The 48,926-nt window shown below is 57.5% G+C and carries 49 protein-coding genes and 1 pseudogene; 40 read left to right on the forward strand and 10 right to left on the reverse strand.

Translation table 11 applies throughout. The features are described from left to right. The first annotated feature begins 126 nt into the window (after window positions 1-126). The 17 genes from KUW00_RS06500 to KUW00_RS06580 all read left to right on the forward strand — a co-directional run bounded on the left by KUW00_RS06500 (window position 127) and on the right by KUW00_RS06580 (window position 12,635). Complete coding sequence (locus tag KUW00_RS06500; protein WP_222568582.1) at window positions 127-366, forward strand: hypothetical protein; 240 nt, start codon at window positions 127-129, stop codon at window positions 364-366. Window positions 367-662: 296 nt separating this feature from the next. Beyond that, window positions 663-1,109: a hypothetical protein gene (locus KUW00_RS06505; RefSeq protein WP_222568583.1), complete on the forward strand. Its 447-nt coding sequence runs from the start codon at window positions 663-665 to the stop codon at window positions 1,107-1,109. 167 nt (window positions 1,110-1,276) lie between these two features. Further along, window positions 1,277-1,417: a hypothetical protein gene (locus KUW00_RS06510; RefSeq protein WP_222568584.1), complete on the forward strand. Its 141-nt coding sequence runs from the start codon at window positions 1,277-1,279 to the stop codon at window positions 1,415-1,417. Window positions 1,418-1,451: 34 nt separating this feature from the next. Then, window positions 1,452-1,796, forward strand: coding sequence for a hypothetical protein (locus tag KUW00_RS06515; RefSeq protein WP_222568585.1), 345 nt, complete (start codon window positions 1,452-1,454; stop codon window positions 1,794-1,796). A gap of 58 nt (window positions 1,797-1,854) precedes the next feature. Further along, a complete protein-coding gene (locus KUW00_RS06520; RefSeq protein ID WP_222568586.1) occupies window positions 1,855-2,181 on the forward strand; it encodes a hypothetical protein in 327 nt (108 codons plus the stop codon). Window positions 2,182-2,274: 93 nt separating this feature from the next. After that, on the forward strand, window positions 2,275-2,547 hold the full coding sequence (locus KUW00_RS06525; protein WP_222568587.1) for a hypothetical protein: 273 nt from the start codon (window positions 2,275-2,277) through the stop codon (window positions 2,545-2,547). Window positions 2,548-2,560: 13 nt separating this feature from the next. After that, the gene (locus KUW00_RS06530; protein ID WP_222568588.1) at window positions 2,561-2,899 is read left to right on the forward strand and encodes a hypothetical protein; all 339 of its coding nucleotides are present in this window, start codon (window positions 2,561-2,563) and stop codon (window positions 2,897-2,899) included. A gap of 563 nt (window positions 2,900-3,462) precedes the next feature. Next, a complete protein-coding gene (locus tag KUW00_RS06535; protein WP_222568589.1) occupies window positions 3,463-3,816 on the forward strand; it encodes a hypothetical protein in 354 nt (117 codons plus the stop codon). Window positions 3,817-3,927: 111 nt separating this feature from the next. Then, entirely contained in the window at window positions 3,928-4,209 is a 282-nt protein-coding gene (locus KUW00_RS06540; protein ID WP_222568590.1) for a hypothetical protein, read from the forward strand. 1,491 nt (window positions 4,210-5,700) lie between these two features. After that, window positions 5,701-6,306, forward strand: coding sequence for a hypothetical protein (locus KUW00_RS06545; protein WP_222568591.1), 606 nt, complete (start codon window positions 5,701-5,703; stop codon window positions 6,304-6,306). 12 nt (window positions 6,307-6,318) lie between these two features. Beyond that, entirely contained in the window at window positions 6,319-6,549 is a 231-nt protein-coding gene (locus KUW00_RS06550; RefSeq protein ID WP_222568592.1) for a hypothetical protein, read from the forward strand. A gap of 122 nt (window positions 6,550-6,671) precedes the next feature. Next, window positions 6,672-7,424: a hypothetical protein gene (locus tag KUW00_RS06555; RefSeq protein WP_222568593.1), complete on the forward strand. Its 753-nt coding sequence runs from the start codon at window positions 6,672-6,674 to the stop codon at window positions 7,422-7,424. Between the two features lie 153 nt (window positions 7,425-7,577). Beyond that, window positions 7,578-7,874 carry a hypothetical protein gene (locus KUW00_RS06560; protein WP_222568594.1) on the forward strand — a complete coding sequence of 99 codons (297 nt, stop codon included), beginning with the start codon at window positions 7,578-7,580 and terminating at the stop codon, window positions 7,872-7,874. A gap of 291 nt (window positions 7,875-8,165) precedes the next feature. Then, the gene (locus KUW00_RS06565) at window positions 8,166-8,753 is read left to right on the forward strand and encodes a hypothetical protein (protein ID WP_222568595.1); all 588 of its coding nucleotides are present in this window, start codon (window positions 8,166-8,168) and stop codon (window positions 8,751-8,753) included. Between the two features lie 103 nt (window positions 8,754-8,856). Beyond that, window positions 8,857-10,473 carry a class I SAM-dependent methyltransferase gene (locus KUW00_RS06570; RefSeq protein WP_222568596.1) on the forward strand — a complete coding sequence of 539 codons (1,617 nt, stop codon included), beginning with the start codon at window positions 8,857-8,859 and terminating at the stop codon, window positions 10,471-10,473. After that, the gene (locus tag KUW00_RS06575; protein ID WP_222568597.1) at window positions 10,470-10,952 is read left to right on the forward strand and encodes a hypothetical protein; all 483 of its coding nucleotides are present in this window, start codon (window positions 10,470-10,472) and stop codon (window positions 10,950-10,952) included. The genes KUW00_RS06570 and KUW00_RS06575 overlap by 4 nt, the downstream gene beginning before the upstream one ends. Before the next feature lie 297 nt (window positions 10,953-11,249). After that, window positions 11,250-12,635 (forward strand): hypothetical protein, encoded by a 1,386-nt coding sequence (locus KUW00_RS06580; RefSeq protein WP_222568598.1) that lies wholly within the window; start codon window positions 11,250-11,252, stop codon window positions 12,633-12,635. Here the strand turns inward: KUW00_RS06580 and KUW00_RS22620 are convergent. Continuing rightward, window positions 12,627-13,136 carry a hypothetical protein gene (locus KUW00_RS22620; RefSeq protein ID WP_222568599.1) on the reverse strand — a complete coding sequence of 170 codons (510 nt, stop codon included), beginning with the start codon at window positions 13,134-13,136 and terminating at the stop codon, window positions 12,627-12,629. The genes KUW00_RS06580 and KUW00_RS22620 overlap by 9 nt on opposite strands. Window positions 13,137-13,358: 222 nt before the next feature. Between KUW00_RS22620 and KUW00_RS06590 the strand changes: the two genes are divergently transcribed. The 6 genes from KUW00_RS06590 (at window position 13,359) to KUW00_RS06615 (ending at window position 18,554) form a co-directional block, all read left to right on the forward strand. Further along, complete coding sequence (locus KUW00_RS06590) at window positions 13,359-14,600, forward strand: hypothetical protein (protein ID WP_222568600.1); 1,242 nt, start codon at window positions 13,359-13,361, stop codon at window positions 14,598-14,600. After that, window positions 14,581-14,793 carry a hypothetical protein gene (locus tag KUW00_RS06595; RefSeq protein ID WP_222568601.1) on the forward strand — a complete coding sequence of 71 codons (213 nt, stop codon included), beginning with the start codon at window positions 14,581-14,583 and terminating at the stop codon, window positions 14,791-14,793. Before KUW00_RS06590 ends, KUW00_RS06595 begins: the two co-directional genes overlap by 20 nt. Window positions 14,794-14,963: 170 nt before the next feature. Continuing rightward, on the forward strand, window positions 14,964-15,737 hold the full coding sequence (locus tag KUW00_RS06600; RefSeq protein WP_222568602.1) for a ParA family protein: 774 nt from the start codon (window positions 14,964-14,966) through the stop codon (window positions 15,735-15,737). After that, window positions 15,734-16,981 (forward strand): ParB/RepB/Spo0J family partition protein, encoded by a 1,248-nt coding sequence (locus tag KUW00_RS06605; protein ID WP_222568603.1) that lies wholly within the window; start codon window positions 15,734-15,736, stop codon window positions 16,979-16,981. Before KUW00_RS06600 ends, KUW00_RS06605 begins: the two co-directional genes overlap by 4 nt. Beyond that, window positions 16,982-17,329 (forward strand): helix-turn-helix domain-containing protein, encoded by a 348-nt coding sequence (locus tag KUW00_RS06610; protein ID WP_222568604.1) that lies wholly within the window; start codon window positions 16,982-16,984, stop codon window positions 17,327-17,329. It abuts the gene before it with no gap. A gap of 541 nt (window positions 17,330-17,870) precedes the next feature. Next, window positions 17,871-18,554, forward strand: coding sequence for a hypothetical protein (locus tag KUW00_RS06615; RefSeq protein ID WP_222568605.1), 684 nt, complete (start codon window positions 17,871-17,873; stop codon window positions 18,552-18,554). 80 nt (window positions 18,555-18,634) lie between these two features. On the opposite strand, the gene KUW00_RS06620 is transcribed toward KUW00_RS06615, so the two are convergent. The 9 genes from KUW00_RS06620 to KUW00_RS06660 form a co-directional block, all read right to left on the reverse strand. Beyond that, window positions 18,635-19,114, reverse strand: a complete 480-nt coding sequence (locus tag KUW00_RS06620) for a hypothetical protein (protein WP_222568606.1) — start codon at window positions 19,112-19,114, stop codon at window positions 18,635-18,637. A gap of 65 nt (window positions 19,115-19,179) precedes the next feature. Next, window positions 19,180-20,190: a signal peptide peptidase SppA gene (sppA, locus tag KUW00_RS06625; protein WP_222568607.1), complete on the reverse strand. Its 1,011-nt coding sequence runs from the start codon at window positions 20,188-20,190 to the stop codon at window positions 19,180-19,182. A gap of 46 nt (window positions 20,191-20,236) precedes the next feature. Next, the gene (locus tag KUW00_RS06630; protein ID WP_222568608.1) at window positions 20,237-22,432 is read right to left on the reverse strand and encodes a DNA topoisomerase 3; all 2,196 of its coding nucleotides are present in this window, start codon (window positions 22,430-22,432) and stop codon (window positions 20,237-20,239) included. Between the two features lie 27 nt (window positions 22,433-22,459). Further along, window positions 22,460-23,104: an energy transducer TonB gene (locus KUW00_RS06635; RefSeq protein WP_222568609.1), complete on the reverse strand. Its 645-nt coding sequence runs from the start codon at window positions 23,102-23,104 to the stop codon at window positions 22,460-22,462. After that, entirely contained in the window at window positions 23,104-23,733 is a 630-nt protein-coding gene (locus KUW00_RS06640) for an energy transducer TonB (RefSeq protein ID WP_222568610.1), read from the reverse strand. Before KUW00_RS06640 ends, KUW00_RS06635 begins: the two co-directional genes overlap by 1 nt. A gap of 3 nt (window positions 23,734-23,736) precedes the next feature. Next, window positions 23,737-23,964, reverse strand: coding sequence for a hypothetical protein (locus KUW00_RS06645; RefSeq protein ID WP_222568611.1), 228 nt, complete (start codon window positions 23,962-23,964; stop codon window positions 23,737-23,739). Then, window positions 23,964-25,445: a TonB family protein gene (locus KUW00_RS06650; protein ID WP_222568612.1), complete on the reverse strand. Its 1,482-nt coding sequence runs from the start codon at window positions 25,443-25,445 to the stop codon at window positions 23,964-23,966. The genes KUW00_RS06645 and KUW00_RS06650 overlap by 1 nt, the downstream gene beginning before the upstream one ends. A gap of 23 nt (window positions 25,446-25,468) precedes the next feature. Next, on the reverse strand, window positions 25,469-26,197 hold the full coding sequence (locus KUW00_RS06655) for a hypothetical protein (RefSeq protein WP_222568613.1): 729 nt from the start codon (window positions 26,195-26,197) through the stop codon (window positions 25,469-25,471). Further along, complete coding sequence (locus tag KUW00_RS06660) at window positions 26,194-26,571, reverse strand: hypothetical protein (protein ID WP_222568614.1); 378 nt, start codon at window positions 26,569-26,571, stop codon at window positions 26,194-26,196. The genes KUW00_RS06655 and KUW00_RS06660 overlap by 4 nt, the downstream gene beginning before the upstream one ends. A gap of 166 nt (window positions 26,572-26,737) precedes the next feature. Here KUW00_RS06660 and mobH point away from each other — a divergent pair, with 166 nt between their 5' ends. The 17 genes and pseudogenes from mobH (at window position 26,738) to KUW00_RS06740 (ending at window position 48,631) form a co-directional block, all read left to right on the forward strand. Next, on the forward strand, window positions 26,738-30,094 hold the full coding sequence (gene mobH, locus KUW00_RS06665) for a MobH family relaxase (RefSeq protein WP_222568615.1): 3,357 nt from the start codon (window positions 26,738-26,740) through the stop codon (window positions 30,092-30,094). Further along, window positions 30,091-31,923 (forward strand): conjugative transfer system coupling protein TraD, encoded by a 1,833-nt coding sequence (gene traD, locus KUW00_RS06670; RefSeq protein ID WP_222568616.1) that lies wholly within the window; start codon window positions 30,091-30,093, stop codon window positions 31,921-31,923. The genes mobH and traD overlap by 4 nt, the downstream gene beginning before the upstream one ends. A 9-nt stretch (window positions 31,924-31,932) precedes the next feature. Beyond that, window positions 31,933-32,535, forward strand: coding sequence for a hypothetical protein (locus tag KUW00_RS06675; RefSeq protein ID WP_222568617.1), 603 nt, complete (start codon window positions 31,933-31,935; stop codon window positions 32,533-32,535). Next, window positions 32,492-33,121, forward strand: coding sequence for a DUF4400 domain-containing protein (locus tag KUW00_RS06680; RefSeq protein WP_222568618.1), 630 nt, complete (start codon window positions 32,492-32,494; stop codon window positions 33,119-33,121). The genes KUW00_RS06675 and KUW00_RS06680 overlap by 44 nt, the downstream gene beginning before the upstream one ends. A 212-nt stretch (window positions 33,122-33,333) precedes the next feature. After that, entirely contained in the window at window positions 33,334-33,615 is a 282-nt protein-coding gene (gene traL / locus KUW00_RS06685) for a type IV conjugative transfer system protein TraL (RefSeq protein WP_222568619.1), read from the forward strand. Next, window positions 33,615-34,235 carry a type IV conjugative transfer system protein TraE gene (locus tag KUW00_RS06690; protein WP_261392023.1) on the forward strand — a complete coding sequence of 207 codons (621 nt, stop codon included), beginning with the start codon at window positions 33,615-33,617 and terminating at the stop codon, window positions 34,233-34,235. Before traL ends, KUW00_RS06690 begins: the two co-directional genes overlap by 1 nt. After that, the gene (locus KUW00_RS06695) at window positions 34,228-35,136 is read left to right on the forward strand and encodes a type-F conjugative transfer system secretin TraK (protein ID WP_222568621.1); all 909 of its coding nucleotides are present in this window, start codon (window positions 34,228-34,230) and stop codon (window positions 35,134-35,136) included. The genes KUW00_RS06690 and KUW00_RS06695 overlap by 8 nt, the downstream gene beginning before the upstream one ends. Next, window positions 35,133-36,491, forward strand: coding sequence for a TraB/VirB10 family protein (locus tag KUW00_RS06700; protein WP_222568622.1), 1,359 nt, complete (start codon window positions 35,133-35,135; stop codon window positions 36,489-36,491). The genes KUW00_RS06695 and KUW00_RS06700 overlap by 4 nt, the downstream gene beginning before the upstream one ends. 52 nt (window positions 36,492-36,543) lie before the next feature. Next, window positions 36,544-37,050 carry a type IV conjugative transfer system lipoprotein TraV gene (gene traV, locus KUW00_RS06705; protein ID WP_222568623.1) on the forward strand — a complete coding sequence of 169 codons (507 nt, stop codon included), beginning with the start codon at window positions 36,544-36,546 and terminating at the stop codon, window positions 37,048-37,050. A 27-nt stretch (window positions 37,051-37,077) separates the two neighbouring features. After that, window positions 37,078-37,452 (forward strand): TraA family conjugative transfer protein, encoded by a 375-nt coding sequence (gene traA / locus KUW00_RS06710; protein WP_222568624.1) that lies wholly within the window; start codon window positions 37,078-37,080, stop codon window positions 37,450-37,452. Window positions 37,453-37,662: 210 nt separating this feature from the next. Further along, window positions 37,663-39,759 (forward strand): annotated as a pseudogene (locus KUW00_RS22625) (Ig-like domain-containing protein); the annotation flags it as partial. 42 nt (window positions 39,760-39,801) lie between these two features. Further along, window positions 39,802-43,215 carry a hypothetical protein gene (locus KUW00_RS22340; protein ID WP_261392024.1) on the forward strand — a complete coding sequence of 1,138 codons (3,414 nt, stop codon included), beginning with the start codon at window positions 39,802-39,804 and terminating at the stop codon, window positions 43,213-43,215. Window positions 43,216-43,376: 161 nt separating this feature from the next. Beyond that, window positions 43,377-44,093 carry a DsbC family protein gene (locus tag KUW00_RS06720; protein WP_222568626.1) on the forward strand — a complete coding sequence of 239 codons (717 nt, stop codon included), beginning with the start codon at window positions 43,377-43,379 and terminating at the stop codon, window positions 44,091-44,093. Further along, the gene (traC, locus tag KUW00_RS06725) at window positions 44,093-46,540 is read left to right on the forward strand and encodes a type IV secretion system protein TraC (protein ID WP_222568627.1); all 2,448 of its coding nucleotides are present in this window, start codon (window positions 44,093-44,095) and stop codon (window positions 46,538-46,540) included. The genes KUW00_RS06720 and traC overlap by 1 nt, the downstream gene beginning before the upstream one ends. Next, complete coding sequence (locus KUW00_RS06730) at window positions 46,533-46,901, forward strand: hypothetical protein (RefSeq protein WP_222568628.1); 369 nt, start codon at window positions 46,533-46,535, stop codon at window positions 46,899-46,901. Before traC ends, KUW00_RS06730 begins: the two co-directional genes overlap by 8 nt. Beyond that, window positions 46,894-47,406, forward strand: coding sequence for a signal peptidase I (gene lepB, locus KUW00_RS06735; RefSeq protein ID WP_222568629.1), 513 nt, complete (start codon window positions 46,894-46,896; stop codon window positions 47,404-47,406). Before KUW00_RS06730 ends, lepB begins: the two co-directional genes overlap by 8 nt. Beyond that, window positions 47,381-48,631 (forward strand): TrbC family F-type conjugative pilus assembly protein, encoded by a 1,251-nt coding sequence (locus KUW00_RS06740; protein ID WP_222568630.1) that lies wholly within the window; start codon window positions 47,381-47,383, stop codon window positions 48,629-48,631. Before lepB ends, KUW00_RS06740 begins: the two co-directional genes overlap by 26 nt. Window positions 48,632-48,926 lie beyond the last annotated feature (295 nt).

The following is a 48,926-nucleotide window of genomic DNA, read 5'->3' on the forward strand; positions in this document are numbered from 1 at the left end:
CGCCGCTGTGAAGCGTAGACAGCAAGTGAGTAGGCCGTGTCATTGAGCCCCGAAATTTTCACCACGCGATCGCCGACGCCCTGCGGATAGCGGAAGGCAACACGAGTTCACTGAAAAGGTTATCTCATGAACGAAGCAATCAATATCAATGAAGTGCTGGCGATGGACGGTCACGAAATTTCAAAGCTCACCGTTGAGCAGCGGAAAATGCTCGATCTGGCATTTTTGAAAAGTCGGCAGTATGGCCTAGCTATTGCTGTGACGAATAAGGCTACCAGTGAAGACCTTGCTAAAGCGTCTAGTTCTGAGGATGCAGAAAGAATCATGGCTGAGGCTGGTAGCATCGTCTCAGTGCGCAAACCGTAGTTGCCAAAGGTCACAACTGTTCAAGGAAAAGGAGAAATCCAATGCGGCAAGTCGATTTTTCGGAGGTCCCGAGTGGGGGATTCTTCAAGGAATACCCGAACGGCCCTTGGGTGCTGAAGAACAGCCCAACAACGGGACTTTGGAAAGTAGATGGCATCGAAGCTTGCCCGTCCTTCATGGCGACCGAGAGGGTTTGGGTGGAGGCATAGGGTGCGTCGGCCCCGGAGGTGGGGCCTCTCGTGAGCCGATCCGCTGGGTCGTCTGCCGAGAGCCACAGATGGAGGGAAGGCACACTCATGAACAAGCTCCGAACTGCATTGCTATCGATTGCGGGCCTCATTGTCCCGCTGGCCCCCGCTGCGGGCGATATTCCAGCTTGTGCCAATGAAGCAGCCCTGGAGTTTGGGGTGCCACAGAAGGTCTTTCGAGCGTTAGCGGTGGGCAACGGCTGGTCGCAGAATGAGGCGATCCAGCAGCGAGCCGAGGATCGAGGCGAGTATGGCCCGATGGGACTAGGTGAGCATGCCCTACCAGTGATTGCGCAAAACATCGACTCCACGGCTGAGGCGATCAAAACCGACCCTTGTGAGAACTATAGGGGCGCTGCTTGGTGGCTGATGAACCCCGCAGGTGGCAGCGCAGGAGAGATTTGGGAAGCCGTGAATCGCTACTTCTATGGTGATGCACAGCTTCATAGCTACCCGATCACCGAGCGAGTGAGAGCTATCTACGAGAACTTATAGGAAAAGCCCCATGGCGAAGCTAACGGACAAGATTCGAGAGATTTGTATCTGGCTCGATAAAAGATATGTGATTTCAAAGAGAGCACAACGCGCAGCCGTCCAATCCCAAAACACAGGTGCATCGTTTGATAACCTGTATGAACAAATGAAGTGATAGGAAAAGAGCAATGGATGACAAGGAGAACATTGAGAAATTATTTGAGGAGCTGGCTGATAGTGATGGTGGATCAGTCAGCAATGTGGCACCTATCTCAATAATTGCCCGTGGGATTTTGCCTTCAACTATTGTTTTGTCAGGAACTTTATGAAGCCCGATCTGCAACGGACTGAAAGGGAATAAGTATGTACTATTTTTCTGCTGTTCATGGGGTGTCTTCGCTTATTATTGGTATAGCTTTGACACTATATTTAGTTCGTTTTAATAATAACGCTTTTGGAATCATAGCGTTGTTGCTTATCGGCCCTGCTGGGTTTTTATTATTGGGTGGTACAGATGGGTTGGTTATGCCAATTTCAAGATTTCTTTCGTGGATTTTTCTCTTGTCTGGATTGCTGTTCTCAACGTATTATCTATATCAGCGTTTTGTCAGCGAGAAACTAAGAGATAAACGATGTCAAAACATTTCAGCAGTTATGTGTTTTTTTGGGTTTTTACTTATGTCTGTAGTTTTTTTTGAATCGCCATAAAAACATAATAAGGGGCGAATCAATAACTGATCGTGGAAAAGAAAAGGAGGTTGTGCTTATGAAACACAGTGGGGAGATGGCGAAGGATGGATTCGGGTGGCCCTTCTGGGGAGGGATGTCTTCCATCCTTTGGAGTTCATCGCTTGTCTATTGGTTTATGTTTCTAGGTCCTGGCTCGTCTCTGAATAAGGTTGCGGGTGGGTTTTTTCTGTTAGTCAGTGCCGCTCTAGTTTTCATCGGTTTCGTGAAATTCACCAGGATTCAGAGCATAGCCTTCCACAAAGTGGTGGCAATCACGACTCTAGCTTTGCTGGTGGTAGGAATGATCAGTGTCATGCTCTTCAGTGATGCATGGAGCCTTGAGAAGGCTCTTGGGATTTCCTGAGAGTGCATGCCCCGGGGACCACCGGGGCCTGTCGAGAGCCGATTCCTGGAGCCGGCTGCCGACAGTAACTGATCGAGGAAAAGGAGAACCACCATGGGGAACGCAGTCCGTACTGAAGGCACTGCCGAGGTCATGCGCGGAATGGCTGAGCGTATGCGTGAGACAGCTACCAAGCTAGACCGGCTGGCAGAGGAACTCGAAAAGCGTGGCAATTGGGATACTGCCAGTGAAGCATTGAGCATCGTCACCAACCTGATGCCCAATCTGCGCCTGGACCTACTGGCAGCACGGCCCATCCGGGAGCACCAGTACCGGATTACCGCTTTGGAGTCTCTAGCCGGCGCTGTTCCTGCTGACAGCAACTGATTGAGGAAAAGACATGGGAGCTCAAAAAGAAACGAATCCGAGGAAAACGATAAAACCTATCGTAATCACGGCCATTATGGGAGCAGTCTTCGGCCTTATCGCCGCCGGCATGTCCCACATGCCTGTTATCTTGGAGGGGATATTCACCTCTATCGGTAGCCATGATGATGTGTCAGCATTCAACGCGAGGATGCAGACTAGGCAGTTTCTGGAAAATGTGGCGCTCTACGTGGTTGTAGGAGCGATCGGTTTTCCATCGCTTCTCGCGATAGTGGGTGGCATCCTTTCAGTGATTGAATCCATAAGAAATGCGGTAATGGGACGAAACAAGCGTGAAGATGACGCAGCATGACAAATGATGTTGGCCGAAACCTTCGAGACGCACTTGGGCCAATCCGATATTGACGAGGCCCACGAAGAAGCCGCGTTGATCGCCGCAGTCAACTGATCCAGGAAAAAGAGTTGGGCCGATGAAGTGCCAGGCAAAGGTGCATGAGGTATACCCGGAAGCATTCGTCTCGGCCACAGCAGGCCAGGCCGTTGTCTATTCCGCCCCGGGCGGGGAGTTCCTAGGTCAATCATGCGGGGAGTACGGGGCCTGGGCAGCCGCCTGGGATGAGATCGAACGTCGAGGCACCCATCACCGGTGCCCGTACTGTGGAATCGCACTGGAGCCCTTCATGGGCGCTGAGGATGGCCCGGTGACAGGCTGGTATCACCACGCCACAGGGACCGGGTGTCGCTGGGACAACTTCGAAAATCTGAGCAAGCGCCAGATCATCACAGCCACAGCGAAACAGCGCCGGGACTGATCAAATAGGCTCTAGTAACTGTCCAGCCCCGGCGTACAGGGGCCTGTCGAGAGCCGGTTCCTGGAGCCGGCTGCCGACAGCCTCAACGATCAAGGAAAAGCGCATGGCTGACGAGAGTGGAGCGACGAATGCTACGGAGCTGACGCCTTTGCAGGAAGCGGTGGTGCTGGTGCGTGTGGCGGAGCACCTCGCTCGGGTACTCAAGCGCCTGTTCAAGGAGTTGCTCGTGGTGACGGCGCTCCCACTTCTCGTCATTCTCTTTTGCCTGGTACGCGACGTGCGAACCAGCGCCTTGATGGTGCTGGCGGTGTTGATCACGGGCTACCTGTGTAGCGTGATCTGGCGCAGCTGGGTGGTGAGGGAGGAACTTCGGGCGGTCCGCAAGCGCCTTGCCGAGCTGGCCCGGCCTGTCGAGGGTGATGCAGAGCGGGGAGGCTCCCGCAATGCCAAGGCCTAGCTCGATGCACCGCCAATGATGATTCCAGGTGTCCCTGGCTTGCGTGTTGACCAATCCGTGGGACACTGAACTTAAGCCATTGAAGTGATCAAGGAAAAGGAGATAGCCCACATGGAATGCATCGAGGCAACGCTTGAAAAGCTCGAGCTGGAGCGCGTTCCGTTCCCTGAATGGTTCGTGCCCAGGTTCTTCGCCAAGGATGAAGCCGAAGGCTTCGATGGCTGCTGGATGGTCTATGACAGCAAACCCCACTTCACGAACGGGGAGTGGGTTTCCAACGGCTCAAGCTACGAGATAGGCGTTGACGACAGCGAGGGACTGGCGCACACACCCTCAATATGTCGGGGCTTGGAACCGAGTAGATCCCTGTTCAGGATCGTGACCAATAGTTAAAGGAAAAGCCCCATGGCGAAGCTAACGGACAAGATTCGAGAGATTTGTATCTGGCTCGATAAAAGATATGTGATTTCAAAGAGAGCACAACGCGCAGCCGTCCAATCCCAAAACACAGGTGCATCGTTTGATAACCTGTATGAACAAATGAAGTGATAGGAAAAGAGGGACAAAAATTTTGGGAAACATGAGTCTAGGTTTGACTATTGGGGTTAGCCTCGCGTTGGGCGTGATCCTGCTGGTAGCCCATTGGGCCCGGATTCGCCGGGGCGATTTGCTCATGCGAAGCCGCTGGGGATTCGGATTTGGCGAGCTTATAGTGCTTTCTACAGGTTGGATTGGCGTCGCGTCGTTGGCGTGGTGGGGGCGTGGACTTGATAACAGAACCTTCACCTATGATGTGCTTTCTTTGACAATCATATTGTTAAGCGCCATTCTGGCTTTTGCCTCGGTGCTTCTCCCTGTCTTGGGGAGGCGCAAGCGAAAGCGCCTGCATAGTCGCGGATTGTCAACGTAACCAGAAATTCAACAGATCTAGGAATAGGATAGACGATGTCGGAAAAGCAAGAAGTAGCATTCCACACTACTGACCTGAGCGACCTGAGGGGCGCAAGCGAGATTACAGCGAGAGAAGTTCTTGCGAACAGTACTTTCAAGATTCCACTTCGCGAAGAGAAATCGCAAACTCTGAATCCAATGATGTAAACTCCCGATGGGCTTGCCACGCTGTTAGCATCACTGGTCGAGGTTGATCGGAGCGATGACTAGCATGAGGCCAAGGAGCAGGTCATCAAGATGTTGCTCGTGTGAGTTAGCATCAAAGATTTTATCGACGCCTGCGATACTCAGCTGGTCCAAGACCTAGGTGTCACAACGGAGCAGCTAGAGGGGGGCCGCCCGCTGCTCAGGTCCCTAGCGGCTTATCAGTGAGCTGATCGAGGAGTAGAAGAAGTATGAATTTCAAACAGATTTCCACAGCGACGAATTGGTACTTCAGGCACGAAAACTCCAAACATGACGTGCGTGCGTGCACTGTTTATCAAATCGCGGCCTGGGCGTTGACAGAAAAAGGGGAGGTGGTTGGGTTAGTGACGATTAGAGATCCCGAGACCCAGAGAGCGAAGCTCGTCCCCCCTCCTCCTTTAGCAGGCGACTATTTGCATCGCGATCAATTGACGAACGAAGAGCTCGAGTACGCAATGCTAAGATGACATTTCTGTCACTCGGCTAGTCTAGAACCGATAATCAGGGGACTGCTTCCGACAGCCACAGGTCGAAAAAGGGAACCGAAAGGTGGCGGTGCCTCTGGATAGAGAGTAACTGTATCGCGTCAAGGTTCATGACGGCCTAAAACGAGAGACGGGTCGCTTTAGAAAATGACGTGAGAGCCGGCGTCCCTGTGTTTGCAGAGGTAGCGATCGACGATTGACCGGAGACGCTAACCAGAAAAGGTAGCCTTTGAAGCCCGTAGGGCTAGAGAGTTTGTTCACCATGGCCATCACAGAGTTCAAGAGAGGCGAGCATCCGCACGGCTTTGTCGGCCTGCGCGTTGCGACGACCCTCGGATTGACTGGCAAGTTCTGCCAAGCACACTACTCATATAACGACCTCTCGCGTGAGCGAGCTTGGGAACTGGCCGAGGCCCAGTATCAGGCCTGGCGAGAGCAGGCCGCTGCCCAGCGTCGGGAATCGGCACTGCATCGCCGATCCAAGCGGGCCGGCCCCGGCTGGATCGCCGCTGGCTTCCGGGCAGCGTTGGTGCGTGAGAGCTCGATCCGCTCCGGCCGGCGGCGCATGTACTTCGTACCAGCCTTTTGCATCTCTCGGTGGGATACAGAGGCCGACACGCGCAACAAGAACCGGAGCAAAGCGTTCAGATTCAATGTCCTGCGGGGTAATTCCCTTGAGAGCGCTTTCGAGAAAGCCGAACGCTACTACTCCGAGACCCGAGAGCTGACCGTGCAACAGCAGGATCTGCTGCGATCTCGCCGGCCAGAGCCAGACGTGTTCGTCAAGATGGCGATCTCCCTAGGCCACCAGGAGTACACTATCGACGTCAACTCAATCCGGCGACGGGTCGGCGTGCCCGAACTGTGACAAGGAACCCCTATGATCAGAAAAATCAGCGAACTGAGCCAGACGTTCCAGAGCCCGAGCGGTAACGTCATCGAGTGGCGATCGCCGGGTGGCTGGCTCTACCGCTACGAGCGTGAGCGTGCCGCCGTGGGCATGGAGAGCGGTCCTAATACTGGCGAGTTCCTTTGGCATGTCCTGGACAGGAACGACCTTACCCTCGCTAAGCGCAAGGTTTTCGACCTCATCAATGATGATGAACTATGAATAGGAAAGCACCATGTTCAAGAATCTTCTTACCAAACTGCGAGGGTGATCGAGGGGGGCCGGATGGGTTCGCCTCGGAGATCCGGTTTAGATCACTAACCTTTTGCCCCGGGAGACTGGGCATGTCAAGAGTCGTTTCGACAAGACGGCTGCCGACAGCCTTAGAGATCGAGGAAAATGTGCAGGGCATGTCTCATAGCAAACTGCCAGATTTTGAGCCAGGTGGAACCATGGAAACTGATAAAGAAATCTACAAATTATCGCTTCGGCTCGGCATGAGCCTCCGGTTACTACAGCAGGAGAACGAGCTGTACGGCTGGCAAATTCTTGACGATGCCGGGCAGGAGTTCTTGGCTGTAGCCGGGTTCGGGACGGAGGAGGACGCACTTCGCGATGGGCTTCGAGCGATTGAAGATGATGGGCACTATCACTTTTCATCAGCTGTTCACCTGTGGCGATACAAGAAGGGCGATATCTTCGCCTGGCCCCTGCGCGTTGATCACCTGAAGAGCGGAGAGGTCCAGATTTTCATCGCTGATTACATCAGCCATGAGTGGATCAGCGGTGGCATTTATCCTAGCTACAGAGAGGCGTTCGCTGAGGTTGGCTCTGTACTGGACACGCCAGCTCCTGGGCAGAGGACACGCGCCCATGGAGTTGAGGAAGATGAACTGTCCGTACTGGCGGATATGGCCGACGAACTAAAAGAGGCTCACCAGCGCGGCGCTGAAACGTGGCCGGCAATGCGCGACGAATTCCGCAAGGCGCTGGACGATTACGCGAACCCGAAATTTTCCTATTCACCCATCGCGCATACCCTGATTGCCGAGATAATGGAGACCGCTAAAGATGCGCTCCAGGATCAAGATGACTAACTTAATAGCTCTCGCCACTTGAACGATAGCAAGTAAATAAAAGCAAGTGGTTTTTAATTTCCATCATAGCAAAGATTTATAATAATATGGTTTGAGCGATAGTAGCTCTATCATAAATAGCTTTGGTAAAATCAGTAGAATAAGGAAATGGTCGTGAGAAAATTAAAAAATCACGAAGAGACAAGTAAGTTGTTAGCCCGCTATGTTCTATATTTTGTTTTAAGCATCTCAATTGTAATTGTGATGTGCATTGCTAGTATTAGTGTGGTTTACGCTTTGGCTGCGGCAGTTTTAATATGTTCTATTCTTAAGAATACTATTGGTGTTATTAATAGAAATTGGGATGTTAAGTTCAAAGAGCTGTCAATTAAGGAAAAAGTCAGCTTGTTTGTTTCTTTGGCTTTAGATGTTATAGCGACTGTGTGTTTTGTTTTGTTTACCAAAATATAGGATGATTAATAAACGTTAGTTTTTATTTATCTATTTATTGTTATTATTTTTGCGGTTTACAGAATAATCCAGCGTGAAAGCCTGGCTGGCTTCGCTGCCATCGTGACACTTTTTTTCATTCTTATCCTTGTGCCTATCTGACTGATCTCATCAATCCTTTTCCTTCTGACACATCTTTGTCACGTAAGAACAACGTGCTCTTACGTGGCATTGGGCGTCTAAAAAATGGCGCTTGCGTAATCAAAAAATGGCTATAGGTTGGTCTCGTTACTTACCAACTGGGACCGAGCCATGGGCAATAACAGGGATACTGACGGGGTCGACGAGATCCTGAGTGTGTTGAAGGATTCTCAAGCCAAGGACCTTCCGCCTCTGCGACGTGCAGAGCTCTATGGACAGTTGACTGCGGCTAACTGGACAGAAAGTCAGATAGCCCATCACGTTGGTCGTTCTCAGCCGCACGTTCATAAGACGTTGTCCTTTCTGAAGCTTTCTGAACCGCTCAGGGCTTTAGTGGAAGCCGGGGTGGTATCGGCGACCCTGGCCGTCGATCTCGAGCGTGATCATGGTGATAATGCCCCAGGCATTATTCGCCAAGTTAAGTCCCTTACGAGAGGGAAGCGCCACGTTACAGCCAAGGACATTAAGGTAGCGCTTTCTCGATCGCCCAAGTCACTCGATGAGGAAGAGTTGCTGGCGATTAGTGCACGTCTACTGCCACTGCTGTGGCATCTGGACCGCGCCATACCAGCCCCGGATAAGCCTGGTTATCTTACCCTCGTCCTGCCTAAGACCGAGGTCGACTCGTTGCTATCATTGCGTGAGATGTTGGCCCTCAAAGAACCCACTATTGCAGATGATAGGGGTGAGAGGTCATGAAAAGCAGTCCGGTACTACTGTTTGATGTTGAAGATGCCCCCTGTGACGAGTTGCCCCCACCCACCGGGGCGATGGGTATGAAACGTAGCATGAGGGCTGCCCAATGACTCATCAGACTAATGACCTGGCCCCGACCATGGGTATCCTCGACGAGGAGCTCGGCGAGTTCTTCGCGCCGGTGTCGGCAGACATGATCGATGGGCTCATTGGGCAGTACCAGGCGATGCGCCGAAAGATCCAGGAGACGGTGGACCTGGTAATGGGGGAGGGGCGACAGGATGCAATCAGCTACTGCCTTGAGGGCAACATGCCCGACCTGTCTCGCTATGGCGGCAAGAGCCTCGAGCGCATACTGGACCCGGACGGAGCCTACAAGGCGCTGGATGCCGATTACTGGCAGCGGGCCTTGGCCCTGACCGACATCCTCGAGTTCATGCCGGCTAAGCGTCGCAATGAGTGGTCCGAGCTGATCCGGAAGCACGACACCCCCCCCTTCGAAGAGGCCACCGTGCGCGCCACGATGGAAAGCCTCCTGGCTCAGCGCCCAGCATTCTTTGCTGAGCGCATTGACGGGGTGTTCAGGGCGCTATCTGGCGTGCACAAGACCAACAAGTCGGTCGGTTTCTCCAAGCGGATGATCGTTGGCTACATGCTCGATGACATGCAGCACCCCAGCAGCTGCATGTCGGGTTATCTAAATGACCTTCGGGCCGTCGTTGCCAGATTCATGAAGCGGGACGAGCCGCCTCACAACACAAGTCACCGCGACCTGTATACTTTGCGAGAGCGACTCGGGCAATGGCAGAGCCTCGACGGCAACGCGCTGCGGGTCAGGCTCTACAAGAAGGGGACCTGTCACATTGAAGTGGCCCCGGATATCGCCTGGCGGCTTAACCGGGTGCTCGCCACCCTCTACCCGGACGCGATCCCCAGTGAGTTCCTCAACCAGCCTGCACCCGGTCCCAAACCCAAGCACTTCGACCTGATGACGCGACCGCTGCCTTTCGCGGTGCTGTCAGCCCTGCGGGAATGTCAATCAGACAAGCGCGGAGTGTCGCTGTGGCTTCGTGCCAGCGACAAGCACACCTGCCAGGAGGTGGAGCGTGTCCTTGAGTCGCTGGGGGGCGTCCGGACCGAAACGCGTAGGTACGCCTTCGACTACGACGTTCGTGACGCAATCGACCATGTGATCCTGACCGGTGTCATTCCCGATCAGCGCAGCCATCAGTATTACCCGACGCCAAAGCACATTGCCGAGGCGGCCGTCGCCGCGGCGGAGATTTCACCCGGTGATCGGGTGCTGGAGCCGAGTGCTGGCCAGGGACACTTGGCTCGACTGTTGCCAAAGGACAGAACGACCTGTGTCGAGGTCGCGTCGCTTCACTGTCAAGTGCTTCAGGCCCAAGGTTTTGACGTGGCCGAGGCGGACTTCCTGAAGTGGGCGGAATCTGCTACGAGTTTTGACAAGGTGGTGATGAATCCTCCCTACCAGGGCGGCCGGCACCAGACCCACCTTGAGGCGGCGGCTAGGCTTGTCTCCCCGGGCGGCAGATTGGTAGCGATTTTGCCAGCCACTGTAACGTCGCGCCCCTCAAGGGTACTGAACGACTGGGAGGTGGAGATCTCAACTCCCTACACTGGCGACTTTAAGGGGACCAGTATTTCAGTGGTCATCCTGACGGCCACCAAGCCCGCTGCAACCGCAAGGAAAGCCGCATGAACAAGGTTCACTATCACTTTCTGCTGATCCTGATGCTCGCCGGGCTCTGTGCCGGGCTACTCTATCACCTCCGCTCAGAAGAGCTGATCGCCCCGGGGGTGCTCGCAGGAGCGCTGGGGACCGTCGCATTCGTCATGCTGCTGGCGCTGCTCGGATCGCGTGGCACCTGGTGCCTGCCCCGTGATAGCGGGGTGTCGGGCCGTGTTCAAGAAGAGCGGCAGGAACAGGCGCGTTGCTACCTTGAGAAGCACCATGCTCAGGAGGCTTCCCCCGAGGTGATCAAGGCGGCCTGGGAACTGGCGCAGCGCGAGGGGCACCTCGACTCCTATGAACAACGGCTCGCGGATATCGATCATCAGCCCCTGAGGCTGGGAGATGTATGGCTGGCGCTAGAAGGCAGCCGTGTTGAGGCAGGGGTGAAGACCGCCATGGACGACAATGCGCTGACGCGTCTGGCTCAAGGACGCCTCGACGCATGACTACGACGCTCGACTACATTTCTACCCCGGTGTAGGTCAGCGAGATTGTTCGTGGGCACGGGTGATGCTGCCGGAGACACACCACGCTGGCGGTTAATACAGCGGCGTAGCAAAGCGCTGCTGGACCATTTCTGACACTATGTATCTATGACTAGGTCCCCCTCACCATCTGGCGCCAAGATCCCATTCGGACTCCGCGATAGGCGAGTGGTCCATATTGATCAGCTAACGCCGCAAGAGCGTGGGTTACGCTGCGGCTGCGTCTGTCCCGAGTGTAAAACGCCATTGGAAGCGCGAATGGGCGCCAAGGTGCGTCACTACTTCGCTCATTCGCGGAGTGACCGGCCTTGTTCGAGCGGCGCCGAAACGGGTATCCATCTCGCCGCCAAGCAGCTCATCGCCGACCGTCTCGCCATCCCGGTGCCAACCTTGATAGCGATTGTCGAGGCGCCTGATAGCCGTGGCCATGTGTTGAGCGTTTCGAAGAAACTCTACCCCGGCGCGGATCGGTATCCGGTCCTTGATGCGATGCTCGAGGTCGGGCTTGTCGATATCAGACCTGACTTGATCGTGACGCTGGGGGGCGTAAAGATCCTGATCGAAGTAGCTGTGACGCATTACGTCGATGAAGAAAAAAAACGACGCCTTGAAGAGCGAGGCCTCCGGTGTATCGAGATCTCGCTGGGCCATGTTGATCGCACCCTTACCCTCGAGGTGCTTGAGCATGAGCTCTATAACCAGAACAACGCCTCATGGATAGTCAACCCGCGACTGGATGAGGTGAGGCCATTGTTGGAGCAGCAGCTGGCAAAGCAGGTTGCCCAAGCCAATGAGAGGATTCGGCGGGCAGACGAAGTGCTAGCTCGAGAGCGGCAACGTCAGATAGAGGCCGCCATTAGGCTGGAGCAGGAAAGGGAAGCAGCCGCTGAGCGAAGAGCGGCCGAGCGCGAGCGTAGAGAAGAAGAGGCCCGTCGCTTGCGAGAGCAAGAGGCGAAAGAGGCGAGTGCGAGATGGAAGGCTCGTCTTGAGTTCGAGCGTGCGATGGAAGCAAAGCGCATCGAGGAAGCCCAGATGCTTTGGGCCACTCAACGAGATGCCCAGGACCTAGAAGGCATGGAGGCCCAAGCTCGACAGTTGCTTGCTGATTGCGATCAGCTGTCGGCTCAAGTGTCAGCCACAACCACGCTTCCTCTGCGGCTAGCTCTGCCCCAACTGCAGCGAACTGTACGCCGCAAGATGTCACGTCTGGACATTGACGCCCCCCCTCTGGCGCTGACCTGTGAGATTCCCGGAGAATGGGTCTTTGGCATCACATCCATCGAGTGGAAGTTCGGGCTGTTCCTAGATGCCGTCTATAACCCTGAAGAGCTAACGAGGTTTCGGCAGTGGCGATCCTTGGTCGACCTAACGGAAAGTGCGCGGGTGCTTGGCCTTAAGGAGGTGCCCTTGCTCAGCGAGGCACGAGAGCTACTCGAGAGGGCGCGCTATTACCAACTACTTGAAGCCCTTCCGGCAGTGGCTTCTCTCAAGGCGCTCCCCGACGCTCGTCAAGCGGTGATGGAATTCATTGGCCACTTGGCTAGCTACAATATGGTCGAGTTCGTGCCGCGTTCTGCGGACGATTTCACCTACCGGGCTGTGCCTTCCAACCTGTGGGCCGTTCCTCCCTTTCATTCAGACTGACCGACCTCGTGCGCCAATGGCAGGTCCTGCCAGCGCGTGGTGTACGCCGGCGAGAGGGCGAGAGCATGACACCGTCGCCGGCCCCTTACGGTATATCTGCTGGAGAGCATCCATCGCCGCGCCGATCAGCTCGCGGTTGTCGTCGGTGGGAGCGGGGAAGGGAGCGGTCTGGCGTGTGCAGCAGGGCTCCCCCCGGCGATCGAGCGGTGAAGTTTGGATGAAGACCTGCTGGCAGTGGGTTAGCGCCCCCTGGCCACGTAGCTTGGCCGCGATGCGGGCTGTCAGGCTGGCCAGCGCGGCGGCGAGCCCCTCGCGGTCGTGCACCCGCCTGCCAAAGGACTGGGTAGTGATGATTTGCTTTTTGGGTCCCGGGTCCTCATCACAGGGGAAGCTGCGCTCCCCGTTGAGCACCCAGGCCGTACGCTCCACGGTGACGCCGTAGCAGTCGTGGGTTGGCCAGCGCCAGTTGCCAGGCGCTGCCTGCCGAGCCAAGACCGCCATTACGGGATCGGAGATGTCCTGATAGAGCGCTAAACAAGGATGTCAGCAGACATGCGGAGATCTCCAAAAAGCTGTATATTTATACATAAAGAGGAGAGTGACCTGTCCGGCAAGGGAGTGGCGACGCGATTGTGGGCTGTCTTGCATTATCGGTAGTTCATGCGAAGCTGGCAGCCATGCTGGAAACAAGCCTGCCATTTGCTCAAGGGAGAAGCTGAATAAATGAAGAATAGTAGAGCGGCCCGGCTGTTGAGTGGTCCTTTGGCCAGCGCCTGGGTTGTTATCGGGAGCGTGCTTGTTGGTGTGGTGTTGTCCGCCTTCCTTACGGAAATTCAGGATTCGCCGCCTATTACCTGGCTGAAAGCCTGGGAATTTTCCGGTGGCACCATGGCGTCGCCAGCTATAGGATTTTGGGTCCTATTTATATCGGTTGCCGTGGTGGCGGCGTTCCGTGAATACTTTAGTTACGTTAGAGCTAGAGATGATCGAACTGAATTGCATGATAATATTGCAAGTGTCAGAGAGGTCGCTAGCACGATGCCACCAAAAGACTTTTTGCGGCGATCATCTTCCTCTTTTAGAGATATGAGCTTTGAGACGGACCTGGTCTACGCATCGTCACTAGAAGACTTCCTTGCAGCCCAAGACGAAAGGGAGGGTAGCACCGTTGGCGAAAAGCGAGAAAATATCAACCTCGTCATAAGGATGGTCTTGGACTCCATGATCAACCTGGCGCTACACTTCGATCAGCCCCACACCTATAGGGATGTAACGTACTCAGCCAATATCATGTGGCTTAAAGACCCGAGCGAGTACCCTAACCGGGAGCAGCAGGCCATCCTCTGGGAGGCGGCTGAGAGACTTTCAGACTGTGAAAATGCCGAAATGTTTTTCTCCGCCGTAGATAACCTACTCGTTCTTGATCTCAACCTGACAACGAATAGCAAGAATGTGGGCGTGCCGGAGGTGGATAGTCTTAAGCCGTTATGCTTAGGTTATAAACATGGAGAAAGGGGTGTTGGGTACAATCTACCAGGGGCACCGCAGACGTTAATAGATATCGATTTCTCTCACGTTAAAGATTCTCGTGAAATAGCGGGAACTATGACGGAATACGGGAAGCTGTCAAGGAAGAAGGTGGGAGCGTATTATAATAACGATACTAGGGGGCTAAGTATCTTCTCTATGCCCGTGGTGGGATATGATCCTGTTAGTGGTGAAGACTCCGTTATTGCAGTTGTTTCCATCTACAGGAATAGTCCTGGCATCATGGAAGGACACCAGCGGGCGCTCATGTTTAACCACCAGATGGTACCTTTCGTCAGCCTGCTGTATCGACTATGCTGGGTACGACAGAAAGTAGACGAGCTGGAAGGCAGTCCGCTCTCGGCGTACACTGACGTACCGATGGAGCTTTCATCCACCCCTGAGAAGGAGAGCCAAGATGGCGATGGTAGCGACTAAGCGCGAGAACACCGACCGCAAGGTTTTGCGCTCGCGGACGCGCTCGGGGCGTTACGTCACCTTGGGCACCGCCAGCCTCAAGGGGAAGTCCTTTGCGTCTAAGGAGAAGGTGGCGAATACCCTCAAAGCCGCCAATAGGGCCTCCAAAGCCAAAATCCGCAAGCACCGCCAGGAGCTTCTGGACGTGGACTGATGGGCTATACACTCGAGCGTGACGAGCCTGCGACCCCAGTCGCGGGCTTTTTTGTGCCCTTGGTACGCCATGTATCGAGCGATCATTAAGCAAGAAATGGGTACCGCAACGTCAAATTATGGTGCTATTCTGGTGCCAGTATGAGCCAATCTCTCAGGCAGGAGCCAGTGATGAGTAGAATCCTCTCCGTGGCGTCCCATAAGGGCGGGGTCGGGAAGTCCAGCACGACGATCTTCCTGGCGCAGCACCTGGCGAACAAGGGGCGACGAGTGCTGGTCATCGACAACGATGCCCAGGGCAATACCACGACTCGCTTGATCCTAGGGGACGATGGAGAACCCGTGCCCCTCGCGTCTACCACGGCGGCCGATCTCTATACCCCGAACCTTGAGCAGCTCGAGGTGTCCCATTGCCCCCGCGGCATTGATCTCATCCCGACACCCAAGAACTGCGCTCGCCTGTATGCAATCCAGAGCTCGGAGCTGGATGACTGCCTGGTATTTCGCAACAACTGCTGGGCTCTGCTCGATGACTACGATGTGGTGATCATCGACTGCCCCCCGAACTTCGGTGTCACGTTGGTGGCGGCCTTGGCCATGAGCACCCACGTGATCAGCCCCGTCAAACTATCCGGGTTTGCGATTGATGGTATCGAAGGCATCCTCGGTACCATTGCCAGCGTCAAGGCCCAGTACAACGAGGGACTTAAGTTCGCCGGCACCTTCATCAACATGCTCGAACCGGGGGCCAAACGCCAGAACCGCAATGCCCTTGAGTTTCGTAGGGTGCTGGGGGAGCTGGTGCTCAAGAACCAACTGGCTCGCCGGCCGCCGATTGATACCGCGATCGACGAGGGGGTGCCGATCACCTCACTGACCTATGCCCACGTCGCGGCCAAGGAAGTCGCCACCCTGATGGATGAAATTGAGGAGCGCCTGCAATGAGCTCAAGTATGCGAGGCCTAGACAGCATCGTCCAGGCAGCCAACTTGGTAGAAGAAACCGGTCAGAATGTCCTGACGTTGGATACCGATGACGTAGTGTCTCGCCCCCAATCGCGCGAGAAGTTCAAGCGGATCGAGGAGTTGGCGGAGTCCATCAAGGCCTCCGGTCAACAGCAGCCGATTGTCGTCTCGCCCAAGAACAGCAAGGGTAAGTACACGATCCAGAAGGGTGAGCGTCGCTGGCGTGCCTGCAAGTTGCTAGGCGTCAAGGTGCTCGCCATCGTCAACAACCGGCATGAGAAGCCACTCAAGGCGCTCAGTGGAGAGCTGGCCGAAAACATCCAGCGGGAGAACCTCGAGCCAATGGAATTGGCTAAGGCGCTATCCCGTTTCGTCGACGAGGGGGGAATGTCCCAGCGAGAAATCAGCGAGGAGCTGGGCAAACCTCTGACCTATGTGTCGGTGCACCTTTCGCTGCTAAAGCTGCAGGATGGCCTCAGAGAGCGACTCTACAATACTGGACTGGTAACCGATCCCGAGACTCTGAACAACCTGCGCCAGCTGCACCAGCTCGACCCTGAGTGGGTTGAGGAGATCTGCGCTCAGGTAGAGGCGGAGGAAGGCCTTTCGCGTCGCGACACTCGGGAATGGCTGCGGGTTGCGAAGAAGGTCAAGGATCAAGGCCTTCGCCCTAAGGACGCATTCCTGGCGAGAGGGGCGCCCCAGGAGTCGCCCGCGCCTTCGAAGGAGCGACCGGGGAAGGGGGTCGGAAAAGGCACGCTTCTGGAAGAGCAGGAAAGCGACGGGAATGCACAGGGATCTAGTGAAGGTGCTTCTGAACCTCAACCGTCCTCTGAAGGCCCGTCACACCAGCCAGGCCCGTCGGCCAAGCAAGAAGCGCCCGCTCAAACCGGTGCCAGCGAATCTCGCGGTGGTTCGTCGGAACCGACAAGCAAGTCTGAGGCTGGCGGGCAAGGTGCCGAGTTACCTCCACCGGCCACCGCTACGAAGTCCGAGGCGAGGGAGCAAGGCTGGAAGGACCTTCCTCCTGAGGCGATCCGGGTCTATTGCGCCTGTGAGATCGATGCTGAGTCCGGCGAGTTACAGATGGGCTGGATTCTTACCTCTCGTGTGGATGAAGAAGACGGTTTCGTGTGGGTCATGCTGAACAACGAAGGCAATGAGGAGCCTGTCCGGCTGCCAGCAGAGGCGATCACAATCACCTCGGTAAGGGAGGTGGGCTGAATGACTACGAGCGACGGACTCAGCAACCCGTGCCGGCGCCGCTACGCTCTGGTCAATGCCCTTGCTGAACTTAAGGAGCCGACGATGTCAGATTTGCGTCGGCAGACGGGCATCCCTGAAACCACGATTCGACGGCTGATGACGACCCTGCGCCAGGAGCTCGCAATCGATCTCCGGTACATCCATCCGGTCAGCACTACGCCGTCAGGATCGGGCTACTACGAACTGCGCAGCTGGGGCATCCTGGATGCCAAGGCGTTCCGGACAACCTTCGGCCACATTCGGCGAGGGGACGACGTAGTAGAGGAACTTGCATCGCGTAGTGGGACGTCAACTCAGGCACTATAAAACGATGGTACACTGAGTAGGCGCACAGCTCTCCTCAGTGTTGTGCTGCCCCGAGGCTGCTGGTTGCTCTCACACTGCCAGCAGCCTCATTCCGACACCCCAGCTCACTCGCTGTCACAACGCAACAGCGCACCATGGAAAACCATAATATGGTGCTTGCATGGTCATAAATCGGTGTTAGTTTTGACCTTGAAGATAGATTTCCGGTGACATCAGGTCGGTCGTGTTGTGATGAAGGCCTACCGGAACTATCGGGGAGTGTCGAATACGACGGCTGCGGGATGTAGGATATGGCTTCTTGGTTACTGGCCAATACCTTACCAAGATTGGCTGGTGGCGTTCTGCGAGGCCTGGTCACTACCCCTTACAATGGTCTGAGCCGAGAAGGGCACCGGCGGTGGCCCTCCCGCCTCTACCTCGTGGTCCAAAGTGCTGCCGTTCCTCTATGAATCCAGGTAGCAGCGTCGCTACGACATGGAGGCCTCTGATGCGGCCTTACGACACAACACAATCCTGATGTACATGAAGCTGAGGAGGGACCGTGAGCAACTGTCATCCGGGCCCCAGGACAGAGCAAACCCTGCTGGAGCTATCGACCAAAAATCAGCGCATCGAGGCGCTCTCTGAGTGGGCCTACACGGGATTCTGCCAGGACTACGAGGGGCCGATTGCTTACTGTGAGCTTTGTAAGTCCAGTCATCAGCGTTTCCGGTTCCGTGTCGACAACATGCACAATCGGCGTCGCATCTGGGTCGGCGCGGGTTGTTTGCTGGGCCACGCCTTCCGGGTCGAGAAGGACGGTATAGCGCTCAATCAGCAGGCAGCGGAGAGCCACATTCACGACACGATCCAGGGCTTCATTCGTGACGGCATCGTCGCCCGTCTGCTCGTCGTGGTGATGCGTGACACAAATGAGCTGCTGGCCGAGGCGTTGGTGCACTACCAGCAGACCGGTCATTTGACACCGCATCATGCTGCCATCTTCTTCGATGCCATCGAGCGTGATCGAATCGACACCACGCAGGCCAGATTTCATATCTATTTGCGTCGCCAAACAGATCAAGCTGAGATGCGTAGCCTGGCCACCTGGCGGGTCTGGAGATTCTGGCATGCCTTAACGCCTGCACAACAGAAACAGGCCTGCGAGCTCGGGCACAGGCCTCCTCCGAACAGTCACGAAGCATTGCGCCAGCATCAGATCAAGGGAACATGCTCTTATCCCTAGCTGCGTCATGACCGCCGTAAGGCGACCCAACAACGAAAGGCGAGGCTCTCGGGCCTCGCCTTTTTTGTCGGGTATTCGGATCAACGGGTTGATGTGGTGCCAGCTGCCTTAGCGGCTCGACGCTCCACGTCTGCTCGACGACGCGCTACATCGGCGTCGGTAATGAGGCCATGTTTCACCAGCAAGCTTTCCATTGTGTCAATCTGCGATTCGATCTTTTCCATGATAGCCTTGGAATGTTCCACTTCTTCCCATGCCCTTGCGCTAAATACATTTCGAAACCTTCCGGTGTTACTAAGGAGACACGACAAGGCGGCAGGAGCACTGGCGGACGTGACTATTATCCGTAGGCCGTCTTGCAGGTCAGCTTGAGAGTAAGGACTAAGGTCCTGGGTGATGAATACGTAGATCGCGACGACAGAAGTTAAGGTAGCGGTCATGGCCACCCACCAGCCTAGAAATCGGAACAGGCCTAAAAGCACATTTCCCGCCTGCTCCAGGTAGGCCTCGGGGTCACGGAATTGCTCGCGGAGTGCGTTGCTGTATGTAATGTCGGTCATGGACTCTTCCTTATCTGAGTCAACTAGAAAATCCGGATACCCCTTTTGTCGGACCGCTCCGGTGCTCATGGCATTTCGTATCGCACTTCGGCATTCCGGTACGATGCCATCCCTAGCAGGCTCTGAACCATCGGGCCAAACCCTTTGGTGAGGCGGTCCAGGGTGGACAAGCGTGGCGTGTAGTTGCGCAGTTCGACACTCCCGATGAGCTCGCGAGACAGCTGCTCGAGCGTCAGCACCTCGTCGATCAGTCCCAGGCCCTTGGCTTGCTCACCGGTCCATATCAGGCCGGAGAAGATGTCGTCGCCACCTTGGAGGCGATCGCCACGGCCTGCTTTGACGTCAGCAATGAACTGCTCATGGGTCGAAGAGAGTACCGACTCCCAGAAATTGCGTTGATGCTCGGTAACTGGTGTGAAGGGGTCTAGGAATGCTTTGTTCTCGCCCGAAGTGAACACTCGCCGTTCGACGCCGAGCTTGTCGATAGCGTCACGGAACCCGAATCCTGACGAGATAACGCCGATCGATCCAACAAGGCTCGAGGGAGCGGCGTAGATATACTGTGCCGCGGAAGCGATGTAGTAGGCTCCGCTGGCGCCCATATCCTCGACCCAGGCGAGAATGGGTGTGTCCGGATGCTCTTCCTCCAAGAAGCGGATCTCTTCATAGACGCGCTGGGACTGCACGGGACTTCCGCCTGGGCTATTGATGCGAAGCACCACGGCCGCAATCTGGTCTGCATTCAGGGCGCGGCGAAGTCCCTCGTTGATACGAGAAGCGGTGGCCTCTTCATCAGCGTCGATCACCCCCTTAACGTCGACGATCCCCAGATGTCGCTCCACTAGCTCCTCCTTACCCGGGACGGCGAAGTGGAGGAAGTAGACAGTGTTGGCCAGCGAGGCGAACAGGAAGATGATGAAGAGAAAGCGAAAGAATATCTTCCAGCGCCTGGAGCGGCGGCGCTCGGTTATGGTGCTCTCCATCCACTTGTCGAAGGTCTGCCACTGCTGAAGACGCAAGGCCTCATCGGGCCCTGCCTCCTGGTTGCCACCGATCCTGTTATTCGTTTGGCTCATCTTTCGTTCCCTTGCGTGGTGTTGTCTATTCGGTAGTGACAGGAAGTCATGCAGCGCTGGTGCGCTTGCGCTTGTAGGGGAGGCGGCCCTTGCACTCGGGATAGCCGGAGCAGCCCCAGAACTTCGTGGCTCGCGTCTTGCCGGGGGCTTTGCCGCTACGAAGACGCATTGCTTTCCCGCAGTCCGGGCAATCAGGCCCATCCTCGGGTTTGGTGCGCTGCTGTGGCTTTCCGCGGCTGTCGGGGAAGGTCGCCTTGCAGCTCGGGCTTTGGCAGCCCCAGAAGAAGCCATTCTTACCCTTGATCCGCTTGAGCGGACTGCCGCAGGTGAAGCAGGGGTATGTGCTGCCCCTGGCGTCGGCGAACGCCTCCTTGATGCCGCTGTCCTGTTGCGTGAGCTGTTCGGCGTTTGTCTTGACCGTGGTCACCATGGTGGAGACCCAGCCGGTGATCTGCTCCATGAAGGTGGTCATGCGTGCCTCGCCGGCAGCGATCTTCTCGAGCTGCTGCTCCCAGGCGGCGGTCATGCCCGGGGACTTCAAGGCCTCGGGCAGGATGGTCACCAAGGCGTGTGCCTTGTCGGAGGCGTGCAGGGTCTTCTTCTTGCGCTGCAGGTAGCCACGATCGACGGCGCCTTGGATGGTACCGGCACGTGTGGCCGGCGTTCCCAGGCCTGCTGTGTCCTTGAGGATCTGCTTGAAGCGCGGCTCGGTGACGAAACGAGCAATGTTCTCCATGGCCGCCAGCAGCGTGGCTTCGGTGAAGTGGGGTGGGGGGCGGGTGAACTTGTCGGCGAGCTCCGCACCATTGATCACCGCCGGCTCGCCTTGGCGCATCGGGGGCAATTGGTCCTGTTCGGGGTTCTCATCTTTCGACTCGCCTTCATCCTCGGGGGAGGACTCCAGATCGGAGTTGAAAATCACCTTCCAGCCTTGCTTGAGCGGCGTCTTGCCGCGGGCATTGAAGAGATGCTGGCCAGCCGATACCTGGACCTTGGTACGGTTGAACTCGAACGGGGCATAGAACTGGGCCACGTAGAAGCGGCGGATGCAGTCGTAGAGGTTGAACTCGAGCTCTGACATCTTGGAAATGTTGGTTCGGGCCGGCGTCGGGATGATCGCGTGGTGGGCGGTCACCTTGGCGTCGTTGTAGGCCCTCGAGCTGCGCTGAGGATCGGCGCCGGCCACCAGGCCCGAGAAGGTCTGGTCGGTCAGCATCAGGCCCTGCAGGGTATCGGCAATGTCCTTACGCTGAGACTCGGGCAGGTAGCGTGAATCGGTACGAGGGTAGGTCGTAGCCTTCCAAGTCTCGTAGAGTGCCTGGGCGCCATCTAGGACCTGCTGCGCCGTGTAGCCCCAGCGTTTGGCGGCATATTGCTGGAGCGAGCTCAGGTCGAAGGGCAGGGGGGCGGACTCCTTTCCTGGCTTGGTCTCGGCGGTGCTGATGATGGCGCTGACCCCGCGTACCTGCTGCCCCACCTGCTCGGCGAATGCCTTGTTGATGCAGCGGCCCTGGTCGTCGGCCAGCTCTTCCGGCACTTCCCAGACGGCGCGGAACGCTCCACTCTGTACCGACACGTCAACGCTGAGAACGTAGTAGGGCGCCGGGGTGAAGTTGGCGATCTCCTTGTCCCGTTGACACACCAGCGCTACGGTCGGGGTGATAACCCGGCCAACATGCAGCGTCTCGTCGTAGCCCGCCTTCCGCGCCAGCACGGTGTACAGACGGGACATGTTCATGCCAATCAACCAGTCTGCTCGGGAGCGGGCCATTGCCGCGTGATACAGGGGTACGGTTTCATCCCCAGGGCGGATGTCGGCCAGCGCATTGCGGATACTGGTTTCATCGAGTGCTCGAAGGCACACGCGCTTGACTGTACCTTGGTAACGGCTCCGGTCCATCAGAGACCGGGCAATAGCTTCTCCCTCCCGGTCATGGTCAGTGGCGATGAAGACCTGACTGGCTTTCCCTAACAGCTCCTTAATGACTTTGAACTGCTTTGCTCCTGACTTCTTCACATGGTAGCGCCACTGGTCGGGGGCGATCGGCAGTGACTCTATGTTCCAGGACTTCAGCGCCGGGTCGTAGGCGTCAGGCATGTTGAGTTCGAGCAAATGTCCGAAGGCCCAGGTCACTATCCGATCACCGCCATCATGGAGGTATCCCTCGGCTCGCTTGGTGATGCGCAGCACCTGAGCCAGGTCCTTGGCCTGAGTTGGCTTCTCGCAGATGTAAAGGTCCATTGAGTGCTCCTGTGGCGGTCGGCCACGTCATGATGATGACGGTCGGCCGAAAGTCAGCTGAAAGCGCTGAAGCAGGCCGCGTGAGTGTTCTGAGACCTCCTGGATCTCAGTGAAAGGCTGTGCTCTTTCGATGGCACGACGTACTGAAGCGTCGAACTCGCGGTTACCCGATGAGGCGGTGATGTCGATACCGCGAACCTCACCCCGAGCATCCAGCTCGACGCGGACCTTGGCTCCTCGCGACACCGGCACCGGTAACGCCCACCGCCAGTGTTCTCCGGTCCTAGCGCCGATCCGGCGCATGGCGGCCTGGAAGTCGGCCCGGCTACGAACGTCTGCCTCGGTGACACAGCCAGACGTCGTACAGATCGATGCCGTGACGTGACAGGAGGCATTGTTTTCGCCCAGTGCAGGGAGGCGGCCAATGGGGTCAACGAGACCTCCCTGACACTCCTTGATGTCCTGCCGATACACCGAGCAGTCTTCCGACAGGCACACCTTGGGCCCCTCGGTGACGCCTCGAGTCACCAGGCGCTGAGGGGGAGAGGTTTCTCCATCCAGTGACACCTCATTGCCCAAGCGTGTGCCCTGGAAGACGATAAACAGGCCCACGAGGGTGCCAATGGCAATGAAGGTGGTGACGGGTACATTGTTGCTCTGATCGCTGGCCATCAGCGGTCTCCCGTTGTAGCCGAGGCGGCGGCCACACCACCGAACGACAGGTTGATGCGTGTCAGCAGTACCCGCATCTCAGGGGCCATCTGCCGGATCTCGTGATAAGGGGCGCTGCGCTCGATGGCAGCCAGTGCCTGGCTGTCAAAGTCGTTATCCCCCGAGGAGCGCAGGATTTCGGCATCGCGCAGTTCTCCATCCTCGCTGAGCGTGACGCGGACACGGGCTCCACGATGACTCGACATTCGGCCTTCCCAGTTGTGCCAGGTGCGATCACCGATCTGGTCCACTACCTCGTTGAATTCCGCGGAATCTCGGATCTCACGTTCAGTGGCACAGTCTTTCACGACGCAGATGTAAGCCTCCTTGCGACACCTCGCGTTCTCGACATCACCCTGGGCGTGGCGTCTGGCATCAGCCGCGCTCGCGCAGTGCAATTGATAAATCCGGTAGACCCAGCAGTCGTCGCTTAAGCACTCTTCGTCTTCCTGAACGGGGAGCGGCGTCAGAGAGCTGTCGAGCGCCGGCCCGCCGCGGTCCGCCTCGGCTGACACCAAGATGTAGTAGCCAGCGGCACCGAGGCTCCCGAGCACGACGCAGGATGTGATAAAGGTTCTGATCAATGACATCGGTCACCGTGTTTCCTCAGGTGGACGTGATGCCACATGGCTCGTGTTGGCGATTATCTGGCTCCACTGCTCCGCCAGTGTCCGTAGCTCGGCGCGGTGGTCGGCGATATCCGCCAGCGTGCCGGCAATAACCACGGCCGCATCGTCTGGTGTGCCACGCGACGCTGCCTCCTCCAGTACGATGAGAAGGTCCTGTCCCAGCCGGTCCTTGGTATCGGATCGCGTAGTCATCACCGAATCCCCTCTGCCTGGAAATGCAGGTTGAACTGCTGAAGTTCCTGCTGCGCCCTGAGCGGCAGCTGACGAATACCATCGAACGGCGATGCCGCCCTGATGGCCTCACTGATGCTCTCGTTGACCGCTTCATCATCGCTCGGGCGCAGGAAGTTAATGGCCAGGACGTTGCCGAAGGGAACGGCCAGGCGGACCTGCACGGAAACCTCGCTGTCGGCCTCGAAAGCGTCTGGGCGATTCCATTCTGCCTCGATCATCCGACGCACCTGAGCCGCGTAGCTGAGGTCTTCCTCGACGAACTCGTCCTGCAACTCGACCGGCTCGTGTAATGTCCATTGGGCCTCCCACGCCTCGATGGCTTCTCGTGACCCGAAAGTGAGTGAGAAGTCGGTCAACAGCGCCTGGGCGATGTCATCCAGCTCAAGCACTTCATGAAAAGGCGCGGCGTCCTTTGCCGCCGATAGGACCGACGCGTCGTAGGCGTTATTGCCGGAGGAGCGAGAGATGGTGATATCAGCAGCTTTTCCGGCCTCTTCGAGATGAACTTTCACGATGGCGCCATGCTCGTCAAAGTCATCACCCTCGTACAGCCAGGACTGCCCTACGCGTCGGCCAATGGCAGCAATGGTCCCGGTGAATTCCGGTGATGCCATGATCTGTTGGCGCTCCTCCTCGCTCAGCGTCTCGCTCGTGCTGTCGCTAGAAGGCGCCGGCGTTGCCGCACTCTCTCCATCCCTTTCGTCTGCATCCCCCCAGCCGCGATCGGCAAGAAGGCGGGCAAGCTCTGCTTCCATCTCCTCAGGGCCGGGAATCGGCGTAAAGGTCGACTCATCTGCCTCCAGGTCTGCCGTCTGGCCGCCATACGTGGATGCCTGCTGCTGGCGCTCTGGGGAGGGGGACTCATCGCTCGAGGAGCCTGTGGCGGTGACGTCATCAGGCGTGCTGCGGCTGCCACCAAAGTCGAGCTGGTAGTCATCTGTGGCACCATCGGCATTCAAGGTCTCGTCAGTGAGTCTCACCTCGTAAGGCTCTTGAGAAGAGCCTTGGCTCAAGTCATCCAGGTAACGAGCACTGACGGTGTCATCGTTGCTCGTTGTAGCGCTTCCAGGACTGTCAGTCGGTTCGACCACTTCTTGTGGGGGGGCAGGCTGAGCAGCAGATTGAGTCGTCGCGGGCGTTTGATCGTCGGTGTCAGCAACCTCGTTGCCCGGGTACGTCGGCTCATCGTCATTCAGGAAGAGGTTGGAGGTTTTTACGCCATGCTGATCGGGGGGCGCGTACTCGCCTGAGTCGGAAGCAAAAAGCTCGGTGGGATTGCTGACCTTGTCGACCCCCTGGCTTACCCAGTCGGTCACGTTGCCGGTATAGATGCCATAAGCTCCCACGCTTGCCAGGGTGAGGATGATGGCGGAAGGTACCAAGCCTTTCTTCTTGGGGCCTGCAGGCTCCTGGGACGTTGGGGTGCTGTTCTCACTCATGAGTCTCTATTCCTGAGCTCGTATCACTGGAGGGCGCGGCACGGGTTGACCACCGACCGGGGACGGACGGAGTCGCCTACGATGTCTCGATCTGCCCTGGAGGGGTTATCGGACTCACAGAAACGCGTCCAGGCGTTCAAGTAGTCTTCGTAGTCATAGCTGGGTGGGCGGCAAGAGCCTGCAAGGGAGTCAGGAATGTTGCGGCGGCTTCCTGCCTGGGTGACGAAACGCCAGTCGGGTTCGTCCATCCCTTGGCCTGTATCGCAGAAACGCTCCCAGCGCTCGAGCTCATAGAGGGAGTAACCCTGGCTCCAGGGCGAGTCATCCTTGCGCAGCTCGCTGAGACGAGCCAGGGCATCACGGACGCTGTCTTCGGCGGCACCAGTCTGGCCGGCAATCTCCGCTGTGCTGGCATAGCGGTCGTTGAACTGCTCGCCTAGAACGTGGATGTAGGCCGGTTGTCGGATAGCCGCGCCACCACGCCCCATGTTGTCCCAGGCGAGGGTGAGCTGGCGGTTCACCTGGAGCATCTTGGCCTGAGATTGACCCTGACGGTCTGCCCAAGCCACGAGGCGCTCAACAGCCTCCTGGTTCTCCTTCGAGGGGTGACGTTCTGCTTCGGCACGAAACTCCGGGAGATGCTCATTGACCCACTCGGCAGTGGGGTGCTCGGGGATATCGGGCAGCGTGCTCCCCGTCGCGCAGCCGGCCAACGCGATGGCAGCAGCCACAGGTAGGAGTTGCTTCATCATTGAGCCTTCTCCGTTTCCAAGAGGGGAGTGCTGTTGCCCAAGGCGATATGTGGCCGTGGGTCACTAACTCGGCCTGGCATGGGTTCAAAGTGGATGGCGCCCCTGACGTGCTGCTGGTGGTGTAGGAGCAGCTCGGTGGTCTCTCTGGGCACATTCATCTCGCCGTTCTCAAGCGCATTCATGAAGACGGAGGAGACGTGGGGCGCCAGCAATTCATACAGCCCCTCACGGTCATCGGCTGGACAGGAAAAGATGCTCCGCATGGTGGTAGGGTCGCCGCTGACATGGCCGGCCAGCACCCAGAGGCCATCGATCTCGCACTGTGACTCGAGCTCGATGCTGACGTAGCCGTTGCTTGTGAGATGAACCTTCATGCGCCGTGTTCCCTTCTGGTGATGTGTGAATTGCGAGCGAGTGTATCGGGTCACTCGAATGTCACTGGGGTGCCTAAGTGCCCATGAAGGGCGCAACGAGAGGGGAGTGCCCAACTGGATATCTGTCACCATTGCTTCAAATGGAAGAACCAGGACATGACCCGAGATGCTGAGTGCACTGACGCGATGGCTGCCCTTTGCTGGGGGGGGGAAAGTACCGGAGGGGAAGCTACGCCTGACGCCGGCGGGTGACTTGGAGGATGACGAGATTCCGCGCTATCCACCCTTTGCCAAGGGCCTGCCTGCAGCTCCGATCGAGAAGGTGCTGCTGACACAGCGCGAACTGATTACCCGTATTCAGCAGACCCTGGGGCTGTCGAATGAAGAGTTCGAGCGGCTCATGTTGCCTGTGCTGCAGAACTACGCGGAGTTCGTTCATCTCCTGCCTGCCTCGGAAGCTCACCACCATCGTGGTGCGGGCGGATTGTTCCGCCACGGCCTGGAAGTTGCCTTCTGGGCCACCCAGGCATCGGAAGCGGTGATCTTCGTTCGTGACGGCACGCCTCGAGAGCGCCGTAACCTAGAGCCGTGCTGGCGCTTGGCTGTGTGCCTGGCGGCCTTGCTCCATGACTTGGGTAAGCCGCTGTCGGATGTCTCGGTTACCGACAAGCTCGGCAAGGCGGAGTGGAATCCATATGCGGAATCGTTGATGGACTGGGTCCGCGAGAACAGCATCGAGCGATACTTCCTGCGCTGGAACAAAGGCCGCCACGAACGACATGAGCGGTTGGCCACGCTGGCGCTTAACATGGTCCTGACGTCTGACGTGCGTCGCTACCTGCGTGCGCCGGGACCGGATCTGATGAAAGCGGTGGTCGAGGCGATTTCCGGCACCAGTGCACTTCACCCGGTGACCCAGCTGGTATTGAAAGCTGACCAGGAGAGCGTCAAGCGTGACTTGAAAGAGAGCCGGCTCAATATCGATGAACACTCGATTGGCTTGTCCATCGAACCCTACATCATCGATGCCATCCGCTCGTTGGTCATCTCCAAACGCTGGAAGGTTAATGTGGCAGGAGCCCAGGTGTGGCACCTGGAGCAGGGAGCCTTCATTGCCTGGAAGGCCGCCGCACCCAGCCTGGTGAAGCATCTGCAGGACAACAACGTGCCTGCCGTTCCACACGACCCTGACACCTTGGCGGATTACCTGATTGATCGTGGATTTGCGGTACCCCGCCCTGTGCCCAACAGCGATGCCGACAGCGATGCCTATTACCGTTACTGGGAAGTGGCACCCTCGGCGTTGGAGGAGGGCGAGATCGCCATGAACGCGAAGATCCTCATGCTGCGCATGGAGGATATCTCGCTGGTCTTTGGCAACAGTGAGAACCCGCCGGCTCCCATCGTGGCAAAGATCACTGGCGAGGACAGCCACTCCGCCAAGACGATTGGAGAGTCTTCGCTAGAAACTGCCTCTGAGCCCGCCTCAAACACGGCGAGTGTTCCGCATGCGGAACACTCGCCTGGGGGCAGCGATGGCGTCGACGCGATGGCAGAGCCCCTCGCCGACGTGCTTGCCTCACTGGGTGCCTCTCTGGCGCCTGAGCCCCGGGGTGAGGCCGAGGACACCCACGCCGCCGACCCCACTGCCAGCGACCCAGGCTCCGAAGCCGAGATCTCGACCAGCATGCCTGGCATTAGCTCTGGAGAACCGGCCGTTGAATCGTGGTTGCTCGATCGCAAGGGCATGGGGAGAGGTGGGCCTTCAGCACCCGTCATCGACCTGGGACCGTCAAGGCTGCCGACAGCGCGGCGTGATGACGGTGCAGCGTCCAAGCCGGGGCCGCACGTTGTGCAAGAAATCCCGAAGCCGGATACGCCTGAGCCAGACAGGCAGGTACCCGATGGGAGGGGGGCAGAGGGTACGACGCCTAGTGAGCCTGCGCCAGCCGCACCCGGGACAGGGATCGAGGATCTTGCCGCCAAGCTGAGCCAAGGGGTTGGCATGAATCTGCCCTTTGACATGGAAGAGCCCCAGCCAACGACATCGCAGTATCCCGATGAAGCGCACGACGAGGCAAAGCAGGCTGACACCCAGCACGCAGAGAATACGCCTGCAGCACCGGCCGACGAAGATGTCGACGTACCACAGGCCGCGCCGGCACTGCAGCCATCCGATTTCCTGGACATGCCGTTCCCAGGGATGGGGGCTGGCGCGGGTCGTGAAGCGAAGCCGGCACCGGACGTTCATCCGGCTCCGACCCCAGACCCGAAGAAGGAGGGAGATCTGGCGGTTCTGTTGCCTGAGCTACGCCCCTCCTCCGGCAGATCACCCAAGAAAGCCCCCAGCACGGCGGAAATTGACCTGACTCCAGGAGGGGATGGGGCCCGCAGCGATGCAAAACGGAAAAAGCGAAAGCCGAAAACGAAACGCACGCCGCGTCCAGGGGCTCGGCAGAAACAAGCTGAGTCCATGACGACCTGTGATATTTCCGAGCCGTCCGGGACTGTCAGGACCAGCGAGGCCAAGGCAGCTGCGGTGACACCAGACATTGAAGGTACTGCAGCCGTCCCGACTGAGGCCGATTCCACATACATCAAAGACATCCCCTGGCGCCTGCATGGTGAAGCCGGAGCTGCGCTTCTCCGTTTGGTGAAGCCGGTGTTAGAAGGTACAGCAACGCTAGGGGAGGCCGTCATCCGGAGCGGTGACGAACTCTGCTTGCTCTGGCCGGCAGCGGCTCAGGCGGCAGGCCTGTCGGCTGGTGCTCTGAAGGCACTTCTGGAAGAGCAGAACATGTTGGTGAACGCCGATGGCCGGTCGGACGTTCAGGAACGTGACGGCCTCGATGTGCTAGTGCTGCAAGGTGATCTGGTCGAGTTGATCTGTCTGCGCTTCGCAGCACGCGAGGCTGACCTCGAGGCAGAACTAGCCGAAACCTCCCCAGACCCGGTTACTGCCTTGGAAGAGGGTGGCTGTACCGAGGCGGTTCCAGATCCCCACCCTAACGACACTGCCGGGGAAGAAACCCACTTCACTTCCTCCTCCCCGGAGCCCATCGAGAAACCGTCCCCCCCTATTGTGAGACGGCGTAGCACGGCAGAGAAGGTTCCTAGCGGGGACGTGGATGAGCCGTTGCCAGCGGACCCGGGGTACCCCAGAGGCATTCCGGACTTCAGTGTAATGGCGCCCACCCCCGACGATGAAGAGTGTGGTAGCACCACACCCTTCGCAGGAGACGAATCGGCGATAGATGTCGGGCTGACTCCCGACACGATGACCGCCAAAGAAGCTTTGCTCCGGCTCAAAGCCATGATTATCCAGGAGGAGGGTGACTGGTTAGTGGGGAGTGTTCGCCATGAGGGCGACATGCTGGTGGTCAATGACCATGCCTTGGACCGGATCGGTGTGGACTATCCCGACCTGACCCGTAACCGCTTGAGAACTGTTGTGAAAACCCACGCTCTGGGCATTTCGCTTGTGGGCAAAGAGAACAAATTGTTGGTAAGGAAGGCTACATGAGTGGCGATCTTGAATATGAAATGCCCTGGCGGCCCAACTATGAGGCTATGGCGATCGGAGGCTGGGCTGGCGCCTCTGTGCTGGCGCTTGGGATCAACCAGATCAGCCAGATGCCGCCAGAGCCTTTCTACTGGATGACAGGCGTGTGCGGCGTCATGGCCATGGCACGCATTCCCAAGGCCATCAAGCTGCATACCTTGAAAAAGCACTTAGGCGGACGTGAGCTGGAGTTCCTGAAGATCGACAAACTTCAGAAGGTCATCGCCAAGCATCCCGATGAGATGTGGCTGGGATACGGCTTCCACTGGGAGGCGCGGCATGCTCAACGCGCATTTGAGATCCTCAAGCGCGATTGGTCGTCCATCGTAGGACCACACGGTGGACGGCATAACGGTAAGGAAATGCCCATCGGCCAGGCGTGGATTCATGGACTGGAGCCGAAAGAGCAGAAGATCTACCAGCCCCTCAAGCACAGCGAGGGACATACGCTGATCGTCGGGACCACGGGCTCAGGCAAGACGAGGATGTTCGACATCCTGATATCCCAGGCGATCATGAGGGGGGAGGCGGTGATTATCATCGACCCCAAGGGCGACCAGGAGATGCGGGATAACGCACGGCGAGCCTGTGAGTCACTAGGCACCCCTGAAAGGTTCGTGGCCTTCCACCCGGCATTCCCTGAGGAGTCGGCGAGGATCAACCCCCTGCGCAACTATTCACGAGTGACTGAGATAGCCTCCCGCATCGCAGCGCTGATCCCCTCGGAGGCTGGCGCAGACCCCTTCAAGAGCTTTGGTTGGCAGGCGCTGAACAATATTGCCCAAGGCTTGGAGCTCGTTTACGAACGCCCGAGCCTAGTGAACTTGAGACGCTTCCTCGAGGGCGGCGCGGATGGTTTGGTGATTCAAGCCATTAGTTCCTACGCCGGCCGACACATCGAGGGATGGGAGGCCGACGCCAAGCCGTACCTGGATAAGGCAAGCGGAGGCCCTCGCGAGAAACGAGCGAGGATGTTAAGCCGCTACTACTTTGAGCGCATCCAGCCCACAAAGCCTTCGACCGAGCTGGAAGGGCTGTTGTCGATGTTCCTGCATGACAACACGCACTTTGGCAAAATGGTGGCTTCGCTGCTGCCGATCATGAACATGCTGACCTCCGGCTCGCTGGGCGAGCTGCTGTCGCCAGACCCCGGAGACACCAGCGATTCGCGCCCGATCACGGACTCTGCCAAAATCATCAACAATGCCATGGTGGCCTACATCGGGCTGGATTCGCTCACCGATAACATGGTGGCGAGCGCGATTGGCTCGATCTTCCTCAGCGACCTAACAGCAGTGGCGGGTGACCGGTACAACTTTGGCGAGAACAACCAGCAGGTCAATATCTTCGTCGATGAAGCGGCGGAGGTGATCAACGACCCCTTTATCCAGCTTTTAAACAAGGGACGCGGTGCCAAGCTGCGTTTGTTCGTAGCGACCCAGACATTCGCGGACTTCGCTGCCCGCATGGGAAGCCAGGAGAAGGCACTGCAGGTGCTGGGCAACATCAACAATACGGTGGCGCTCCGTGTCAAAGACGCAGACACTCAAGAGTATGTTACCAAAGGTGTGCCACCAACCCGCGTTAAGTATGTGATGCGCACGCAGGGACAAAATACAGATGGGGAACAACCGATCATGCATGGGGGTAACCAGGGTGAGCGCCTCATGGAAGAGGAGAGCGAACTCTTTCCCTCACAATTGCTCGGCATGCTGCCGAACCTCGAATACATCGCCAACATCTCTGGCGGGCAACTCATCAAGGGGCGGCTTCCCATCCTCACAGGGTGAGGGGATGCCATGAACGATGTTGGTTATAGCAATGCTAACCAGGACGGTGACCTGGAGGTCGTCAGAGTGATCGCAGAAGAACGCCGAATTGGCATGTCCGAAGCCATCAGGCAGCGAGGTCGGCGCTACGCAGACATTGTTGACCTGCTCGTTTTTGATTGGCCCAAAGCCAAAGACGTCATCGAGAATTTGAGAGCCTACGTATCTGAGCATATCCAGCGTCACGACGATCCCGTGATCTACACCATCATTACCGAGGCGTTGGAAGAGTACCACGATGCGGTCTATACCCCCGGAGGCCGGAAGCTCGAAGATCCGTTGCGCCTGGCGGTTTTCATCAATGCGTTGGTGACCGCTACGCGTAAGGAGCTTCACGTGCTCATCACGAATGAAGCGGGGCAGTCCTGGTCCCTGGCCAACGGTACACCATTTGCCACCTGGCTGATGGCAAACGAGGGGGAACTGACGATCTACAGCCATCACCCCGTTGATGAGAGCTCGTTGCGCGAGGTGATCTATTCGCTGCTGACCAGTGAGTCAGTGAAACGCATTCTGAAGAGGGCTGGCCATGAAGACGCCGTTCTGGCTAATCGCGTGGTTACTGATCGCTGAGATGTTCGTGATCCTCGTGTTTGTGCCCGGCCACTGGACGGAGAGAGTCATCGATAAAGAGTCTGCCATGGTGCAGAGCCAGCTCGGGCGCAACACGGTCGAGTGGATCGATCAGACGGCGCTCAACTGGTACAACATTTCCATGTGGGAAAGCGGCGTCTACAAGACCCTGCATACATTGCTGATCCCCACCCCCGAGGAAAGGGCCTCAAGTCGTGGCATGCAGAACATAGGGAGCCAGATTTTCCCCTGGGTCGAGGACCGCTTAGCGTCTTTGATGCACGTCGTCTACCAGGTCTGTGCTCGTATTGCGCTGCTGGCAGTCTGGGCGCCCTATATGCTGATCTTACTGATCCCGGCTATCTGGGATGGCTACATGGGATGGAAGATCAAGCGGACCAACTTCGACTATGCCAGTCCGGTGCTGCACCGGTATGGCATCAGGGGGGTGCTGCTGGTCGCGCAGTGCCTGCTCATTGCGTTCTTCGCGCCTATCGCCCTCAACCCCATCATTATCCCGCTGACCATGATGGTGGCCTGTGTGATGTTCGGCCTCGCGCTGGCTAACCTCCAGAAGCGGGTGTAACCCCTCAAGCACCACCTTCCTCACGCTCTGGCGCCCCCACCGGGGGCGTTTTTCTTTTCTGCAAAGTGTTCCGCATGCGGAACGCATTGCGCAGCGAAAAAACTTTGGCTTCCTCGTCGACGTGTCCCTCAAGGGCGTCTCTACGCAGGGGTTGTGCGTGCGGAATCAGTGATGATTGCCCCAACTCAGGCATTACCTCCGGAGGCGCTTGTATGGAGCCAGTCAGAATTCCCAGCCGCATCGACGACCCGATCCACGTCCTGATGTGGAGCCTCGACGAGATGGCCCCGATTTTCGCCGGCTTGATCCTCGGGATCGCGGTTGGTCAAGCGATGATCGGTTTCGGCATCGGCTTGGTTGTGACGAACCAGTATCGCAAGTACCGAGACAACCACCCCGATGGTTACCTGATCCACATTGGCTACTGGGCGGGGCTCTTGTTCACCAACGCTCGCTCGATGGTGAACCCCTTCATCCGGAGGTTCTTGCCGTGATGATGGACAACTTCCTCAAGACGTGGAACGGAGCACTGGCCGAGAACCGCTTTTCTCGCATTGTGATGTTGGTGATGTCGGTGGCCTTGGTGCTGGCGCTGGTCAAGGCATTCACCCGAGAGACGGTGGTGACGATCCAGCCCTACACACTCAAGAGCGAGGCCTGGGTTACCCAGAACAAGTCCTCGCAGTCTTATAAGGAGTCGTGGGGCATGCTCCTCGCGTCCCTGACAGGAAACGTGACTCCCGGGAGTGTTGGCTTCGTCAAGGAGCGTATTGAGCCGTTGCTCTCGCCGGAGATCTACCGCCCCGTCATGGAGGCCATCGAGATCCAGTCCCAAAGGATTCAGAACGATCGCGTGACCATGCGGTTTGAGCCGCGCTCGGTACAGTACGAACCCGAAAGCGACATCGTCTATGTCTACGGCAACTCATACCTGACCGGGGCCACTGGAGAGACCTCAAGCGACGAACGGACGTACGAATACATCATCGACATCAAGGATTACGCCCCCGTGGTTACCCATATCGACACCTATGTCGGCCGCCCCCGGACAGAGCGGATTCGCGAGCAGATGGAACGTCAGGAGCAGCGTCGTCAGGAGCAGTCCAATGGTTAAGAAAGCACTAGCAGTCACCCTGTCCGCTGTGCTCGGAGGGCTTGGGAGTGTTGTGGTAGCCGACGTCGAAATCCCGGTTGAGCCAGTCAATTTCAGTGTCCCGGCGAACGTGATGAGCGACAACGTGCCCCGGCCGACGGGGTCCTCAGGAGGAGGTTCAACCTCGAGCAAGGACGTCAATGAGAGCTCCCACCTGACCATGGCCGCTGGGGTTAACGAAATCGTTCCGGTGGCCATTAGCCACCTCAACCGCATCGTGACCCCATTCGGCGAGCCGCAGGTGACAACAACGTCTGATGCCACCACCGAGATTCGGGACAACGTCGTTTACGTGGCAACCGACCAGCAGGCCCCTGTCACGATGTTTATCACTCAGAAGGGGAGTGAAGCCCAAGCGCTTTCGCTGACCCTCGTCCCGCGCCGTATTCCACCTCGTGAGCTGTTCATCGAGTTGGAAGGCGCCGCCTTCACGCCTGGTCTGGTCAGCAGTCCGACGGCGGAGCGCTGGGAAACCTCACAGCCCTATATCGACACCCTGAAGTCTCTCATGCGCAGCATCGCCCTTGGCGAGATCCCGCAGGGCTACACCCTCCACGAGACGGACCCGCGGACATCACTGCCATCTTGTTCCCAGCCCGGCGTGACCTATGACTTTGCCAATGGGCAGACCATGACCGGTCACAATCTCTCCGTTTCGATCGGCGTGGCTCGCAACGTGTCAGGCCAGCCGCTCGAGATTAAGGAGCAGGCCTGTGGTGACTGGAATGTTGCCGCTGTTGCGGCATGGCCTCGAAACGTTCTGGGGCCGAACCAAAGAACCGAGCTCTATGTGGTAACGAAAATCGGTGAGCGGCCTGAGCCCACCAGTCAGCGTCCGTCTCTCCTCGGAGGTGCTCAATGATCGGACAGCACTGGGAACGATTGTCACCGAGGAACAAGCGCATTGTCGCAGTTGGTGGCGGTCTCGCGCTGTTGCTGGGGGTTATTGCCATCTTCTCGGGCGGGGAAGAGGAACGTGGGCGTAGAGGGACAGACCGAGACGTCGTACAGCACGTGCTGACTGATCGAGACACACGCGATGTGTCCATCGATGGTCTCGCGGCTCAGATCCAGATCGCCAAGACACAAAACGACGACCTGCGTCAGGAGTTGGACTCGATGCGTCGCGTGCTTGAGCGCACCGAACGCAGCACCGAAGGCTCCGAGGAGATGCGCCAAGAGATCGAGTCTCTCCAAGAGCAGATCGAGATGCTCATCGACCAGAACATGGACCTCATGAGCATGGCAAACCAGCCCCGTCAACCTGGCAGCCAGGATAGATACGCTGAGGATGGTTTCAACGACGGGAGATCACTGACCCAGGACTTAACAGAGACATCGGAAGTACCGGAGCAAAACGCCTATGAAGTTGATCCGGAGACGGTATTCAAAAATGCGCCCTTGCCCCGACGGAACACACCAGCGGAAGCAGAGGCCGCGGACCCACGTCGGCGATCCGCAGACGGTGATGAGGACGCAGGAGGTGGCGCGGAATCCAACAACGGCGTGCAGATCATCAGTTCCTACCAAGGTGAAACCGAAGAGGAGAGAGAGGCGAGGGAGGCCGCCGAAGTCGAGGATGAGGGGGCGTACTTGCCCGCCGGCTCCATCCTGACGGGGGTAATGCTAAACGGTATGGACGCTCCCACTTCGCAGGGCGCTCGCCGCGATCCTTTCCCGTCGACCCTACGTATCCAGCACGAGGCGATCCTGCCCAACCGCTTCCGGGCCGACGTGAAAGAGTGCTTCCTGATTGTCTCTGGCTACGGCGACTTGAGCTCAGAAAGGGCATACCTCCGAGGCGAGACCATTTCATGCATCCGGGATGATGGCGGTGTTGTCGAGGCCCGTGTTGATTCCTACGCGGTCGGCGAGGACGGCAAAGCCGGGGTGCGTGGTCGCCTGGTGTCCAAGCAGGGCGCCATGATCGCCAGGTCGATGATGGCGGGCTTCATGTCAGGTGTTGCCAATGCCTTTGATGTCGATGCGGTTCCGGTGATCCAGACAGAGTCCGTGGGCGACCAGACCCAGTATCAGAGCAACTTTAGCCCAAGCATGTTCCAGGGTGCTGCTGCTCAGGGGGCATCGAACGCTCTCGATCGAATAGCTCAGTTCTACGTCGACATGGCGGAGGGCATCTTCCCCGTCGTCGAGGTTGATGCTGGTCGTCAGATCGAATTGATCCTGACACGCGGGACCAAGCTGCAGATTCAGTAACCAGATAACCAGCGAAACGCCCTTTAAAGGCATTTCGGCGCAAGGAGGTTTTATGACCCGGTCCATATCATCACTACTGAAGCTGATTGTGAGCTTGGGTATCGGCACGGTGATCAGCGGATGTTCTGCACTCAATATCGGCGAGTCTGAATACAGCTGTTCGGGCATTCCAGAAGGGGTTAGGTGTATGTCCACCAAGGACGTCTACAACCTGACGAACAACGGCAACGTCCCTGTGGCACTTGGCGCGGAGTCCGTAGAGAGCGCCACCAGGGTGGCCGGCGACCAGCCATCAGCTGGTGGTGAGGACCCCAACGATGTCGTGGGCAACTATGTATCCCCCCGGCTGCCCGACAGACCGGTTCCCGTTCGCACTCCCGCAGAGGTTATGCGGATCTGGATTGCCCCCTGGGAGGATGACGATGGTGACCTGATCGTGACGGGCCATCTGTATACCGAGATTGAACCACGGCGCTGGGTGATTGGTGAACCAACTGCCAATACCCAGCCCTCTCTGAAGCCACTGCAGAGCATCCAGCGCAACGACGAAGCTGAGTAATCTGAAAACCACTGAAGGAGCACTACCATGCAGCATGTTTCCCTCTTGCAGCGCAAGGGCGCCATCATCTCGATGGCTGCCGTATTCGGCCTCGCCGCACTATCTCTCTCCGACGCTTCCTTCGCGGGCACTGGTGGCGGTGAATTCGAGGATGTCTGGATCACTCTCGAGGAGTGGACCCAAGGCACCCTGGGGCGAATCATCACGCTCGCCATCATTCTGGTGGGGGCCGTGATCGGCGTGGTCCGGCAGAGCTTGATGACCTTTGCCGTTGGTTTCGCAATGGGTATGGGGCTCTACAACGCTCCGCTGATCATTGACTCAATTGTGGGTGCCACCCTCACCAATGCTGAGACTATCGTCTCTGGCGGCCAACTGATCAGCAACGGATTGGGTCTCTAACCAGTCACACCTTCAGTACCCTGAGTGGGTTAGTGGCCCGCGTACCGTTCTGGGGCAGCCTGTCATGGCTGCCCTTTTTTTGTGCTTTCGCCCTTAAAGGGCATCTCCTGACGGGGGTGAGGAATGACTTGCATAGTAGAGTGTGTTTTGGAGAGCTCCGTCACGCGATCAGCAACCTGACGGAGAGTACAAACGTCTGGAGGGGGCAAAATGGCAAGCCAGATCGTTGGCAGAGCAAGTATTCGAGGTTTGCTAATCGCGTTGGCGGGGCTTAGTGCCCTAGCATATAACACTGCCAAAGCCGATTTAATAGAGTTCAGCTTTACATCACCAAACGGCGAGGACCGAAAGCTCCCTGCCAATGCACGCTATGCCAATCCTACTGGGGATATCGCGCTGGCTCTGAGCGGCGGAGTAGATCGAAAAGTCAGGGTTGTACTACTAAGAAGTGACGGCAGCGTTGTTGAAAGCGCTGAAAGCCATCTTCTTGGTGCATCAGATCGAATCAGCGCAGGTGGATCAGAGTTTTATGGTGCGCATTTGACCATTGGTTCTCCTGGTGACGGAAGCTATATAATTCGTTCTGAGATCGTATCATCATCCGGAGAAGTGGTTTCTAGTCATGATGATGAAGTAGTTTTCGATACTCATCCTCCTTTGATAAATGGAACAATTACGAGCACTGGGGATAGTTCTTATTCTCAGCTTGGCTCAGGAGAAACTCCAAACCACTTTGGATCAGAGTATACCAATTTGATTAGCTTGTCAGGGGTGTCTGACAATGTAGGGATAAAAGGTGGAAGAATAATTACTCGAAAGCGTGATGCCTCGGGTGTTGGTGATATTGAAGTGACCGAGGATGTTAAGTTTGATAAAAACACATCTTCTTTTTATGTGGGCAGTGGTAGAGGAACGCTCGACCATTATTTCCCAGACCCCCGATCTGGTTATAGGGTAACATTTGAAGCTGAAGACTTGGCCGGAAACACATCTGAGCATTACAAAGATGTGACATTTAATGATAGTTGCGGACAGTTGCCTGTTGCAGTGGCCGCGAGCCGCCCTGGGTCTAATAATAGATATCTTGGAGCCTCAGTTTTTTCGGGTTTTGAACCTTGGTCAGATGGAGATGTAGTTTATGACAATCCGGTAACACTTGTGTGGCGGCTGCCAAAGTCAAACTGGGCTGAAAAAACACCACATGGCCTTTTTATGTCGCCAGACTATCAGGACGATAACTACGTTTATCAGAAAATAGAAAGACCTGTGACGGACTGGGTTGATAATAACGATGGTAATTTTTACTCGCGCACTAGCTGGGGCTGTAAGGCATATTCAGACTTTGAAGCAAAGTTGGCCGCTGGCGTGTCTGAAACACCGAAAGTGACGAAGAGGGAAATACAGCTGCGTTCCGGGGGTTGGGTGAATGAACTTATCCGGATAGGTGATCCTGATACAGTAGAGGCGATACGTTTTACAGTAGAATCTAGAGGCTACGATCAGGAGATCAGTGTTTCTACATCATTGGGTGACCGATCATGCAGAATACCCTCGGGACAAACCATGTGTTCTGTCAATGTAGGGTGGACACCATCGGGTAGGGGGTATTCACCTTGGAGTGTCACCCTACGAGACGATGCTGGTCGATTTGACGTTTTTGGCCGATATGCATTCATGTACTGGGATTTCAATGCCCCGACGATTAGGAGTTTGGAATACTCTCAGGATACACGTACAGGAGAGGTGGAAGTTTACGACCCTGATACAACTTCAGGATGGAAAAACTCCATGTGGCAACCTGCGGGGGTTAATGTACAGCTTTTAGATGGATCGGAATTGGTATATGAAGTGCCTTCCGAAAAGATCACGTACGACACAAACAACTATGGATTCCGGTTTGATATGAGTGGAGCCCCGCATGGGGAGTACACAGTTCGAGCTCGGGTTGAAGATACCTACGGAAATGTTGCATACAAAAGCTATGCGTCATATCTGTTCGACAATAGCAATCCTGAAGTCAATATCGAGTCCACGGAGGGTAACGCAGTACGAAGTCTCGACAGCTTCCGCATCTATGTTTCCGATGATTCCGACAGCTCTCCGGAAATCCTCTCTATAGATTTGTCAGGAGGTCCTGCTAGCGAAAGTGTGAGGTTGTCATCAAGATTGACAGCGGATGGTTACTACATGTTGGAGTACCCCATCATATTCCCCTCACTTCAGGCTGGTGAAGAGTATACTTTGGACGTGCAGGTAGAAGACGATCAGCACAATCATACGATGGAATCTTTCACGTTTACATATGATCCACCTCGGGTCTCCCTGCAAGGGGGGGTCGATGGCAAACTGATGATCCCGGCGGTCGTGCATGAGTTCAAGCACCTCGACGGCAGCCGCATCATCGAGACCGAGCCGCTGACCCTGGCCGATGGCAGCACCGTGGCTGGGACCTACGATGTCTTCGCCAGCCTCCGCTCGGATGCCGAGGTGCCCCTGATCGTCAACGGCCTACGCATCGAGCCCGGCCAGACGTCTCAGATCATGTCCCAGCACGACTTCGGGGCTAGCCAGGGTCGGCTGTCGCTGCCCATGCTAGCGGCTGAGTCAGGCCTCGAGGGGGTCTCCAGTCTGCTGATCTCCACGGCGGCGCCCAATGCCCCGGTGCTGCTACTCGACGTGCACACCTGGATGGGCGAGGCCCAGCTCTCCGCCGAGGCCTGGGACGTGCGCCAGGTGATCGACCCGGTGAGCATCACCGCCACGCCCAAGAACGGCGCCATGTGCCGCTTCACCGCCGCCGAGTCGGAAGCGCGCGGGGCGGACCCGATTCATGATCCGGTCTGCTATCTGCAGTGGGAAGCCTTGCCCGATGAGACCGCCCCGGTCGAGCTCACAGAGGGCGGCGCCAACACCCCCAAGGCCGAGGGCCAGGCGGTCGCTCTGGGTGAGCAGGAAGTGGCTTACAGCCTGTGGCTGTTCTCCGGGGACGGCAGCAAGATTAAGGTCGGCGAGGGCAGCCGCCCGGTCAACGTGCTGAGCCCCTATGGCAGCGTCACGCTGCGCCCCACCGAGGACTATTCGGCTGTCGATCGCGTCCTGCACGAGTTCGACCTGCGCCTGACCCAGGGCGGCGGGCCGTCCTGCTCGCTGACCCTGAGCGCCACCGAGGCGATCGAGGCCGCGGCCAACCGCAAGCACGACGCTCAGCGTCTGACCTGCCTGCTCGACTGGCAGGAGATGCCCGACGGGCTGTCGCAGAAGGACGGAATCAACCAGCCCCAGCTGCTGGGCCGCCTGGCCGAGAACGGCGAGCACACCCTAGGCTGGCGTACCAGTGTGTTTTCCAAAGGCGGTACCCGGGTGACCCTCAACCACGAGACCACGCCGCTGGTGGTGGTCGACCCCGAGGCGCCGGTGATTACCATGACCCCGAGCCGGCATACCACCCAGGTGGACGATGGCCGTTACGTGGTGCCGATCGCCGGCAGCTACTTCGGTGACGTCGAGATCAACAGCTTGCCCAACGACCTGGATGTGCGCCTCGAGCGCGACGACGACGTGCTGGAGGCGGAGACATACGGCGCCGGCTGGTCGTCTCGCAACATCCTGACACGGCGCCTTGAGGCCGAGGGCGCGGGGTTGTGGGAGGAGAGCGAGCATCTCGTCAGCGCACGGTATCATCAGGTGCCGGACATCGAGACGGCCTGGACCTACCGCACCATCACCGGCCCGGCGGCCAACCTCTACCCCACGATCGCGCTGGACGCCACCGAGGTGCTCGACAACGAGCCGCTGCCAGTTGAGGTGGCCATCCAGGACGTGTTCGCCCCGGAGACGGGGTACGACCCGGCTGTGATGGGCGAGTGGGACGTACGGCTGGTCAACCAGCGTTCGCTCAACGACCTGGAGCCGCTGACCGACTGGCGGTATGCCGAGGACGGCGCGGCCAGCTTCACGCTCGACCTGGAAGGCCGCGACAACGCCGGAATGCGCCTGATCGCCGAGGCTCGACTACGTTCGCCGATCGCCGGCTACGAGCGTACCGCACTCAGCCAGCGGCCGACCTTCCTCACCGTGCTGCGCGGCGGGGCCCTGGACGGTGACGTCGAGATCCGCACCCTGTCTGGCGAAGCCCCGTTCATCGCTGTGTTCCAGCTGGGCTTCGAGAACCGCCTTGACCAGGCTGCGATGGGCGACGTGCACTGGGAGGTCAGCGACGACGACGGGGCCAGCTGGACCGAGTACCCCGCCGGCGAGCGTCGCAAGACGATGTTCATGCAGACCTTCGAGGAGGGTGTCTACCAAGTACGGGCGCACCTCACCAACCGCCACTCCGGACTTGAGTCTTATACCGAGGCGGTGGAAGTGATCGCCTACCCGGTACCGCAGCTGAGCATCCAGGGCCCACAGACGGTGTTCGTCGGTGACAGCTGGACCTACGAAGTTGAGCTGGCACTGCCCGAGGACACTGCCGCCCAGCCTGAGGACGTGGTGATCGAATGGTCCGAGGACGGCGGCCAGAGCTGGCCGCACATGGGGCCGACGCTGACCCTGACCCGCGACCACGAGGACCGTATCGGCCTGCGGGCCCGAGCGCGGACGTCGCTTGCCCCCGCGACCGACCGCGACGCCTACGACATGGATCGTATTGGTGTCGAGTTTCGTGACGTGCATCCGCCGCGGGCCCGGGTACGGGGCCCGCTGCGGGTCGAGCCTGACCAGCCCTATACCTTCGAGGTCTCGATCCGCGCCCCCTACCGGGGCATGGCCTACGCCATGGGCGGCGAGTTCACCCTGCCGGATGGCACCGTGACTGAGGGCGAGCCGGTGGAGGGAGGTTTCGCCGTCGAGTACACCCCGACCGCTGAGGACGTCGCCCAGGAGCGGGTCGAGGTGCACTACACCGGCTGGATCGAGGGCTACGAGGACGAGACCACCGTCGAGGCCAGCCACCGCACCTCGGTGTGGGAATACGTATGGCCGACCTTCTACGCCCTGGACCGGTTGTCAGCGGACGTGGCGCCGGCGGAGATCTCGCTGGCGATCCGACATCGCAGCGGCACCCGCCGCCTCGAGGAGCCGACCTACGCCTGGACGCTGCCTGAGGAAGCGACCCGGGTCGAAGCGAAGGGGGATGCCAAGCGAGTGTTCTGGCTCGAGGAGCCTGGGGTCTACCCGGTCGAGGTGATCGTGCGCGACGCCCGTGGCCACGAGGCTGTGGTCGAGCACGAGGTCGTACTTGGGCGGCCCGAGCCCTACGATATCGAGCTCAGCTATACCGCCTCCAACCGCTACGAGCGGGCCCCGCTGGACGTGCGGGTACGCCCCTCGGTGCGCGGTGGGCATCCGCGAGACCGAATCATCAACCACCGCTACTACCTGGCCGGCGAGCTGCTCAGCGAGGAGTCGATGTATGGCACCGCGACGCTGGCCGATGCCGGGACGCACTACATGGTCTACGAGCTGGAAACCCAGATGGGCACCACGGCGAAGCAGATCCTGCCGATCGAGGTGGCCGAGAACCAGCCGCCGACGTGCGAGCTCGAGTTGATGGAGACCAGCTACGATTGGCGGGTGTCGGCGGAATGCCAGGACCCCGACGGCCGAGTGCGAGAATACCAGTGGACGGTGGATGGCGAGCCCTCCGGGCGGACCAGCTACCGTCTGAGCATCAGCCGCAACGACTACGACGTGATGCCACCGGTGGAGCTGGTGGTGCGTGACGATGCCGGGGCCTTGTCGGCGCCGGTGAGCCTGCCCTGATCCCCAGGCCTTGTGCCTGATCGTTTGCCCGGCCCTGTGCCGGGCTTTTTTTCGCCAACCTTCTCGTCGTGCCCCTCAAGGGCATCTCGGAGCAGGGGCGGTTGCCGACGCCGAGGATATGCTGACCCCCACTCTAACGTCCTACCTCTATGGGGTATCAGATGCGAGCACTATTCACTACCGGACTCTTGGCCGGAAGCCTGGCGTCAGTACCGGTCATGGCCCAAACCAGCTTCGAAGACTTCAATTTCTCCGATCTGGACATCCGTGGAGTCGTTGAACTCCCGATCAAAGGAATGAGCGCGGTCGACAACGGCGGCCAGGTGTTCTTCACGTCGAGCAACGGCCGATTCGTGATCGTCGGTGAGATCTATGACCTCTGGAAAGGGGGGTCGCTGGACTCCATTAGCCAGATTCAGGATTCAGCAACCCGCATCCACCTCAATGGGCTGGAAGTCGACACGGCGAACCTGAACACGGTGTCGTTTGGTACCGGCGAACGGACGGTGACCATTTTTACCGACCCGCTCTGCGAGCACTGTCATGCTCTGAGCCAAGAAGCCAAGCAGTATGCTGATGATTTTACCTTCGATCTCGTAGTGGTTCCGGCACTGGGTGATCGTTCACATGAGCTGGCAAAGCAGCTCTATTGCGCCGAAGAGAAAGACACACAAGGTGTGGATGCGCTTCTGAACGGCACCATTGCCACCCTGGCAACAGTCGCTGACTGCGACACCACCGGCTATGACCGCACCCTAATGACAGCTGAGCTGCTCGGCGTTGACGGGGTGCCCTTCGTCATTGCTGACGATGGACGAGTCAACCGCGGCCGGCCGTCGAACTTTGCCGATTGGCTCCATGCCGGGGAGGAAGACTGATGGAAGTCGTCGTCAAGCAAGGTCGGCGCGATAGGCTGATCTCAAAAGAAATGCGTGCCGGTTCACTGATCCCAGTCCTGGCGTACGACCCAACCAACCAGTTGTTCCTGAATGATGATCAGACCCTGGGGTTTGCCTTTCTCTGCGAGCCGCTGACCTACGGCGACGAGAAGATCCAGGAGCGCGTTTCTGGACTGCTCAACCAGCAGTTCCCGGCGGAAACCACACTCCAGTTCATTCTATTCAGGTCGCCCGACGTAACCAACAAGCTGAACAACATGCTAACCCTGAGAGACGGGTTTAAGCATCCGCTGCTAAGCAAGGTGGTTGATGAGCGCGCGGAGTTCCTGCGCAAGCACACCATGGAGAACCTTCATTCAGCCTCGAACAAGGGGGTGTTCGACAACGGATTGGTGCAGGATCTCAAGTTGATCATCACCTGCAAGTGCCCGATCCGAAACCACAAGCCCGATAACGACGAGATCGAGGAAATGGTGCACCTGCGCACCAAGATCGAATCAGCGCTCAAGACTATTGGCACCAGCCCTCAGCCCATGACCGCGAAAGGCTTCGTAAGGGTTATGGGAACGATGCTGAACTGGGGCCCCGGTGCCTCATGGCGGTCTGGCCCAGATGCATGGGATGAAGACAAGCCGCTGTGTGATCAGGTCTTTGACTTCGGTACTGACATCACCGTGACCAAGGACAAGCTCACACTCGGGGACCACCACGTCAAGGTGATGAGCGCCAAGAAGCTCCCGCCGATGTTCTATTTCGGCAACGCTCTGTCTTACGTTGGCGATATCTCAGGCGGTACTTCCTCGGTACGCGAGAACTACATGGTGGTGACCAACGTCTTCTATCCGATACCTCAGAAAACCAAGGACAAGCTCGAGCAAAAGCGGAAGTTTACAATCAACCAGGCTTATGGGCCGCTACTTAAGTTTGTCCCCATTCTCGCTGAGAAGAAGGGGAGCTTTGACATCCTCTATGACTCAATAAACGCTGGTGCAACACCGCTGCAGATCAGCTATTCAGCGATCATTTTCGCTCCGACAGAGAAGAGAGCCCAGGCTGCTGCTACATCTATGGCAGGATACTGGCGTGAGAATCGATTCTCGCTTCTTGAAGACAAGTTCGTCAGCCTGCCGATGTTCATCAACTGCCTGCCGATGTGCACCGACAGGGCAGCGGTCCGGGATCTGAATCGCTACAAGACCATGACCAGCGAACAGGCCACCGTCTTGCTCCCGATCTTTGGTGAATGGAAAGGGACGGGGACGTTTCATGCTGGATTGTTGTCCCGTAACGGTCAGTTGATGTCGATGTCGTTGCATGATTCGAACACCAACAAGAATCTAGTGATTGCCGCCGAGTCGGGCTCCGGGAAATCATTCTGGGCAAACGAACTCCTACTTTCCTACCTCTCCGAGGGCGCCCAGGTATGGGTCATCGATGCAGGTAAGTCCTACCAAAATCTCTGTTCCGTGCTGAACGGAGACTTCCTTCAATTCTCGGATGGCGCCGATATCTGCTTGAGTCCCTTCGAGTTGATCCAGAACTACGAGGATGAGGAAGACGCCCTGGTCTCGCTTGTCAGCACGATGGCTTCTGCGAAAGGCCAGTTGGACGAATTTCAGATTGCTTCATTGAAGCAAGTCATGTCTCGACTCTGGTTGGAGCATCAGCAGAAACTTAAGGTAGACCACATCGCAGAGCGTTGTCTCGAATCTAAAGATCAGCGAGTGAAGGATATCGGAGCCCAGCTTTTTGTCTTTACTTCGAGAGGAAGCTACGGGAAGTATTTCGCCCACAACAACAATGTGAAGTTCAACAACCAGTTTACGGTCCTCGAGCTTGATGAGCTGCAAGGCCGAAAGCACTTGCGTCAAGTTGTGTTGTTGCAACTTATTTACCAAATCCAGCAAGAGGTCTTCCTCGGCGAGCGAGACAGAAAGAAGATTGTTTTTATTGATGAAGCCTGGGACCTCCTTAAAGAAGGGGAAGTCTCGGTATTTATCGAACATGCTTACCGTAAGTTTCGTAAGTATGGCGGCAGTATGATCATCGCTACGCAGAGCATTAATGATCTCTACGAGAATGCCGTTGGACGGGCCATAGCTGAGAACTCGGCTTCTATGCATCTTCTTGGCCAGACCGAAGAAACGGTTGAGTCTGTACGCCGTAGCGGACGCCTGACGTTGTCCGAAGGTGGGTTCAACATGCTCCGTTCTGTGCACACCGTAGCGGGCGTTTACTCCGAGATTTTCGTCAAGTCAAAGAGTGGAATGGGCGTAGGCCGGCTCATCGTTGGGGAGTTCCAGAAGCTCCTTTATTCCACCGATCCCGTCGATGTCAATGACATCGCCAGGTACAGCCGGCAAGGCATGCCGGTACCTGACGCCATTAACCAGGTGCTTCGTGATAGAGGGCTTGTTCATGACTGATTCGACTCAAACCGCGATCCCTCGTGGACCGGGGGGAATGGCGCTTTTCTCGCTCTTCGCCATGGCCGCGATACTCGTGATGGGGTTCTTCCTCCATCAGCGCATTAGCGAGCTGGAGGTAGCCAGGGGCGACACAGCCCCCCCCGTTCTGATCGTCGACTATGACCAAGTCTTCGCAAGCTTTCCCAGTGATGCCACGGACGACCAAATGGAGTCCCTGATCCTTAACCTGAATCAGAGGATCATCGGCCTGCAAGAGGCAGGCTACCTGGTTCTCTCCGCAGATGCTGTCCTAGGCGCACCGAACTCACTACGTGTGTCAGCCGATTACCTTCTGAGTAAGGAGGACGATGATGAGTAAGCCTCAGCGCCAGTCAATGCCGAGATTTGTGGCCAAAATGGGGGTCGTGTCAGCGCTCATCTTGGCCACTGGGTACACCTTCGCGAGCCGCTACCACTTCGGGCTGGATACTCAGGAGGTTAAATGCATTGGTGACTACAGCCTTTTCCTCGTTGACCGAAAAAACCGGGAGCTTCAGCGAGGAAACATCTACGCCTTTTCCGCCCAGGGAGTTGAGCCCTACTTCGATGAAGGGACCCAGATGGTCAAGATTCTGCGTGGGGTTCCCGGTGATCACATCCGCATCACGGAGCAAGGCAATGTGTACGTGAACGATGAGCTGGTAGGGGAGGGGCTAATCCTTGCTGAAGACATTGGGGGGTCCCCCGCCGACTTTGCTGGCGAGACGGTGCTTGAAGAGGGCTCCTACTGGTTTATGGGTGAAAACCCGTACAGCTTCGACTCCCGCTATTGGGGAACCGTCTCTGAGGAGCAGATCATTGGACAAGCACGCCCGATCATTTAAGCCTTACTGCTTGGCCGCAGCCTTCCTGCTGGCCATGTCCCCACTGACTGCAGCTGCCGGCGAACGTGGTGCAGCCAATCCGCTCACGGATGATGATCTGCGCTGGATCGAGCGCGGCGAGGAGATTATACAGACGTCTCAGGCGAGCATGGGACAGGAGGCACTGTTCCCAGATAACTACGAACGTGCTGAAGATGCTGCTCAGCAGTTCTTCTCTGACCTGCGACGCACCAACCCCACGCTGAAGGCTATGGATGCCCAGCAGCCCCCCGAGGGGAATCGCTATGCTAACTACAGCACCCTGATTTTCGCTTCGTTCTCCCTCGAAAAAGAAGGACTCGAGGATATTCTGGAGCTTGCCTCCATGGACGAGGATCTTATTGTCGTGTTTCGGGGAATCCCGGATGACATGAAGGTCGCCGAGGGAATACGCTTTCTTCAGGAATTAGCCCTCCAGTATGACCCCATCCCCAACATCGTTCTTGATCCCACCCTGTTTCAAGATCATGACGTTACAGCCGTACCAACTGTTGTACGCCTTGAGCGACGTACCACGGTGGATGGTGGGGACAGAGGCATCGTTGCCCGTGTCTCAGGGATCTCAGACCCAGCTTGGCTGGATCGCCAGATCGAGCTCGGTGACAGTGGTGACCTCGGGACACGAGGCCCCGTAGCTGAAATTGAAGAGCGTGATCTAGTCGATGTCATGAAAGAGCGCGTTTTGGCCATCGACTGGGATCTCAAGCGAGAGCAGGCCCTCAAGCACTTCTGGTCCAATCAGGACTACTTATGGCTGCCACCGGCGACACGATCGCGGACTCGTCGCCTCGATCCCCGGGTACAGGTCCTTGAGGACATCATTGGCCCCAATGGTGAAGTCATTGCCGAGCAGGGCCAGATCATCAACCCCCTCGACTCCGTGCCTTTCACTCAAGCGATTGTAGTGATGAATGCCACCGATCCTCGCGAGATACAGCTCGTGCAGGAGGCTCTTCCTGATATCGCCACTCAGTCTGGAGTATCACGGTTGACCTTCATCGCAACGGAGCTTGATTCAGACGAAGGCTGGGATAGCTACACAGCAGTCAGCGATGCCTTCGACGCGCCGATCTATCTCCTCACGCCGGACGTCAAGGAGCGGTTTGAGCTGGAGTTCACTCCGACGGTTATAACTAGCGATGGAGAAGACTTCATCGTGAGGGAGTTCACTTGGGAGGACGTGTGATCACCAACAGCATACTCGCACTGCAGCCGATCGTTTGTGGCGATACGCAGTCACACAAGGCCTATGAGGCACTGGCACGTTTCCCTAAGCCTGACGGCCTGAAGGGGCCCTATGAGGCCCTTCGTAAGGGGGAATGGGCGGCTCTGGACCTGGAGATGCTTGAGAACCTCCGCAACGTAACCGGTCATTCCAAGGCGTGCCGGTTTTCGCTTGCCTTATACGTCACGTAGTGGCTGGATCAGCGCTACCGCGACCTTCCACTGTCGGCGATCTTCCGACTGTACGAGAACGGTCT

It is taken from the genome of Halomonas sp. DP5N14-9 (genome assembly GCF_019802175.1).
GTDB lineage: Bacteria > Pseudomonadota > Gammaproteobacteria > Pseudomonadales > Halomonadaceae > Halomonas > Halomonas litopenaei.

What these genes read in the sequence shown, in the direction of transcription:
- KUW00_RS06515 (WP_222568585.1), top strand. Translation starts at nt 1,452, where the DNA reads ATGTACTATTTTTCTGCTGTTCATGGGGTGTCTTCGCTTATTATTGGT.
- KUW00_RS06575 (WP_222568597.1), top strand. Translation starts at nt 10,470, where the DNA reads ATGAACAAGGTTCACTATCACTTTCTGCTGATCCTGATGCTCGCCGGG.
- KUW00_RS06540 (WP_222568590.1), top strand. Translation starts at nt 3,928, where the DNA reads ATGGAATGCATCGAGGCAACGCTTGAAAAGCTCGAGCTGGAGCGCGTT.
- KUW00_RS06590 (WP_222568600.1), top strand. Translation starts at nt 13,359, where the DNA reads ATGAAGAATAGTAGAGCGGCCCGGCTGTTGAGTGGTCCTTTGGCCAGC.
- KUW00_RS06645 (WP_222568611.1), bottom strand. Translation starts at nt 23,964, where the DNA reads ATGACTACGCGATCCGATACCAAGGACCGGCTGGGACAGGACCTTCTC.
- KUW00_RS06695 (WP_222568621.1), top strand. Translation starts at nt 34,228, where the DNA reads ATGGTTAAGAAAGCACTAGCAGTCACCCTGTCCGCTGTGCTCGGAGGG.
- KUW00_RS06530 (WP_222568588.1), top strand. Translation starts at nt 2,561, where the DNA reads ATGGGAGCTCAAAAAGAAACGAATCCGAGGAAAACGATAAAACCTATC.
- KUW00_RS06700 (WP_222568622.1), top strand. Translation starts at nt 35,133, where the DNA reads ATGATCGGACAGCACTGGGAACGATTGTCACCGAGGAACAAGCGCATT.
- KUW00_RS06500 (WP_222568582.1), top strand. Translation starts at nt 127, where the DNA reads ATGAACGAAGCAATCAATATCAATGAAGTGCTGGCGATGGACGGTCAC.
- KUW00_RS06535 (WP_222568589.1), top strand. Translation starts at nt 3,463, where the DNA reads ATGGCTGACGAGAGTGGAGCGACGAATGCTACGGAGCTGACGCCTTTG.
- KUW00_RS06690 (WP_261392023.1), top strand. Translation starts at nt 33,615, where the DNA reads ATGATGGACAACTTCCTCAAGACGTGGAACGGAGCACTGGCCGAGAAC.
- KUW00_RS06565 (WP_222568595.1), top strand. Translation starts at nt 8,166, where the DNA reads ATGGGCAATAACAGGGATACTGACGGGGTCGACGAGATCCTGAGTGTG.
- KUW00_RS06660 (WP_222568614.1), bottom strand. Translation starts at nt 26,571, where the DNA reads ATGAAGGTTCATCTCACAAGCAACGGCTACGTCAGCATCGAGCTCGAG.
- mobH (WP_222568615.1), top strand. Translation starts at nt 26,738, where the DNA reads ATGCTGAGTGCACTGACGCGATGGCTGCCCTTTGCTGGGGGGGGGAAA.
- KUW00_RS06545 (WP_222568591.1), top strand. Translation starts at nt 5,701, where the DNA reads ATGGCCATCACAGAGTTCAAGAGAGGCGAGCATCCGCACGGCTTTGTC.
- KUW00_RS06640 (WP_222568610.1), bottom strand. Translation starts at nt 23,733, where the DNA reads ATGTCATTGATCAGAACCTTTATCACATCCTGCGTCGTGCTCGGGAGC.
- KUW00_RS06675 (WP_222568617.1), top strand. Translation starts at nt 31,933, where the DNA reads ATGAACGATGTTGGTTATAGCAATGCTAACCAGGACGGTGACCTGGAG.
- KUW00_RS06605 (WP_222568603.1), top strand. Translation starts at nt 15,734, where the DNA reads ATGAGCTCAAGTATGCGAGGCCTAGACAGCATCGTCCAGGCAGCCAAC.
- KUW00_RS06570 (WP_222568596.1), top strand. Translation starts at nt 8,857, where the DNA reads ATGACTCATCAGACTAATGACCTGGCCCCGACCATGGGTATCCTCGAC.
- KUW00_RS06580 (WP_222568598.1), top strand. Translation starts at nt 11,250, where the DNA reads ATGGGCGCCAAGGTGCGTCACTACTTCGCTCATTCGCGGAGTGACCGG.
- KUW00_RS06550 (WP_222568592.1), top strand. Translation starts at nt 6,319, where the DNA reads ATGATCAGAAAAATCAGCGAACTGAGCCAGACGTTCCAGAGCCCGAGC.
- KUW00_RS06720 (WP_222568626.1), top strand. Translation starts at nt 43,377, where the DNA reads ATGCGAGCACTATTCACTACCGGACTCTTGGCCGGAAGCCTGGCGTCA.
- KUW00_RS06655 (WP_222568613.1), bottom strand. Translation starts at nt 26,197, where the DNA reads ATGATGAAGCAACTCCTACCTGTGGCTGCTGCCATCGCGTTGGCCGGC.
- KUW00_RS06620 (WP_222568606.1), bottom strand. Translation starts at nt 19,114, where the DNA reads ATGACCGACATTACATACAGCAACGCACTCCGCGAGCAATTCCGTGAC.
- KUW00_RS06630 (WP_222568608.1), bottom strand. Translation starts at nt 22,432, where the DNA reads ATGGACCTTTACATCTGCGAGAAGCCAACTCAGGCCAAGGACCTGGCT.
- sppA (WP_222568607.1), bottom strand. Translation starts at nt 20,190, where the DNA reads ATGAGCCAAACGAATAACAGGATCGGTGGCAACCAGGAGGCAGGGCCC.
- KUW00_RS06650 (WP_222568612.1), bottom strand. Translation starts at nt 25,445, where the DNA reads ATGAGTGAGAACAGCACCCCAACGTCCCAGGAGCCTGCAGGCCCCAAG.
- KUW00_RS06510 (WP_222568584.1), top strand. Translation starts at nt 1,277, where the DNA reads ATGGATGACAAGGAGAACATTGAGAAATTATTTGAGGAGCTGGCTGAT.
- KUW00_RS06555 (WP_222568593.1), top strand. Translation starts at nt 6,672, where the DNA reads ATGTCAAGAGTCGTTTCGACAAGACGGCTGCCGACAGCCTTAGAGATC.
- KUW00_RS06525 (WP_222568587.1), top strand. Translation starts at nt 2,275, where the DNA reads ATGGGGAACGCAGTCCGTACTGAAGGCACTGCCGAGGTCATGCGCGGA.
- lepB (WP_222568629.1), top strand. Translation starts at nt 46,894, where the DNA reads ATGAGTAAGCCTCAGCGCCAGTCAATGCCGAGATTTGTGGCCAAAATG.
- KUW00_RS06505 (WP_222568583.1), top strand. Translation starts at nt 663, where the DNA reads ATGAACAAGCTCCGAACTGCATTGCTATCGATTGCGGGCCTCATTGTC.
- KUW00_RS06595 (WP_222568601.1), top strand. Translation starts at nt 14,581, where the DNA reads ATGGCGATGGTAGCGACTAAGCGCGAGAACACCGACCGCAAGGTTTTG.
- traD (WP_222568616.1), top strand. Translation starts at nt 30,091, where the DNA reads ATGAGTGGCGATCTTGAATATGAAATGCCCTGGCGGCCCAACTATGAG.
- KUW00_RS06635 (WP_222568609.1), bottom strand. Translation starts at nt 23,104, where the DNA reads ATGGCCAGCGATCAGAGCAACAATGTACCCGTCACCACCTTCATTGCC.
- KUW00_RS22620 (WP_222568599.1), bottom strand. Translation starts at nt 13,136, where the DNA reads ATGGCGGTCTTGGCTCGGCAGGCAGCGCCTGGCAACTGGCGCTGGCCA.
- KUW00_RS06610 (WP_222568604.1), top strand. Translation starts at nt 16,982, where the DNA reads ATGACTACGAGCGACGGACTCAGCAACCCGTGCCGGCGCCGCTACGCT.
- traV (WP_222568623.1), top strand. Translation starts at nt 36,544, where the DNA reads ATGACCCGGTCCATATCATCACTACTGAAGCTGATTGTGAGCTTGGGT.
- KUW00_RS06520 (WP_222568586.1), top strand. Translation starts at nt 1,855, where the DNA reads ATGAAACACAGTGGGGAGATGGCGAAGGATGGATTCGGGTGGCCCTTC.
- KUW00_RS06680 (WP_222568618.1), top strand. Translation starts at nt 32,492, where the DNA reads ATGAAGACGCCGTTCTGGCTAATCGCGTGGTTACTGATCGCTGAGATG.
- traL (WP_222568619.1), top strand. Translation starts at nt 33,334, where the DNA reads ATGGAGCCAGTCAGAATTCCCAGCCGCATCGACGACCCGATCCACGTC.
- traC (WP_222568627.1), top strand. Translation starts at nt 44,093, where the DNA reads ATGGAAGTCGTCGTCAAGCAAGGTCGGCGCGATAGGCTGATCTCAAAA.
- traA (WP_222568624.1), top strand. Translation starts at nt 37,078, where the DNA reads ATGCAGCATGTTTCCCTCTTGCAGCGCAAGGGCGCCATCATCTCGATG.
- KUW00_RS22340 (WP_261392024.1), top strand. Translation starts at nt 39,802, where the DNA reads ATGATCCCGGCGGTCGTGCATGAGTTCAAGCACCTCGACGGCAGCCGC.
- KUW00_RS06600 (WP_222568602.1), top strand. Translation starts at nt 14,964, where the DNA reads ATGAGTAGAATCCTCTCCGTGGCGTCCCATAAGGGCGGGGTCGGGAAG.
- KUW00_RS06730 (WP_222568628.1), top strand. Translation starts at nt 46,533, where the DNA reads ATGACTGATTCGACTCAAACCGCGATCCCTCGTGGACCGGGGGGAATG.